We start from the raw sequence: 57,671 nt of genomic DNA on the forward strand, positions 1-57,671 counted from the left end.
TCTCAGGATCTTATAGAAGTTTACAAAGGCTTTAAAATTGATTTAGAAAAAAGTAATGGTAATCCTAATCAACAACTTCCTATATCAGCAACTTACATAATCAATCAGAATGGAACTATCATATATGATTTTATAAAAGAAGATTATAAAGAAAGAGCCGATCCAAAAGAACTGATTAAAGTTCTAAAAAACAAATAGTTAATACTATATTTTTATAATTCTATTTTTTTTGGCACGGCATTTGGAATACTACTAGGCAAAATAGCGGAAGTCGAAAAGCTAATGAGTAGGCACAAACCCAAAACATTGAAGTTATGAAAAAAATGATACTTTTTATTGTAGTATTATTACTAGTAGGAACAACTGCAAAAGCATCTGACTATAACTATTCGGATGATCGCAATAGGGTTACAAAACACTATCACTATACACAACCTATTTCTTTTACAAATAGTGGCGTAATGTTTTTTGTGTATTCAGACGGAGATATTGATTATAAAATTCTAAATAAAAAACGCAAATCAAAATATAATCACTGGAATAAAAATCTGCACAGTAATACTACTCCTGGCTCATATTATAGTAACAGACCTTATTCTAATTTTATAAGATATGATCAATATGGTCGATTAAGAAAAGTAGGGCATAATCGTATTAGTTATGACCACTATGATAGAGCACGAAGAATTGGTACAATCATCATTCAATATAATAGAAAAGGATTAGTCTCAAAAATTGGTGGACTATACGTTTATTATAATAAAAATATGACAATAAAGTATACAGAAGGTGCTATTCACTACAATAGTTTCGGGTATTGCGGGGTTAATGAATGTACTATTACCCATATACCGTATTACAAACAATTATCGAAATCACTATCGTATAACCATGATGATAACCAACATCATTATAGAGATAGAAAAAGAAAAAAAAGATCAAACAGACATGATGATGATGATGATGATGATGATTAAAATATAGATTAGTTATTGGTTAGTTGTTAGAAATCCCGTTACCTGATACAATAGGTGCGGGATTTTTTGACGATAAATCAACAACCTCGTAACAAGTTCACGAGGTATGCTTCCGAAAAAAATATTTTGATGTCGAGGCAAGCCTCAGAGAATTAAACCCTCAATGAGGGATTAAATTATATACTTTAATGTTTTTGCGATAAAACCTTATAAGTTCTATTCTCTAAATTAATCTTATTACTTTCTAATACTAAAAATATCAATCAACAACTGCTCAACTTAGAATATTTCTAAAAACAATAGTTTTACCTTCTTCAATACAATAAGTTATAGATACTTTAATAGTATATGATATTAGAATCAATAATCAGTTAACAAAATCTACATGTTATAGATTGTAAAAAAACATGATTTCAATTAAGATTAAAAAATAATACGAGTAATATCATGATTTTCATCTTCTTAAATATACTATCAATTATAGTATCATTTTAATTTCAGAATACACATTTATGACAAAAAAATAAACTAATTAACAATTCATTATAATTTTTGGCACATTGCTTGATATTATGTAAAGTAAGTATCGAAACCTAATTTCTATACTTGACTAAAATCACATATTATGAAAAATTTTGTTTTACTATTTACAGGTTTATTGCTGGCATCATTTACTGCTACTGCATCAGAAGCAAAGACAGAATCATCTGCCCGATATTATAATTATGGAAAATCATTTATCTTCTCAGAAGGTGGTATTGATTTTTCGATATATGCTGATGGTCAATTTGATTTTTATATCAATAGTCAGAGAGGTGGCTTAAGTATCGGTGTAAATACACCAGGAGTAAATATAAGTTTCAATTCTGGATATGATTATGATTCTTATGTACAATATGATGATTATGGAGCTGTAGTACAAGTAGAAGATACCCCTATTTTTTATGACTATTATGGTAGAATTATACAAGCTGGAGATATATACATAAATTATAATAATTATGGACGTGTATCTAGGGTTGGAGAATTGTATGTGCATTATAATAATTATGGAAATTTCTTAAACTGTACCGGATACATCAATAGATATAATAGACATTATCAATACAGACCACATCACGCTTATTTTACAGTACCTATAGTAAGTAGATGTATTGTATACGAAAGACCATATAGAAGGTATTATACTCCATATAGATGTTCATACACTGTATATAGAAGAAATTATTATAATGGATACTATAGTAGGCCATATAGAAGTCGCGACTATTACAGACCTTATAATAGAATATCTAGTTATAACAGAGGATACAGAGGTTCTCGTGCTAGAAGCACAAACTATAGAACAAGAGGTCACAGAACAGCAATGTATAATAGAAATGATCGTAATTACAGTAAAATAACACGTAACAGATCTTCTAATAATTATGCGACAAGAAATACAACTAGAAGTAGATCTAACTATAGTACAACAAATAGGCTAAGAAGTAATTCAACCGCCAATACTACAAGAAATATAAACAGAACTCGTCATACGACAACACCAAAGAGGTCATATACAAGTACACAACCTAGACAAAGAACTCAAGCTACTCAAAGAACTAGAAGCTCAGTAGCAAACAGGTCTTATAAAAGTGGTGATAAATCTAGATATCAGAGAAGCAGTAGAACTCATAACCCTGTAAATAGAACCAGTTCTACTCAAAGACAACGAAATTCTAGAAATTATTCTAGTAATCCTGTAGCAAAACGTTCTAATAATAGTCGTTATAGTACTAATAGAGGAACAAATAATTCTAGAACAGGTGTAAGCAGACAAAGAAGTACTACTTCCAATAGAGGAACGAGATCAACTACCAACCGTTCTCGTACTAGCAGAAGTAGAAGTTAAAAAACATATAGATATTTATCTTTTTGGTTGGTTAGTTATGAAAATCCCTTAGAGTTGTATAATTAAAATACCTCAAGGGATTTTCTTTTTGAGTATAGTTTAGCTAAATTTCTTTATACTATTCTGTATTAAAATAGTAAGATCAGAAGATATATTGGACATATAAAGAATAAATGTATACCCACCTCCTATTAAAATACTCTTTATGATTATATTAATAACAGGGTGAAACGATAATTCCCAAAAATAAAATCCAAAAATAAAAGCTATAATTAGAACTAATGCTAAAACTGTTTTTTTTGAAAATGGATGCATCCTAAATTTAGTATAGACAATCCATAACTTAGTAAAATTATAACAAAACACTGCAATGCATGTAGCAATAGCCGCTCCAGTAACTCCATAAGTAGGAATCCAAAGCATATTGAGTATAACAGTAAGAATAGCCATCCCTACTCCTATATACAATACCATTCTGTAATAATCAGAACTATATAGAATCGCATTAGTATTCCCTAAAATATTATCGAATAATTTAGTGCTTCCGATTAAAACTATAACCCAGATAAACAATTCATATTCATCAGGAATGATTTCAAAAAGCTGATGTACATTACAAATGATTAACACAAAAAGCAATCCACTAGTCACCAAAAGATTTAATGAGCTTTTTTTATACAGATCTCGCAATTGATCTTTTGCCTTTTCGTTAATCAATTTAGCTGTTAAAGGATATGTAATCTGATGCATCGCCCTCGAAGGAATAATAATCACACTAGCAATATAGGCGCATATACCATATTTAGCTACATTTTCTATAAGAAGATAGCGTTCTATCATCGTTTTATCCAAATCAATCAATAAGGTAGCTACAGAGCCAGAAATCAAGATCAACCCAGAATATTTAAGTACAGAAATATAGTTGCTAGGTAATGAAAATTGTGGTTTAAAATGATAAAGTTTCAATGCATATACTTGCATAATCCCTGTACGTAATACATATGTAATCATAAGTGCGTATACGAATTGCTCAATTGTTAGGATTTTAAAATATACCAAAAACAAAAGAATACTGATACATAGCCTTAAGAACAGTTCTTTCATAATATTTCCGAACACACTTTTTAGTTTTACTTTAGACCACGCAAAAAACACTTCGAAATAAGACACTGCAAACGCCAGAACAAAAATAGTCCATACATAAGGTTGTACTATTATATTCTTATCACTAAACAAATCAAGAATTGTTGTATAGAAAAATACCCCTATTACTCCTAGGACCAAGGCTACTAAAAAAGGTAAGATCAACATCATAGTTAGAAACTTATCCTGTTGTTTTTGATCTGAATAGGATGAAAAAAATTTCACTAGTGTATTGTGTACACCAAATGCCATTAGAGGCCATATCAAATTTGAAGCTGTCATTAGATAAGAAATCATTCCATAATGTTCTTTATCCATAAAATTAGTGAATAAGAACAATGTATTTATGGCTCCAATACCAAACCCAAGACAGGTAATAATACTATTTCGTATGGTTTGATTAACGACTACTCCCATTACTATTTCTAGATAGTTTTAATTTTAGAGCTTAAAAGTACAAAATACAAGGTTAGTGGAAATAACAATATGTTATTATCATTAGTATAGAAGTAAAACCAAAAAAAGAGGTTATCTATGATCAGACAACCTCTTTTATATATAACAAGTAGTAATCAGTTATTTATCTAGGGCAAGAAGTATCTCCTGTTATTGTCCACTTCTTATCATTAATCAGTGAACTTCTTCCTGAAGTTGCATCACAATACGTTAACCCTTGTACTCCTAAAAATACGTTATCTTGTAAATTTGGTAACGCTGCCCACTTGGTTAATACCGCATCATAATTGGTAGTAGAAAGATTAGTATAATCTAACATGCTAGACATATATTTCACCTTGCTTATATCCCATTCACTAATATTACCATTAAAAGAAGTAGCATGTGCAAACATTCGTGCCATATTAGTAACATTACCTACATTCCAATTACTAATATCACTATTAAACTTAGTACAATTGGCAAACATAATACGCATATTCATTACCTTACCTACATTCCAATTACTAATAACTCCATTAAAAGAAGTAGCTCCATTAAACATCGCTATCATATCTGTTACATTACTCACATCCCATTTACTTATATCCCCATTAAAAGAAGTAGCATCACTAAACATCGTTGACATAGTAGTAACCTTACTCACATTCCAATTACTAATATCTCCATTAAAAGAAGTAGCATATGCAAACATAAAACGCATTCTCTCTACCTTGCTCACATCCCATGTACTTATATTTCCGTTAAAAGAAGTAGCTCTATTAAACATTTGAGACATATCCGTAACATTACTTACATCCCATTGATCAAGATCTCTGTTAAAGGAACTAGCATTAGAAAACATGTTTCTCATATTAGTAACTTTACTCACATCCCAATTATTAATATTTCCATTAAATTTATTACAACCATAAAACATAGACCCTAATTCTGTTACCTTCGATAGGATTGGTATATCCTTAGCATTATAAGTCATATTTTCACAAAAGAAAAAAGCTTCTTCAAAAGATTCCCAAACATTATCTCCCCATGCTTCTATTGTTCGTAATTTTGAGGCATTTGAAGTTAAGGCTTTTGCCACGTTTCTTTCTTCTCCACCTCCAGATTGATCCTTAAACAGTACAGCTGGTAATACCCCTGAAACAGAAACAATATGTATTCCTGACTCTGTATAGGTATGCTTTGGAGTACTTGTTATATTAGTATCTGTAGTACCATCTCCCCAATCTATTGTAAGATTATAGGTTAACTCATCATTAAGTTGATAAATAATTTCTTCGTTAGCTATAGTAGTTTCCCAGGTAGTGATAAAAGGTTCTACTACATTTTCTACAGTAACGGTAATATCTGCACTAGTTTTGTTTTTTCCATCTGATACCTCTATTGTAAGCATATGTGAAGTAACTGTTTCAAAATCTAGTTTTTTATCAGCTACCAAGCTTAAGTCCCCTCCATCAGTCAACTCAAAAAGATCAGCACTATTTCTAGTGAGTATATATGTTAGTGATTTACCTTCTGGATCTGTAGCAACAATACTACCAATAACTGCATCATCAGCGATATCCTCTTTTGCAGTAAATGTCTGCGCACTAATTTCGGGTGCTTTATTATCCTCAGCTGTTGGTGTTTCTTCTTCAGGAGTTTCTGTCTGTGGTTGCGTATCATCATCTTTGCTACAACCAATAGATAATATGACCATCATCGATAAGACCAACATACTTACTTTAATTTGTTTTTGTTTCTTCATTTATACCTCTTTTTTAGGGGCGTGCGCTCATGGTTTTAAAAAAACCTAAGGAGCTCACATAATTTTGTTTATAACTCATTACTATTTTAAGGCAAACCTAAAGAGATCATCACTAAAAAAAGAAAGTGTTTTTTATTCGCTATACTTTATCGGGTATTCGCTAAATCTTAGTTGATATTTGTTTTATGTAGTCTATTTTTTAGCTATAAACGTGAATTTATTTTACATCGAACTCATGTTTACGGTTAAATTGGTATTACATGTAAAAAGCTAGAAAAATATAAAAGAATATAAATCATTCAAACTCGAGTATAAAAGACTCAAAACTGAATAGATTCAGAAAAAGTATAGGATATAAACTTAGGGTTAACTATTTTTTATGATTTCAGTCAAAACTTTGGTCAACTCCCTCCTACTATACTTTCCTACTCCGATAACATGAGATGCTAATGTTCCCTTTTGGAACTGAACAAAATATTCGAGTATTTGGGTTTTTATATGTTCATATTCCTGATATTCAAAAAAGACTCCTGAATTTGTTTCTTTAATAATTCTGGATATATCTGCTTTTTTAGGTCCAACAGCAATAATAGGTCTTCTGGATACCATGTATTCAAATAATTTACCCGGAATGATGCATCGAGTATCTTTACTATCGATTTCTATCAATAATAGTACTTGAGAACTTCTCTGAATCTTAATAGCATCTATATGTGGCACATAGCCTTTTAACTCTAAAAAATCAGATAATCCAGCTTCTTGTATAGAAGATAACACATCATCACTCACAGCTCCTACCAATTGTAATTGAAATACTGATGAAAATGCCTCGTTCTCCTGAGTTAGGTCATATAAAGCTTTCCAAAGAAGTTTTGGATCTCTGCCAGATAACAATGATCCTATATGTGAAATCGTAAATTTGGTATCCAAAACTGTCTCAGAAACCGATTCTCTATCATAGCCGTTAGTAACCACAGAAACAGAGGTATCTGTTAAATCCTGAAATTCTTTTTGAGTAGTAAAACTAGTAACTATTATATGATCCGAAGTTTGTAAAACTTCTTTTTCTAAGCGTTTATGCTCATACACAGATTTCTTGGTTAGCTTCAATTTATTATGATACCCAATAGTAGTCCACGGATCTCTAAAATCTGCCAACCACTTAACCCCTGTATGACTCTTCAACTCCTTCCCTATCAAGTGTACACTATGCGGTGGTCCTGTAGTTATTATTGCATCAATTTTGTTTTCTGAAAGATATTTTGTTAAATATTTGATTGAAGGTTTTACCCAAAACTTACGGGCATCAGGAATAAAAAAATTACCTCGTATGTATAATAGTAATCGTTGTATAAAAGATTGCTTCTCTTTACCAGCAATAATACCTTTACTTATCGTTTTGGTTTCCTGTTTAGAAAAAACCTGAGCAAAACGATATGGTTCAAAAATAGGCTGTTTTAATATCTCTATCCCTGTTGGAATTTCAGATAATAAAGAAGTATCTTCTAGCGGATAAGTTGGATTTTCAGGAATATATACTACTGGCTCTATACCAAAATCTCTAAAATACTTGACAAACTTAAGCCAGCGCTGTACTCCAGGACCTCCTGCGGGTGGCCAATAATATGTAATGATCAGAATCTTCACAATATACCTTACTTATCTTCTTTGGTTAAAGATAGCAAACCCCCTGTTTTCTTGTATTGAAAATACAATCCACTTAGCACTAGTAAAGCAAAAATAATAGAACTGGCAAGTGTAATAGTACTTCCTGTTTTTACAACCTGAGGATCAAATTTGAATTCTATTTTATGCTTTCCTGCTGGAACAGGCAATCCTCTAAGCACATAATTAACAGGAAAAATAGATTGAGGCTTACCATCAATAAATGCCTTCCATCCATTTTTATAATACATCTCAGAAAAAACAACAAATCCATCTTCCGTATTTACAGATTCATATACTAAATGGTTAGGTTTATGGGACTCTAAATTTACAGATGCCAAACTATCTATTTTAAAACTAGTTGTTGATAAATGTAAACTGTTCATCTTAGATGGCGCTGTGTATTTAGAATTAATAATAGCCTCATTTTTAGTATTTATATCTTTCAATGCTAAAATTTCTTCGTTAGTAGAAACAACCGATTTTATAGTAGATATAAACCAAGCATTACCATTCGCATGAGGATTTGTTAATGCTTTTACTCCATCTTCATCTTGTGTTATAATATACTTTACATTAAGCATATTCATCACTCCTACATTATTTTTTGCCAAATAAAATTCAAATAATTCTTGTATTTTACCAGGTTTTGCAGCATGATACCCTCCTAATGCATTATGAAAATAAGAAGCTCTACCAGAATTAAAAGGATTAGCAGTTACATCATAAACTCTAAAATGCCCTTTATCTTTAAAAACTTCTTTATCGGCCTTATTGGCAATAAAAGGCTTATTAAACTCTCTTAAAGAGACAAAATTATCTTTATTAACATAGTTCCAATCTACTACTACCAAATCAAATACTATAAGAACTCCAATCCCTATCAATAGTAAATTTTCTTTTAATTTCTCTTTTAGATAAAACCAACATCCAGCCGCAATAAGTAATACTAAAACTAATGAACGTAATGTATCAGCTGTAAAAATTGCTTTCCTATCTTCTTTTATAGCTCTTAAGTAACTCGGACCTCCTTGTTCTAATAACATACTATCTGCAAGACCACTAAAACTAAATAAAGTCGATTTAAGTAACAAAAACAGTACTGCTAAGCCTCCTACACTAGCTACTGCATAAGTAAGTGCTTTAATCTTTGATTCATTATCAACATCTTTATTTAATAGCTTATGAAGTCCTATAATTGCCAAAATAGGTACACATAACTCAATAATGACTTGTATTGATGAAACTGCCCTAAACTTATTATATAATGGAAAATAATCTATAAAAAATTCAGTCAAAAAACTTAAGTTTTTACCCCAAGATAATAATAGTGCAAGAACCGAACCTCCAATAACCCAGTATTTTACTTTTCTATCAACCAAAAATATAGCTAATACAAATAAAAATAATACCGTAGCACCTATATATGCCGGAGCACCTACAATAGGTTGATCTCCCCAGTATGTTGGTACATGTTCCGTATATGATTTTGCTTGATTAGGAGGTAATCCCAATTTCAATAACTCTTCATAAACATTAGAGTCTGTACCTAGGTTCTCATAAGACGCTCCTCCCATAAAACGAGGAATAAAAAGATTAAAGCTCTCCAGTTTTCCATAACTATACTGTGTGATATAGTCAAAATCTAATCCAACACTTTTCTTTTCTTCTCCATTAGGCTGAATGGTAAGTCCTGTATTTCCTCTTGTACTAAATTGGGTATATTCTCTTGTTGCTAAAAGGCTAGTAGCATTAAGTAATAATGAAAAAAACACTGCAAGTATCATCACACCTATAGATTTAAAATAGGTGACTATTTCTTTCTTTTTATATGCATCTATTATATAAGTTACTCCTAATACAAGCACTAACAAAAACAAATAATATGTCATTTGAAAATGATTTGCAGCAATCTCTAGAGCCATAGATACAGCCAATAAAAGAAACCCCCAGATATACTTTTTCCTAAACGTTAGGATAATACCACTAAGTACTAAAGGCATATAACCAATAGCATGTGCTTTAGCATTATGACCTACGCCTATAATGATTATAAAATATGTCGAAAAACCAAAAGCTAAACTACCTAAAAAAGCAAGTTTATAATCAACTTTTAAAATTAACAAAAGAATATAAAAACCAATGAAGTACAAAAATAAATAATCTGCAGGTCTTGGTAAAAAACGTATTAATCTATCTAATTTTTTGATATAATTATGAGGGTATTGAGCCCCCATCTGATATGTTGGCATTCCTCCAAACGCATTATCTGCCCAATATGGTTCTTCCCCCGTTTGGTTTCTAAAATCAGTTTGCTGCTTAGCCATCCCTGAATATTGAACGATATCCCCTTGTCTTATCTTCTTCCCACTTAATACAGGATTAAAATAAGCTAATGAAACAATAATAAAACCTAAAACAACAAGAATATGAGGTAAGAATCTTTTAATTAAAGACATGATATATGTGAGTTTACTAATAAAGAGCCAAATTAATCAATTTCCTCATAATCGATATATTCTCCTACATCTTTATTAGAAGAATTTTTCTTTGGTTTTTTTTCAATAGTAATTTCGCCTTCTTTAGAAGATGATTGATTAGGCTGTTGATGTTGATTAAACTGCTGCTGAAACTTTTCTCCTGCCTTCTTTGTTACATATCTAAGCAATAGAGGACCAAATAAACGCGTTAGTATTTTTAGTCCATAATATACTAAGATTATAATGAGAATTGTCATTAATACCCCTTGTAGCGATGCTTCTTGCATATTATTTTTTTTCAAAAATAATGAACTCTGTGTACAATTACAGGGAGACAGCCTTAAAAAAATGATAAAATCTCCTATATTTGAACCAAATCTATTGAATATGAACCCAAAATCTATTCTGTTATTAACGATCCTTTTTTTATCAGGATTAACACTTTCTGCTCAGTATACTGAGAAAATTAATACAAATCGACCAGGAACATCTCAGGGTGCATTCTCTGTTGGTAATAATGTGCTACAGTTAGAAGGTGGTTTTGGTTTTGGAAAACAGAAGCATAAAATTCGTAAAACAAAGACTAATGTTTTTAATTTTGATTATTCTGTACGATATGGGTTATTAATAGAACAATTAGAGCTTAGATTAAATGGTAGATTTAGAGCCGATGGAATCAAACAAACTATAGGTGGTAATGAAGAAAAATTTAAACAAAGTGATTTCGAACTTAATACTATAGGAGCAAAATATTTGATTTACGATCCATATAAAAAACCAAAAAAAGACTCTATTAATTATGATGAATTAAAAAGCTGGAAAAAACGCCATAAATTTAAATGGAAAAGTCTTATTCCCGCAGTATCTGCATATCTAGGAGCTAATTTTGTATCCTCAAATAATCCGTTTACCCCCGTTGATGATGCTACTTTTAGTCCTAAAATTGTAGTCATGACTCAGAACAACTGGTCAACAAGCATTAATGGAGATTGGGTATTGGTAACCAATTTAATTGTTGATAAAGTTACCACAAAGGATCCTATTATAGGATGGATTGTTACATCGACACATACACTTAATGAGAAATGGGCTGCTTTTGGAGAATATCAAGGTCAGAAAAGTGATTTTTATAGTGATAATATTATAAGATTAGGAGGAGCCTATCTATACCATAAAGATTTACAATTCGATGCAAACATAGCTTTTAATTTTAAAGACACCCCTTCACTTGTTACTCTTAGTTTTGGGGCTTCATATCGATTTGATTGGCATAACAAGGATGAAATCATTGAACAACCAGGATTAGAAGGAGGTGTCAAAGACGAAGAAAAAATAGAAGAGAAAAAAGAAGGAGAAGAAGAAATTGATAGCGAGTTTGAAGAAATTGATGGAATCGAAAATGATAGCCTTAAATTACAACAAACTCCTTTTATTAATGATTTTGAAGACAATAGTTTTAGAGAAGGTTTAGAACAAGATCTGGATGAAAGAAGAACTCAAGAACGATTGGAACGCGAACGAATCGAAAATGAAAAAATCGCTAAAAAAGAAGGTAAGAAATTTAAAAAAGAAGAAGCTAGGCGCATAAAGCGTGAAGCAAAAGAAGCTAGAAAAGCTGAAAAAGCTGAAATCCAAGCTCAAAAAGAAAAACAAAAAATGATTGATGATATCGATGCCGAACTAGATAAAATGGAAGAAGAACAAGGTACTGATAAAGAGTTACAAGATATTGACAAAGAACTGAAAGAATTAGAAAAACTAGAACAAGAATTAGATTCTGATTCAAAAAAAGAAAAAGTAGAAGAGAAAAAAGAAGAAGATGTTGATGCTGAATATGAAAAATATCAACAAGAGCAAGAAAAAGTAAAAAAAGAAGAAGAAAAGCGTCGTAAAAAAGAAGAGAAAAAACGCAGGAAAGAAGAGAAAAAGAGAAAAAAAGAAGAAGAGAAAAGAAAAAATAACGAAGAAAAAGATAACGATACCGGCACAGATATAGATAAAGAATTAGAAAAAATGGATTAGTTACGGTATAATAATTGCTTTATATCAAAAATGATCTGCATGCAATCATAGTATTTAGCAAAAGGATTATATATTTGTGATGAATTAGAGATGATATATGATTACGATTAAAGAAATTACTTCAAAAGGAGATTTAGCCACATTCGTTAAATTTCCTTTTGAGTTATATAAAGATTCCCCCTATTATGTTCCATCTATTATCAAAGAGGAGGTAGATGTAATGGATCCAAAAAAAAATCCAGTATTCAAAAATGCTGATGCTAAATACTTTTTAGCTTACAAAAACAATACTATAGTTGGTAGAATTGCTGCAATCATAAACTGGATTGAAGTAAATGAACAAAAGAAGCCAAAAGTACGGTTTGGTTGGTTCGATGTCATTGATGATATTGAGGTTACTAAAGCCTTATTAAAAAAAGTTTCAGAATATGGAGCTCAGCACTCTCTAGAATATATGGAAGGACCTGTAGGGTTTTCAAATATGGATAAAGCAGGAATTCTAATTAAAGGATTTGAAGAATTAAATACCATGATCACTTGGTATAACTATCCGTATTATTCTAAGCACATGGAAGAGCTTAATTTTGAACCCGCAGCTACTTGGGTAGAATATAAAATTAGAGTCCCTAAAGAAACTAAAGATAAGGTCATAAAATTTGCTAGTGTTATTACAGAACGTTATCAACTTCAACTTCTTAAATTTAATAAAGGCAAAGAAATTCTTAAATATGCTGATGATATGTTTGATCTACTTAATAAAACATACAGCAGTTTACAAACTTTTGTACCTATACAACAATATCAGATAGATATGTATAAGAAAAAATACTTACCATATCTAAATCCAGAATATATTACTTGTATTGCTGATAAAACAGGTAAACTTATAGCGTTCTCTATCGTTATGCCTTCTTTTTCTAAAGCATTAAAAAAAATGAATGGTAAAGTATACCCTCTTAGGTTTATGCATATTTTACGAGCACAACGTAGAAACGATACTGCTGCTTTTTATCTTATAGGAGTAGATCCAGAATATCAAAACAAAGGAGTTACAGCCATTATTTTTAAAGAGATGAACGAAGCTTTTCTTCGTAATGGAATCGAAGTTGTAGAAACCAATCCTGAACTTGAGGAAAATAAAGCAATTCAGGCACTTTGGAATGGCTACGAACACGAACAACATAAAATGAGAAGGACATTTAGAAAAAAATTACCTGTCGGATAATTCTTTTATCCCGCTTTATCTCATTTCTATACAATAGTATTTTATAAAAAGCACTGCTCAAAAATTACATTTTTGAGCAGTGCTTTTTTGTTGTTTAAATCCTTATATAAAACGGATATAATCGAAATCAACTTATTTTTAGTTCAAACAATAAAAAAATATTTAACAATAATAAGCAGCTATCCGTATTTTTTATTTTGACAAATGGATGAAAAAAAAATAGTCTTTAATAAATAATTTGCATGTAACGAATAATGTAAAAAAAGAATCAAAAAAATTGTATTCTGCATGGCTAGATATACAAAAATTAAAGTCTCTTATTTTATAGTTAAGTATAGTATTTTAATAAAAAAAACTCCTATACATTTGAAAACAAAAAGGTTATAACCGTACTTTATAACCCTAAATATTCGAACTTATTATGTTAAAACCTTACATAAAAGTTATCAAAAACTATAAAATTCATGAATTTTATAGTGTTTTTCCCTCCACAAAGGTTAGTCTACTTGATCTATAAATATATTAGTAACGGTGCATCAACTATTATTAGTTATACGAATTCAATTAAAACTAATAATTAATAAATTAAAAACAACCTTTAAATGACAAAAAACAAACCAAAGAAAAACACATCGAATATTACGGATATTATCTAAACAATTTATTCAATTACTACACAAGACAATAAAATAATATTGTAAAATCAAATTACACTTCTTTCTTAATTAATAAACTATAACAATTCATTAATTAAGTCTTGTAAAATTCGATAATAACCAATTAAAAAATTATTAAGCAATACTGTATAACAGTCAATGAAAAATTTACTAACAAACTATTCTAAACTATGAAAGACTCATTTTGGAACAAAATTCTATTATTAGGACTTGTTCTTATGTCAAATATAATTCTGGCACAAACATCTTCTATTTCAGGTACGGTTAAGGACAAAGATGGACTTGCTCTTCCTGGGGTAAATGTATTTGTAAAAGACACTGATAAAGGAACTCAAACAGATTTTGATGGTAACTATACTATAGTTGCTTCTAAAGGACAAATACTACAATTTTCTTATGTTGGTATGATTCCTAGCACTGTAACCGTAGGAGACTCTAACATTATTAATATAAATCTTCTAGAAGATGACAATCAACTAGAAGAAATTGTATTAACAGGATATACTAAACAATCATCTAGAAACATTACAGGTTCTGTTACAGTTATTAAAACCGATGACCTTGCAGCTACATCACCAGTAAATATAGAGCAATCTTTACAAGGACAAGCTTCTGGTGTGTATGTTGGATCCGAAGGAGGACCGGGAGGAAATGCTCTTGTACGAATCCGAGGATTTGGTTCTATAAACAATAATGATCCACTATATGTGATTGATGGAACTCCAACAACATCAGGGATCAATCAGCTTAATCCTTCTGATATAGAATCTGTACAGATATTAAAAGATGCCTCCTCTTCTGCCATATATGGATTTAGAGCTGCCAATGGTGTTATTATTATTACAACTAAATCTGGAAAATACAATAGCAAATCTAAAATAACCTTTAGCGCTAGTACAGGTATTGACTATATCTCAAAATCAGATTTCCCAAAAGTATTAACTCCACAAGAGAATGCAAACGCAATTTGGGCTCGTTTTATTAACGATGGCGTAGCGCCAACTCACCCACAATATGGTAATGGTTCTACTCCTGTATTACCAAATTACCTTACACCTACAGGAGCAAATTCTGTAGATGAAAGTACTTATAATGCGCAAAACAATAAAATAACAAGAGCTAATAAAGCAGGGACTGATTGGTTTGATGCATATTTTAATCCAGCCTTAGTACAGAATTATAATCTAGGAATGTCTGGAGGAACAGATACTGCTAAATTTAATATAGGATTAGGAGTATTACAACAAGAAGGGGTTGCTTTAGAAACATACTTTGACAGGTATACGGTAAGATTCAATTCAGAATTTAAAGTAACTGATCGTGTAAGAATAGGAGAATCTTTTAATGTTTCATACTCCGAGAGAGTAGGTGCTGGAGGGGCTCAGTTTACAGGAGGAGATATCTCGTTTATTTATAGAGCAGATCCAATATTACCTATTTATGATATTGCAGGAAACTACGCAGGAACACAGAGTGTTGGGTTAGGAAATGGTATTAACTCTATTGCATCTGCTGAGAGATCTAAAGATAATATTAACAGGAGATTAAGAACTCTTGGGAATATATATGCAGAAGTTGATTTAACAACTGGATTAACCTTTAAAAGCAATATTGGATTAGATTATAATACATATCATGGATCTTTCTTTTCTTTTTTAAATCCAGAAGTACTTCAACCTAGTAATGTTAATAGCTTAAGAGAAGCCACGTCATATGGTTTTTCTTCAACATGGTTTAATACTTTAAATTATAATAAATCTTTTGGACAACATAGTATTAATGTTTTAGCTGGGACTGAGTTTTTTAAAAATTATTTTAAATACTTTGAAGCATCTAGAACTATATTTTTCACTAATACTGTAGACTATAGAGCGCTCGAAGCTGGTTCCGGAACAAGTACAAATGATGGTTTCGCTACAAAAAGAGCTTATTTTTCTGCATTCGGAAAGTTAGATTATAACTTTGATGATAAGTACTTACTTTCTGTCTCTTTACGTAGGGATGCTACCTCTCGATTTGCTAAAAATAATCGAGTAGGATATTTTCCTGCATATAGTGCTGCATGGAGAATCTCTAATGAAAGTTTTATGAAAAATGTGTCTTTTATCAATGATTTAAAAATCAAAGCCGGTTATGGAGAGTTAGGTAATGAAAGTATTCCTGAAGGTCGTATACAAGATTTATATAGAAATAATCAAGATACTTCTAACTATGCTATTTCTGGAGGGAATTCTACAATAGAGTCAGGATATAATCTGCGTTCGATAGGAAATTCCGATCTAAAATGGGAAACTACCACAACTCAGAATTTCGGTATTGATGGAATTCTTTTAGACAACAAAATTAATTTTAGTATTGAGTATTTTAAATCTGAAACAAAAGATTTATTATTACAAACTGCTGGGGATATTACATTATTAGGATATGTTTCTGCTCCCTATACTAATTTAGGTACTATGGAAAATAAAGGTTTTGATTTTTCTATAGGGTATAAAGGTAATGTTGGAAGTGACTTTAACTATAATGTAAATCTAAATGTATCTGCATATAAAAACAAAATACTAAAACTAACAGATAACCCTGAATATTTCCTTAACGGAAGTGCGGCAAGAGAAACATTTCCATCTAGAACGCAATCAGGACAAGCCTTGGCTTCTTTCTATGGGTTTACTATAGATGGTATTATCCAAAACCAAGCTGAATTAAATGCTACAGGGGATTATGGTGGAAAAGCTATTGGAACTTTTAAATATAGAGATCTTAATAATGATGGAATTATCAATGATGATGATCAATCTTTTATCGGTAATCCACATCCAGATTTCACCTATGGGCTAAATCTAAATATGGAATATAAAGATTTTGATTTTACTGTTTTATTCCAAGGTACCCAAGGAAATGATGTCTATAACTTCACTAAATTTTTCACGGACTTTAATAGCTTCCCTGGGGCTAAAAGTCCAAGATATCTTTATGATTCATGGAGTCCTACAAATACAGGCGGTTCATTACCTCAGTTAACAAATAATCCCGCACAGCATTATTCTAGTGCCAGTACATATTATATAGAAGATGGTTCCTACTTAAGACTAAAGAATATCCAACTAGGATACAATCTTCCTAAATCTCTAATGTCTAAAATAGGAATTGATTCTTTACGATTATTCCTTCAGGCAAAAAACCTAATTACATGGACAAAATATTCTGGTTTAGATCCAGAAATTAATTTACAAAGCTATGGAGGCGATAGTGTAAATCTTGATATAGGGATTGACAGAGGAGCATATCCTGTCTCTAAATCAGTTTTACTTGGTCTTAATTTAACATTATAAAATAGTAGTTATGAAGAAAATAATAGTAATGTCACTTTTTGCAGGTCTTATCTTTGCCACATCATGTGAAAATGACTTAGAAATCACTCCCCAAGGAAGCATAACAGAAGATATTATAGAATTTAATGCAAAATGGGTTGATCAACAATTAATTAGTGCTTATGCTATGCTAGATGGCAACCCAGGCTATTTCTGGGCTCCAGCATCTAACTGGGCACTTGGTGATGTTGCATCAGATGATTTTCATAAAGGGTCTACAATCTCTGATCAGCCCCCCCTTAATGATGTAGAGCGTTATACACCTGGTACAACTAATATCTATTTAATTAGAAAATGGCAAGCTATCTATGAAGGAGTTCATAGAGCTAATCAAACTTTAAATACCATAACAAAAGTTATAGAAAAAGGAACTGACCCATCTGAATTAACTGTATTAGGAGCTGAGGCACGTTTCTTAAGAGCGCATTATCATATGGATGCCAAAAAAATATGGAATAACATCCCATATGTTTTAGAAACTACAAAAGAAGCGGTTTCGAATGAAATCGATGCATGGCCCAGTATAGAAGAAGATCTTATTTTTGCCATTGCTAATCTCCCTAGCAAACAAAATGACTTAGGGAGGCCTAATTCTTGGACTGCTAAAGCATATTTAGCAAAAGCACATATGTTTCAGAACGATCATGCTGCTGCTAAGCCTATCTTAGATGATATTATCAATAATGGTCCATATAGTTTGGTCTCTATTTATCATGATAATTTTAATGGAGATAAAAATAATAATTCAGAATCCGTATTTGCTGTTCAGAATTCTGTTAATGATGGAGGTCCGGGTTTTATTAATGGAAATAGAGGAAATAGATTAAACCATCCTTCAGCTCCTGATGCTCCAGGAGGAGGTTGTTGTGGATTTTTTCAACCGAGCCAAAACCTAGTAAACGCTTATAAAACAGATGCTAATGGATTACCCCTATTAGACACTTTTAATGATATAGATGTAACTAATGATCAAGGAATTGCATCAGATAAACCATTTACTCCATATACAGGTAACTTAGATCCAAGATTAGATTGGACTGTGGGCAGAAGAGGTATTGATTTCTTAGAATGGGGAGAAATGCCTGGATTTAGATGGATTAGAGATCAAGCAAATGGAGGTCCATATGTATCCAAAAAACATGAAGTTTTAAAGTCTCAACAAGGTACTGTATCTTCTACTGATGAACCTCAATATAATGCTATCAATACTCCCCTAATTAGATATTCTGATGTATTATTATGGAGAGCAGAAATATATGCTGAAGATAATGATTTGGCTGCTGCCATGAATATAGTAAATCAAATTCGCACAAGAGCTGCTAATCCCAATGGTTTTGTAAAAAATAAAGATGCAACTAACACTAGCGTTAACGCTGCTAATTATGTTATCAATAATTATACTACTTTTCCTGATAAAGAATATGCTAAAAAAGCAATTCGTTTTGAACGTAGATTAGAATTAGCTTCTGAAGGTCATCGATTTTTTGATCTAGTACGTTGGGGGATTGCTGAGCAAGTTCTAAATAAATATGTATCAGAAGAACAAACAAAACGAGTATATCTACAAGGTGCAAATTTTTCTAACATAAACTCTTATTATCCAATACCATTAGAAGCTATAAATACTTCTAGAGGAGTTTTAAAGCAGAACACTGGATATTAATAAATTTGAATTAGCTATTTAAATTATTGAGGCTGTCTTATTATATAGACAGCCTCAATTTTAGTAAAAACTTTATAATTAAAAAAAAGTATACTTTTAGTCCCTAAAGAGTAAAAAAATCATTAATATTCAACAAAAATCCCCTTCAAATTATTGAGCATTAAAAAAGGTTAATCATACACTATGGCATTACTTAAAAAAAACATTGCAAAATTATTTCTAGTATCATTCTTGACTCTATTGTCATGTCAACAAGAAAAAAATAAGAATAAGAATGAACATAAGAGCGATACTACATCAGATACCTCTATATCAGAAAAATCTCAAAATTTTATCCAATATGTAAACCCTTTTGTGGGTACCAAAAACATGGGGCATACATTTCCTGGGGCAACAACTCCATTCGGAATGGTACAATTAAGTCCTGAGACCAATAGTCAAACCATGTTTAAAGATGGAAAATACAATTCTAAAACATATGAATATTGTTCTGGATATCAGTATGCTGATTCTACGATTTTTGGTTTTAGCCACACACATTTTAGTGGTACTGGACATTCTGATTTAGGAGATTTTATTGTAATGCCAACTACAGGGCAACTACAATTAGAACCAGGAAAATCTAATGAACCAAAAAGTGGCTATCATTCTAAGTTTTCTCATAAAAACGAACAAGCAACACCCGGGTATTACAAAGTTAAACTAGATGATTATAATATTAAAGCAGAGTTAACTGCTAGTGATCGAGTTGGATTTCATCAATATACATTTCCAAAATCTGAGGAATCACATATCATACTAGATTTAATGTCTAACATCTACAATCATGATAGTAAAAATGTATGGACTTTTGTACGTATCGAAAACGACTCATTAGTTACTGGGTATCGACAAACAAATGGATGGGCCAGAACCCGAAAAGTATTTTTTGCAGTACAATTCTCTAAACCATTTGATTCTTACGGTCATAAAAAGTATGATAAAAGTAACTATAACGGATTTTATCGTAGATTTAATGAAGAAGAAAATTTCCCTGAGATGGCAGGAAAAAATATTAGAGCTTACTTCAATTTTAAAACTAACGAAAAAGAACAAATTAAAATGAAGTTTGCACTTTCATCAGTAAGTACTGCTGGAGCTTTAAAAAATTTAAACGCAGAAATACCACATTGGGATTTTGAAAAAACAAAACAAGAAACTCAAGAAAAATGGAATACTGAGTTATCAAAAGTTATTGCTGAAACACAAACAACAGAACAAAAAGAAACATTCTATACAGCATTATATCATACTATGCTAAGTCCTATTTTATATGAAGACGTTGATGGAAAATATATGGGGTTAGATCAAAATATACATGAATCTGAAGGGTTTACAAACTACACCATTTTTTCTTTGTGGGATACCTATAGAGCATTACACCCTTTATTTAACATCACACAGCCACAGCGTAATAATGATATGATTAAATCCATGTTGGCACACCATGACCAAAGTGTACATAAAATGTTACCAATATGGAGTCATTATGCTAATGAAAACTGGTGTATGATTGGCTATCATTCTGTATCAGTCATTGCTGATGCTATCGCTAAAGGTACTACTGATGTAGATTACACCAGAGCTCTCAATGCTTCAAAAAACACTTCTACAGTAGGTTATTTTGATGGTATTGATAGTTATATGGCAATGGGATATGTGCCACAAGATAAAAGCAATGCTTCTGTTTCAAAAACCTTAGAATTTGCTTATGATGATTGGTGTATTGCTCAGATTGCAAAAAAAGCAGCTAATGAAGATATGCATCAGTACTATATGAAGCGTTCTGAAAATTATCAAAATGTATATGATCCAAAAACTAATTATATGCGTCCAAAACTGTCTGATGGAACATGGCGAAAAGAATTTGATCCTATGGATACACATGGGCAAGGTTTTATAGAAGGTAATGCATGGAATTATGGATTATATGTCCCCCAGAATATAGACAAAATGATAGCGATGATGGGAGGAAAAGATGAGTTCCCTAAGTATCTAGATAAAATTTTCACTACAGAAATAGAAGAAAAATATATCGAAAAAAACGAAGATATTACTAGAGATGGAATTATAGGAAATTACGTTCATGGTAATGAACCTGGTCACCATATCCCCTACTTATACAACTGGACTAATACTCCTTGGAAAACACAAAAAAGAGTTAGAATGATTATGGATACCATGTATAGTAATGCAGAAGATGGGCTATGTGGTAATGATGATGCAGGACAAATATCAGCTTGGTATATCTTTAGTTCTTTAGGTTTTTATCCTGTATTACCTGGGTCTGATGAATATGCTATCGGAAGTCCCATGGTAAATAAAGCAACATTAAAACTAGATAACGGAAAAACACTTACAATCAATACCGTAAACCAAAGTAAAGAAAATGTGTATGTACAGAAATTAGAAATCAATGGAAGAGAAATTATAAAACCTACTCTACATCATAGTGATCTATTAGAAGGAGGTACTATTACCTTTCATTTAGGAAAAAAACCTAATAAAAATTGGGGTAAAACAAAGTAATAATAATGTATTAGTGTATTAAAAAATATGGAAAATTCAACAAATAATGAAGTTACCAATAATGCAGATATTGTAACAAAAATACCTGTTGTTTCTAAAAAGGTAATCATTCCTTTTATACTTATCACCTCTCTTTTTGCATTATGGGGGTTTGCAAATGCTGTTACTGACCCTATGGTCCAAGCATTTAAAAAAGTATTAGAACTATCAAACTCACAAGCAGCATGGGTACAAATGGCATTCTATGGAGGGTATTTTTGTATGGCATTACCCGCAGCTCTTTTTATAAGAAAATTTTCTTATAAAGTAGGCATATTAATAGGACTTGCATTATATGCTGTAGGAGCATTATTATTTTATCCTGCAGCAATTACAGAACAATTTTGGTTTTTCTGTTTAGGACTATACATTCTTACTTTTGGGCTAGCCTTTTTAGAAACAGCAGCAAATCCATATATTTTGGCAATGGGAGCTAAAGAAACAGCAACACAGCGCCTTAATCTAGCACAGGCGTTTAACCCTGTTGGGTTAATTGCTGGATTATTAGTAGCACAATACTTTGTATTAAAAAAATTACAATCTGATGATATTGAAAATTATAGTGCTCTAACCGAAGCTAAAAAAATGCTTATAAAAACTTCTGATTTATTAGTTATTCGTGACCCATATGTTATCCTAGGATTAGTATTAATAGGAGTTTTTATACTAATAGCAGTTAGTAAAATGCCACAAGCAAAAGATGAAGGCGGTATTCCTAGTATTGGTGATACTTTTGCAGGATTAAGAAAAAATAAAAAATATGTTTTAGGAGTACTTGCACAAATACTATATGTTGGGGCTCAGATTATGTGTTGGACATACATCTATCAATATGCAGAAGGAATTGGAATTAGTAGTGATATTGCAGCAAATTATCAATTCATAGCATTTATTGTGTTTCTTATAGGTAGAGCGATTGGCACATACATGCTACGCTTTATGAGTTCTGGAAAATTACTAATGTATTTTGCAATACTAGCAATACTATTTTGTATAGGTACGATATGTATCGAAAGTGTATATGGAATGTATAGCTTAGTAGGTATTTCATTTTGTATGTCATTAATGTTCCCAACTATATATGGTATCGCATTAGATGGTTTAAAAGAAGAAGAATCTAAAATCGGAGCTGCAGGCTTAGTTATGGCTATTGTAGGAGGAGCTTTAATGCCAAAAATTCAAGGAATGATAATCGATGCAGGAGGAACTGCTGTAAATGATATTAAAATAGTAGGGGTATCCGAAGTTAATTTCTCTTTTATATTACCCCTAATTTGTTTTGTTTATATCACTTGGTATGGTCTTACTGTACATAAAAATAAATCACTATCATAAAAATTAGTAGTCATTATAACATGAAATCGCACAAATGAAAAAAGTAATTCTATTTCTTATAGGTATTTCACTGATGAATTGTACTAAAGATACTTCAAAACTCCCTACGGATTATGTTGATGTTTTTATTGGTACAAAATCACCAGGTCATACATACCCCGGAGCAACACTTCCTTTCGGAATGGTACAATTAAGTCCAGATACCAGAAATGACCATACGAGCTGGCCTGCATGTGCAGGATATGATTACACAGATACATCTATCATAGGATTTACTCATACACATCTATCTGGTACAGGAGTTCCAGATCTTGGGGATATTCTATTTATGCCCACAACAGGAAAAGTACAAACCTATGCTGGTACCGTGGAAAATCCAGAATCCGGCTATAGATCTAAGTATAATCATGCTAATGAATCAGCTGAACCAGGCTATTATAGTGTTCTCCTAGATGACTACAACGTAAAAGCAGAATTAACAACTACACTGCGTACAGGATTACATCGATATACATTCCCTAAAACAGATGAAACACATATCATTATTGATTTAGAGCATAGAGACCCTGTTACCGAAGCTGAGCTTAAAATAATAAGTGATACAGAAATTGTTGGATATCGAAGATCTAAAGCGTGGGCAGGAAATCAAAGGCAATATTTTGCTGCTAAATTTTCTAAACCTATCATTTCATACCAAGTAGTTCATGGTAAAAATAGTAGTACAGAAGGAACTAATTTTAATGATAAAAAAATAATAGCTTCGCTTAATTTTGATCCTGCTAACAGTGAAATTCTCGCTCAAGTAGCGCTATCTGCGGTAAGTATCCAAAATGCTCAAAAAAATTTAAATGCAGAATTTGCCAATTGGGATTTTGATAAAGTAAAAAATGATGCTAAAAAAACATGGAATAAATCTTTAGGAAAAATTGAAGTTTCTGACACTAATGAAGATAAAAAAGAAATTTTTTATACCTCTTTATATCATAGCTTGTTAACCCCTAATTTATACAGTGATGTAGATGGGCAATATCGAGGTATGGATGATGCTATACATAAAGCAGATGGGTTTAATAACTATACTGTTTTTTCTCTTTGGGATACTTTTCGCGGATTACATCCTTTACTAACTATTGTAGAACCTGAAGTTACTAGAGATATTTTAGTAACATTGCAAAAAAAATATGAGCAGTTCGGTGAAATCCCTATGTGGGAATTAGCCGCAAACGATACTAGATGTATGATCGGTTATCATGGTGTATCGGTTATGGCCGATGCGTATGTCAAAGGAATAACAAATGTAAATGCCGACAAAATACTAGAAGCAATGGTCGCCAGTGCTAATGTTAAAAAGCGGGGGATTGACTATTATACCGAATTAGGTTTTGTACCCACCAATAAAAGTAGCCAATCTGTATCAAAAACCTTAGAATATGCCTATGATGATTGGTGTATAGCACAAATGGCTAAAGCTATTGGTAATACCAAAGTATATGATGAGTTTTCAAAAAGAGCACGTTTTTTTATCAATCTTTTTGATAACCAAACAAAGTTTATGCGTCCTAGATACTCTAATAGAAAATGGAATGAAGACTTTAACCCTACTTCTGTCGAAAAAACATATAACTTCAATTTTACAGAAGGAAACTCATATCAATATAGCTTATTTGTTCCTCATGATATTGCTACAATGGTAGATTTAGTAGGCGGAGAAGAACAATTTGATAAATGGTTGGATAATTTATTTGTAAAAAACTTTGAAGAAGATATTAGCGAAGATTCTGACGTATCTGGATTAATCGGTCAATATTCTCATGGTAATGAACCTAGTCATCACATTGCTTATCTGTATAATTATATCGGAAAACCATGGAAATCACAAGAAAAAATACATGAAATACTTAATAAACTTTACACCTCAGAAGCAGATGGATTATGTGGTAATGATGATGCAGGGCAAATGTCTGCATGGTATGTTCTGAGTAGTCTCGGTTTTTATTCTGTAACTCCAGGAAGCCCTTATTATGTTATCGGAAGTCCTACTTTTGAAAAAGTAACTCTAAATCTAGATAATGGTAAAAAATTTATAATTAAAGCCAATAATGCTTCAAAAGAAAACATTTATTTTTCTTCTTTAACATTAAATGGAAAACCATATCCGTATTCATATCTAAAACATGAAGATATCTTAAAAGGAGGTGAATTATCTTTTGAGATGACTAACAGCCCAAATAAAAAATGGGCTACTAGTATTGATCACAGACCAGTTTCTGATACTAAGAGTGTAGTGAGTATTCCATATATAAAATCAGATTATAAAGAGTTTTTAACAAAAATGAAAGTTGATCTAGGATGTGATACCAAAAATGCTGAAATTTATTACACTATTGATGGTACTGAACCTACAAAAAGTAGTACTAAATTTGTAGCACCTTTTATAATTAATCAAACTACCAATCTTAAAGTAAAAGCATTTCATAAAGATTTAATTTCTAGCTACACAACACATATCCCATTAACAAGGTTAGAAAATGTTACTAATATTGCTAAGAAACAACTAGAAAACGGTCTTGATTATGCTTATTATGAGGGGATTTTTCGTTCTGTTTATGATTTCTCACTAGAGAAACCCTTAAAAACAGGAGTAGTTAAAGAAATCGATATATCAAATAGATTACGAGATGAGTGGATAGGGTTTTCTTTTGATGGGTACATAGAAATTATAAAAGAAGGTACCTACACCTTTGAGATTTCTGCAAATGATGGAGCTCAACTTCTAATCAATGGAAAAGAGCTTTTCGAAAGTGATGGAAGAAAATCATTTAGTTTTACTCAAAAAAATAAGATAATTCTCTCTAAAGGCTTACATAAATTTCAAGTCAAATATTTTCAATGCTCTGATAATATCGGTTTATCTGCATTTTGGGAAGGTCCTGATATCAAAAGACAAAAAATACCCACAACTTCTTTTTATAGGAAAAAATAAAAATATTGTTTTTGTAAAACACATAACGATGCCCAAGGGCATCGTTATGTGTTTTACAAAAAACTAAATATCAAATATTTAAAAACGGTTATACTATTTGTTAACATATATACATGTTAAGTATTGCTTTTTGACAGTATTAACAGTATCTTAACACGATTAAAAATAGAGCAATACTCTATCAACGTAAGATAAATCATATATCATACTGTGTATTATTTATTCTATTTTTAATATATAGAATAAATGAATATCTCTTTTAACCTTAAAAAAAAAAATAGTAATAAGCGTTTAAAAAAATAGGTCTTGCGTAATAATTTTAAAATATCAATATTTTTACTTATACTTTTTAGTTATAGTATTACTACATACTCACAGAAAACCTATAAAGATTCAATCAAAACGTATTTTAAACAGATTGAGGATCTTATTAATTATAAAGATAATTATAAAGAAGATTTTTTAAGTACTGAAACCCTATTAGCCCAAAAAGAACTATTATCAGGGACAGAGAAGATTAATACATTATTAAAATTATATACTGTTAATGTATATAAATCTATACAAAATGCTAGAAAATATAATCAAGAGGCATTACAATTAGCAATAAATATAGGCTATAAAAAAGGAGAATTATCTGCTAAATATAATCAAGCATATTTATTATTTATTGAAGGGGATTTTGATACATCTATGACAGTAACAGAAGAAGTTTCAAAAATAGTAAAACAAAGTACTTATCCTGAAACATACTCTGACATAAATACTTTAAAATCATATATTTACACCGAACGAGGAGAATATGATTTAGCTTTAGAAAAAGGGCTAGAATTATTAGATATCGCAGAAAAATCAAATGATGAATATGCTCTAATGAGAGCTTATGCTTCTCTATCTCATTATTATCTGAGAATCGAGAATTATTCAAAAGCTTTAAGCTATTGCCTTAAGGGTCTTCATTATGTTATTAAGCTAAGAAAAATTCGATATATCTATCCAAAAATTGATGAGATAGCTAGAATGACAGCTAAGCTCAATGATACAGAAAGAGCATTAGAAACATATGCTTTTTATTTAGAAATAGAAAAAAAAATATCCCCGCCAGGAAGCTATATCCAAAGTGTTGTTTATATGAATATGGCTGACATATATATATCAAATAACGCATATGATAATGCGCAAAACTATTTATCTAAGGCTTTAGTTTTAAATTATGAAAATAATTATAAATTCAGAGTTCCTAGAGCATTAATCTTGCAAGCTGAATTATTTTTAAAAACAAAAGACACTGTTAATTCAATCATAAACTATGAAAAAAGTATAGAAGCCGCAGAAAGTATAAATGCATTCGATGTTGTAAAGTCAAATAGTGCTATTTTGGCAAACTTATACAAAAAAACAAATCAATTATCAAAAGCATATGAATACAAAACTATTCATAATTCTATACGAGACTCCCTCTTTAACAATGAGATGGAGCAAAAAATAATTATTTTAGAAACCAGAAGAAAAATTAAAGAAGTAACACAAAAGAAAAAGATTCTAGAGCTAGAAAACGAAGCTCAAAAAGCAAAATCTAATTTCATTCTTCTTCTTCTTATATTTATATTAATCATTGTTGCATTTATTGTTTTTTCATATCTCAAAGTAAAAAGTAAAAATAGACTACTATACCTCAGAACCATCGAGCTAACCAAGGTGCAACTAGAGATGGAAGAAAAACTAAATGAGTTAGAAAATGCTAAAGCTATTCTTAAAGAAGATACAAATAATGATACATCTTTAAAATCAAGCAAAACTACTATTGATAATGATGTAAAAAATATCATTCTTAACAAACTTGAAAAACTTGAAAAGGAGCTTTTTTTTATTGATCCTAATTGTAGCTTACGCCAAGTAGCTCAATTATTGAAAACTAATCCAAAATATTTATCTCAAGTAATTAATCAAGAAAAAAAATCCAATTTCAACAACTACATTAACGAACTACGAATCAATTATTTATTATCTAGATTATTAAAAGATGAAGATTTTAGAAACAGTAAATTAAGTTATGTTGCCGCTTCAATAGGTTATAATAATCTGAACACTTTTAATGCCGCTTTTAAAAAAAGACAAGGAATTCTTCCCTCCTATTTTATTAATGAATTGATACAAGAATCAAAACAAAAAATAATATCATAATGTTTTTTTATATAAAATCTATACAAAACAAACATTATAAGAATTGTAGTTTATATCGTTTTCATTAAAAATACGTCATACTTCTTTAATCAACAACCTCGGAGCAAGCTCAGGAGGTATGCTTTCGAAAAAAATATTTTGATGTCGAAACAAGCCTCAGGGAATTAAACCCTCAATGAAGATTAAAAAATGAAAACTATATCTCATAGAATATAGAGAACAATCTTAATAAATTAGTAGTATTATCAATCTTAATTTTGCTTTATAATAAAAGTCTGATTAATTTTTATCATATAGTATTAAAAATAGTATCATCGTATCTATTTTTTTCATATTTTACGATAATCCCCAAAACAAAATAACATTGCAATTTTTACTGAATAAAAAAGTACCTTTTAAAGAAATTATACCAGAAGATTATATAGATATCCATTCTCATTTAATTCCTGGTATAGATGATGGAGTAAAAACAATATATCAATCGGCGTATATTTTAGAGCAGTTCGAAAAATTTGGCATTAAAAAGGTTATTACTACTCCTCATATAATGCAAGATGTATGGCCTAATTCATCACATACTATAACTAATGGTCTTAAAGAGCTTAAGGAAGTCCTCCCTCCTTTAGGAATCACAAAAATAGAGTTACAGGCTAGTGCAGAATATATGATGGATGATCTATTTTATAAACGAATAAAGAATAATGATATTCTACCCTTACATAAAGATTTTATTTTAGTAGAAATGTCAACTTTTAGTCCTCCTATGAATCTTAGTGAGATCCTTTTTGAGATTAAATTAGCAGGATATATTCCTATTCTTGCCCATCCAGAAAGATATTCTTTTTATCAAAATGATTTAAAGAAATATGACAAACTAAAAGAATCTGGTTTTTTATTTCAACTTAATTTATTGTCTTTATCAGGGTATTATGGAGAACAAATCAAATCTTTTGGAAAAAAATTAATTGATTTAGGTTATATAGATTTTACAGGTAGTGATATTCATAATTATCATCAATTAGAGACCTTAGAGAAAGGGTTTGATTCTAAAATGGCAAAAAAAATAACATCTTTAATGAAAAATAATGCTATTTTTTCTTAACCCTTTTTACCATATCCATATCCATAGTTATAACCAACTTTAGTGTCTACAGCATTAAGTAATACTGCAATGTTTGGTAAACGTTTTTCTCTATAAAAATTTTCAGGAACCTGTAAAACTCTCTTGTCAGAATAATTTTCTCTTACAATATAAATACTAAGATCTGCATATTTAGCTATTAAAAGGGTATCTGTTACTAAACTAACAGGAGCAGTATCAACAATTATATAATCATAATTATCTTCTAAATATTTAAATAATATATTCACTCTATCCTGCATAAGAAGTTCTGCAGGATTTGGAGGAATTGCACCAGAAGGTATAATATCAAACGAATCTTCTTCTTTATCTTTATAAATGATATCTTTAGGATTTAACTCCTTATTCATAATGTAATTAGTAAGTCCTTTAGAATTTTTTCCTTCTGGTAAATCAAAAAAATTATGAAATTTAGGGTTTCTTAAATCTGTTCCTAAATATGCTACTTTCTTTCCTGAAATAGCAAGTGTCTTTGCTAAATTACAAGATATTAAAGTTTTACCTTCTCCAGAGATTGTAGATGTTACAAAAATAACTTTACCTTGTTGTCCCTTAATAATTCCTGCCATTAAGAAATCTAAATTAGTTCTCAAAATTCTAAATGCTTCAGCAATTCCTGATCTATCATTTTGAGAAATCATAATTCTATTTTTGGATTTAACTTTGGGTATAGATCCAATAATTGGCATAGAAAGCACTTTTTCTATATCTTCTCTAGAGCTTATCTTAACATTTAATAAATTTGATATATAGATAATAAGAAAAGGTATTATAAAGCCCATAAAAATGGCTCCCATATACATAATTTTCTTATTAGGAGATACTGGGTATGATCCTAATGTAGATGCTTTATCTATAACTCTAGCATTAGAAAGAGTTATATTACTTTTTATCTCTGCTTCTTCTCGTTTTTGTAATAAATAAAGATATAATTGCTCTTTTATAGTTTGCTCTCGTTCAATAGCCCTTATATCTTTCTGTCTAGTCGGAGCACTATATATCTTACCACTAAAATACTGATCTTGAGTCCTTAAACTCCTTAATTGAATATTTATTGAGCTTTTTAGACTATTTAAGCTCCCTATCAATACTTGTCTTAACCCATCTATTTGCTGATCGATATTAACTACTACAGGGTTTTGTATACTTGATGTTCTTAGCAAGCGTTGTCTTTGGAGTATTAATGCATTATATCTTGATATTGTATTAGAAACTGTTGGATCTGTAAAACCAGAATTAGATTGTGGTACGAGGTCATACTTCCCATCTTGGCTTAACACAAAATTACGCATAGACTCTATAAACTGAAGTTGGGTTTGTAATTGTGCCATTTCCTGCATATTTTTTGAATCTATATCAGAAAATTTCTGTGCTTGCCCACCAACATTACTACCTGTTAATCCATATGAAGATAAGTAACCTGCTGCTTCATCATCTACTGCTGTTAAATCATTAGAGATAAGTTCTAATCGATCATTTATAAAATTTGCTGTCCTTGCAGAAGCTTGTTTTTTATTCTCTATTGTTGCTTTATTATATTCTTCAACCAGATTATTAATAATATCTTTTGCTTTTGCTTTAACTGGGTCGTTTAGCGATATTTTAACTATTGATGATCCCTTAATTGGAAAAATTAATAATCTATTTCTATATCCTTCTGCTACAAATTTTACTGGAGAAACTTGAATCTTGATAACTTTACCGATATTAGATTTCATAGCATCTACACTTGGAGTAATTACAATATCTCCAACAGTAGTAGTTATTGTTTTTCCAAAAGCATGACCACTTAGTTTTTTTCCTTCTTTATCTAAAAAAGAAAAAGAAGTTTCAGAATCAATCCGAACGTGAAAAATCTTTGACTTTGTATGTACAATTGAATCATGTGACAAAAAACTAATTTCGACTAGTGATTTTGGATAATTTTCTACTTCTAAAACTCTTCCTGCACTAAAGTATCTAACATTTAGGTTTAAATTATTAACCACGTTATTTGCTAGTGTTCTTGATTTCATTATCTGAATCTCATTAGAAATATCACTTTGTGCATCATCTAATAAGCCTAAATCTTTAAAGGCTGATAATTCAGATTCACTAACGCTTTTATCCTGAGAAATCATTATTGTAGAGGAAACATTATACTGAGGAATTGTATATCGCACCTTAACATAGGCTAAAGCAAAGAAAACAAAAATACTGATTGCGAACCAATACCAAAGTTTAACATATTTAAGTATTTGATCTCTAAGATTAAAGCTAAACCCAGAAGATGAATCAAAACCAGTATTTTTTTCAGATGTATTATTCGTATTAGAAATCATATACTTTTCTATCTTATGACTAAGGTAACTATTGATAAGAGAACTCCAACTATACTAATGATAACACTAAGTGTATTACCTCCTGCCTTAGATTCTCTTACTTTAGAGTTATTAGGCTCAATATAAACAACATCATTTTGTGCCAAGTAATAAACAGGAGATTCAAAAACAGACTTAGATGTAAGGTCAACATGGTGATATGTATTTTCTCCTTCGTTTTCTCTAATAACTATTACGTCTTTTCTTTTCCCTTTAATTGTCATATCTCCAGCCAATCCCAGTGCTTCGATAATAGTTAATCTCTCATTAGGGATCGTATATGAACCAGGTGTTTTTACTTCTCCTATCACAGTAACCTTAAAATTCTTAAGCCTCACACTTACAATCGGATCATTGATATATATTTTCAGCTTTTCTTTAATCATTTCCTTTACTTGAATTCGAGTTAAGCCTGCTATTTTCAGCTTTCCCAAAACAGGAAACTCAATATCTCCCTCTCCATCTATTAAATAAGTAGATTCTCCGGAACCTCCAGAATTGCCTCCCCCTCCATTTTCTCCTAATGATAGATTTGGTGAAGAACCTCCCATAAGATTAAATGGTCTTGCAGCATCCATATCTGCAGCAGAAACCAATATACTAACGATATCATCTACTTTAAAAACTGACGTAAAAGAACTGGTAGAAGAGATTTTCTCGAGATTTTCAGAGTTCTGAAAATAAGCTACATCTTTAGGGGTTTTACATGAAAAAACCAATATTAATATCAAAAACAGAAATCCACATCTCATATTTAACACTTTATAAGTAAGAATTATAATAAGCTACAAAAATATAACTTTATTTTATTTAACAATGAAATATAGCCTCATCTATAAGGTATTATTTTATTTTAGGTTTTAAGAAGAATTTACCAATAATTGTTTATTGGATTATACTGTGTAATATAGTTGTATCTATACTTTATAAAAAAGTAGATACAACTATATTATATATGCTTAGGCAAGAATTTTTTTCTTATTTCTAATACTTTTTTTATTGATTTTATCAATGCTTTCAAATGTTGAATTATTAGAAATAAATTCTGGAACAATCTCTTTTAATTTTCCTACTATTTGATGATCTTGATTAAATAGATTCATGATACAAAGATCATTAATCTTATCTTTAATCATTTCACAATCATTATCATCAAATTTACTTATCATTATTTTTTTATGATATGTAGGTAACGTATTTTCTGTATCTGCAAGAAGTTCTTCATATAATTTTTCTCCAGGTCTAAGACCACTAATCTGGATATCTATATCATCTGGATATTTAAGCCCTGACAATCTTATCATCTTTTTTGCTAAGTCAAAAATCTTTACAGACTCTCCCATATCAAAAATAAAAATCTCTCCTCCATCACCCATTGTACCTGCTTCTATAACTAACTGAGAAGCTTCTGGGATAGTCATAAAAAATCGAGTTACATCTCTATGAGTTACTGTTAGTGGTCCTCCTTTTTCTATTTGTTTTTTAAATAAAGGAATAACAGATCCATTAGATCCTAGTACATTTCCAAATCTGGTTGTGATAAATTTGGTTTCACTAGTTTTATTAACACATTTTATATACATCTCGGCAACTCTCTTAGTTGCTCCCATCACATTGGTTGGATTAACTGCTTTATCAGTTGAAACAAAAACAAATTTATCCACACCATACTCAGACGATAAATCAGCAAGTTTTCTAGTTCCTAAAACGTTTATCTTAATAGCTTCGTAAGGGTTACTCTCCATAAGTGGAACATGCTTATACGCTGCAGCATGAAAAACCATATTAGGTCTATATTCTTGAAATATAATTTCTAATCTTTGGCGATCTCTTATATCTGCAACAATAGGTGTAAAGTTACTTACTCCTTTACTTAAAAGCTCTTGCTGTAAATCATATAATGGTGATTCTGACTGATCAACTAATACCAAATGCTTATAATTAAAATAAGAAGCTTGTCTCACTATTTCGCTTCCTATTGATCCAGCTGCTCCTGTAATCATAATTACTTTATCATGGAGTTCCTTTGATATATTTTGGTTTTCCATATTGATCGGAGCTCTTTCTAATAAATCTTCTATCTGAATTTCTTTTATTTGCGAAACATTTAATTTACCGTCAATCCAATCATTTACTGCTGGTATTATTTTTACTGAAACTTTTTATAATTTAAGCAAATCATCAGATATTTCTGATAATCTTTTTTTACTAATATGTGGTATAGAAACAACAATCTCTTTAATATTATGCTTAACAATGAAGTTATTATTAATAACATTAGAAGCATATACCTTAATCCCATTTATTGTTTTTCCAATCTTTTGGGAATTATCATCTACAAAACCAATTACCGATATAGATCTATTAGAATCATTCGTTATTGCTGCAAGAGTTATCAAACCAGAATCTCCTGCTCCATAAATCAATACTCTTGAAGTCTCCCCTATTTTCGATTTAACATAATAATAGAAATATTTAAATACCAAACGACTTGTAGTAAGTGTAATAATATTTAATAAATAATGTACACAGATTATAGATACAGGAATGTTTAACAACTCTGGTATTAATGATAGTCTACTAGAAGCCATCAAAAAGCCTGTTAATGTAATCAAAACAGTTACTGCTATAAATAAATTATAAGCATCTCTCATTCCAGTATGCCTAACCACTCCTTTATATGAGCCTATTAGCATAAAACTTAAAATCGATAAAACTGTTATAATTGGTAATTGATATACAAAATTAGTTATATCAAAGTTTAATGTAATTCCAAACCTGATTACATATGCTAAAAAGAAATTAAATACAGTTATTAATACATCAATAAATAGCACAAGCCACTTAGATGCATGTTTATGCGAATTATCTATTAGGTAGCGCTTTATCATCTCAATATGTTTTTGATTATTGATACAATTCTATATAAATCTTCTTCTTCAAGATTAGACCCACTTGGTAAACAAAGGCCTCTATCAAACAAATCATCAGAAACTCCATTGAGGTACGCGTCGCAATCTGCAAATACTGCTTGTTGATGCATTGGTTTCCATAACGGCCTTGATTCTATATTTTCATCTGCTAATGACAACCGTATTTTTTCTCTTAACTCATAAGAACTAGTCTCTATACAGGTTAGCCACCTGTTAGAATAATATCCTGATGGTTCTTCTAAAAATTTTAATTCAGAAGAACTTTCAAGATTATTTTTATAAAACTCAAAATTTCTTCGCCTGTTAGCAACATGAGCATCGAGAACTTCCATTTGTCCTCGTCCAATACCTGCTGTAATATTACTCATTCTATAGTTATACCCTATTTCAGAATGCTCATAATGAGGTGCATTATCTCTGGATTGAGTTGCCCAAAAAATAGCTTTGTCTCTATGCTCTTTCTTTTTAGAGATCAAAGAACCTCCTCCGGAGGTAGTAATAATTTTATTTCCGTTAAATGAAAGAATTGAAATATCACCAAAAGTTCCACATCTAATCCCCTGATAGGAACTCCCTAAAGCTTCTGCACTATCTTCTAATATTGGAATTCTATATTCTGAAGCAACTTTATGAACTGCCTCTATATTATAAGGCATTCCATATAAGTGAACAGCAATAATAGCTTTTGGTTTTTTACCTTTAGCTATTCTGTCTTTTACTGCAATTTCTAACTGATTGGGACAAATGTTCCATGTGTCCCTATCACTATCTATAAATACAGGTTTTGCTCCTAGATATGTTATTGGATTAGCTGATGCAGAAAATGTCATACTTTGACATAGTACTTCATCTCCTGTAGTAACTTCTAGTAATTTTAATCCTAGATGTATTGAAGCTGTACCAGAGCTTAATGCTGCTGCATAAACACTCTCTCCAAGGTATTTTTCGATATCAGATTCAAAACCATTAACGTTAGGACCTAGAGGAGCTACCCAGTTTGTATCAAATGCTTCTTTAACAAATTTCTGCTCTGTTCCACCCATGTGAGGAGAAGAAAGCCATATTTTTTTTGACTCAATTATATTCATAATTTTCCCATTAATAATGAACAATAATTACCTAATTAAACTAAAGATTAATAATAATCTATTAGCCAAATTCTTTCATGACATTCTAAAAAAACTTTGGAAGAAAAGGGGGTAGAACTTCCTTCTTTTTTGAAATTATTTTTGAATTTATTTTCCAATGGCTAAATTAGTTTAGTTAAATCAATTTTCTATTCTATTTTCTTTTTTTTAGACACAATACTAAAAAAACGCGTCCAACAACTCATTTTCAAGTACATATTACACTAAATTGCATAAAAAACGTAAGAAAAATACTATGTTTTTTAAATTACAATTATATATTATTACAAGTAATTAGCATTAAGCCGTTTGACTCTTATTACAAAATTATTCATAATTATAATTAAAGTTCATTTTTTACATTACTATTATGTAAACATTTTATACTATACAAGTATAGTGTTATTGTATATAAATATACCAAGTGAAAAACCTATTTATCATATAGGGGTTTTCCCCCTTTAATAAATTTTAAAATTCTCACAAAATCTTTCTAGATATAAGTCATACAATCTAAATCAAAAATAACTTAAAAAAATATTTGATTTATACAATTAAATACGTAAAATTTATGCCTTTTAAAAAATAAATTAAGAATATAATAGCTGATCATTAGCTCTTATTAAATTCTTACTTTTATATTACTTATAGATGCTATTTAATTCAATAGATTTTTTAATATTTCTACCAATAGTTTTTCTTCTCTATTGGTTTATTTTTTGTAAAAAAATTCAAATTCAGAATTTATTCATTCTCTCTGCCAGTTACATTTTTTATGGCTTATGGGACTGGAGATTTTTATTTCTTATTCTTGCGAGTACTATCATTGATTTTTTTGTTGGTCAATCTATTTATACTTCTGATTCTAAGAAAAAAAGAAAAATCTGGCTACGAATAAGTGTACTCTTCAATATTGGTCTTTTAGGTTTTTTTAAATATTATAATTTTTTTATTGAATCATGGGTAGATTTTATTTCTATTTTAGGATATGATTTAAAAAGTACTTGGACTTTACAGATTATATTACCAATCGGAATATCTTTTTACACATTTCAGACAATGTCATACTCTTTAGACATTTATTATAAAAGACTTACACCGACTACAAATTTTATATCATTTGCTACATTTGTTAGCTTTTTCCCTCAATTAGTTGCTGGACCTATTGAACGGGCTTCTAACCTTTTATCACAGATTACTTCTAAAAGGGTTTTTAACTATGTACAGTGCACTGACGGTTTAAAACTTATCCTTTGGGGATTATTTAAGAAAATAGTTATTGCAGATTCTATTGCCCCTATAGTTGATGATATTTTCATGAATTATACTGAGTACTCTGCTTCTACTTTGGTTCTAGGAGTATCTCTGTTTAGTTTTCAGGTGTACGGTGATTTTAGTGGATATTCTGATATTGCTATAGGAACAGCCAAACTATTCGGAATAGAGTTAATGTCTAATTTTAAATTTCCAAATTTCTCGAGAAATGTTGCAGAATACTGGCAACGATGGCATATATCTTTATCTACTTGGTTTCGTCATTATGTATATATTCCATTAGGTGGAAGTAGAGTAAGTAAGCTTAAATCAGTAAGAAATATTATTATCATTTTCTTAATAAGTGGCTTTTGGCATGGAGCTAATTGGACTTTTATAATATGGGGAGCTATTCATGCTATTTTATATATTCCCGTTTTCTTAATGGGTCGAAATCGAATATACATGAATACTGTGGTTGCAGAAAATCGGGTATTTCCATCTGTGATCGAGATCTTACAAATTTTACTTACTTTTTTACTGGTTACATTCTCTAGAGTATTTTTTAGATCACAATCAATTACGGATGCTTTTGGCTTTTTACAACAACTATATACTAATTTCTCATATGAAGCATATCATCATCCATCAGGTTATCGTATGATAGATTACTTTATTTTATTAGGCCTTTTTATTTTATATGAATTCAGAATTAGAAAAGATGAACGTGCTCCTTTTAAGTTTAAATCAAAAACCATACGATTCATTGCTTACACTTTAGTTATTTTAGGAATGCTTTTATTTTTTGATGATAGTATTGACAGGTCTTTTATTTATTTTCAATTTTAACTATAAAAGATAAGTTTATAAATTTATAATATGAAAAAACTTATTATTAAAAGCACTATATATTTTTTTCTAATACTAATAACATTAGAAAGTTTAGTCCGTGTTTTTTATTTGGGTAAGGATACTCCTACTCGGTTTCTTGATGAGTATAAAGTAGAAAAATGGGTACCTAATCAAAATGGTTTTTCTGTTACAGGAAATAGAAGGCAAAATTTTTCTGAATACCATATCAATACGTCTGGTTTTAATTCTTACAGAGAATTTACACCTACAAAAGATAAAGTAGAGCTTGCTCTTGTAGGAGATTCTTTTATAGAAGGATTTCATCAACATTATTATAACTCTATTGGTAAAAAAATTGAAAAAAATTTACCAAAAATTGAGGTATATGAATATGGATATGCGGGTTATGATTTTGCGGATCAAATGCATCTAGTAAATTCGTATAAAAACAAATTTGATTTAATTGACCATGTTATTTTGGGGATAAAATTTTCTAACGACTTAACCAGAGGAGAGTATCAGGTAGTAAAAAACCGATTAGCTCTGGAGTCTCCTATCAATAAGCTATTAAAAAAGAGTAAACTAATCGTATACTGTAAAAGTATTGGTGTCTTAGACCCTCCTCAAAAACTAGTGCAACGTATAATCAATCTAATTAAACCTAAGAGAAAAATAATTCCATTAGATGATATAGAGGTTTTACGAATTAAAAAAGAGAATGAAAAAAAATATTTAGAAAATTTCAAAAGCTTAGTATCTAAATATAATTTTGATAAAAAACGTTTTACACTTCTTTTGGATTCTCGAATAACAAACCCTATTTTTTTATCATATTTACAGCAGAATAATTTTAAATATATCGATTTCTCTACTTATTTTAAAGACTCTAATCACCCCACTACACTCATTTATGACAAACATTGGAATAATCATGGGCGAGAACTGATCAGTCAAGCAATAATAGACTATTTAACACAGCATATACAATAAGAAATCTATCATAACTTTATGATGATAGCTAGACAATTTAAGAATTCATCTAGTAATACTTTAATAACATTGATGTTATTAAAAAGGACTATCTCAGAAAACTAATGCCATTTATAGCTTGAATTCATTGTAATAAATTCAGGCTATAAATGGACGCTACAGTTATTCAGTTATAGAAATAACAAACTCATTTAAACTTTTCTTTTTATATTTTATAAAAAATTAAATTTCATTGTCTAATAAAGGGTTTTGAGTAACAAACCTAATTTTAGCTACATTATAAAAAATCAAAATAACCTTATCATTAATCTATCAACAACCTCTTTATTACAGTTTTTCTATTTGAAATTATTTTTATTAGATACATTCCTGATTCTAGATCATATATTCCTATCTCCTTCATCTTATCAAATTGTTTGATTTCTTATTCATAAACTAATTTACCTGAAACATCAAAAATTATAATTTTTTATAGTTTATCTGTTCCTCCATATGATATTATAAAATATTCATTATTAATAGAGGTAGGAGATATTACAAGTTTATTTCTATTTTTATACAAATGAGGTTTTTCTTCCAAAATAGGTTCTTTATTAGTTTCTATAAGAAAGGAGACATTATCGATAAGTGCTTTAGCCGGGTCTGTACTATCATCAGGGATATACGCAATAAATCTTAAAAAAATATCTTGATTATTATAATTTACGATTTCACTAAACACACCTTACTTACAGTAATATCTAGTCTACTTGTTAGAGGATTAACCTAAAATATTATTTCTACCAATAGATCTCCAAGGATCTAATGTTGCACATTCAAAACTACCATTTTCTATATACTCTTTTTCTTTATCATTTAAAGAGCTTTTGTTCCACTAATAGTTACTTCTACAGGAAATGCTTCTAATTTTGCACTTATTATAGAAGTTGGATTAAAGTTTATGGTTGTACCAAAAGGTAAGTTTTCTGCACTAAATGTAACTTCTTTACAGAGTGTATCTGTTGTAAAAAGTTAAGATGTTACCATAGATTTATGAGTTTAGATCATTTTTATTCCTTTTTTATAAAACCTAGTTTACCAACCACTTACATAAATACAATTTCTAGATTTAATTGATATTTTATACAAAAAAAGACTATCTTTTCAGACAGTCTTTTTTAATGAATATTGTAAAAAAAATTACCAAATATGTACTCTCTTATCTGGTTTTAAATACATTTTATCACCTTCTTTGATATCAAAAGCATCATAAAATGCTTGCACATTCAATAGTGGTTGTATTGCCCTTACATCTCCTGGAGAGTGTGGATCTGTTTTTATTTGAGTTCTTAAAGCATCTTCTCTAATTTTTGTTCTCCATACAGTAGCCCATGACATAAAAAATCGCTGTTCTGCAGTAAACCCATCGATATCTTCTGGTCTTCCATTTTCTGCAAAATGCATTTGCAACCCATCATAAGCGCCTAACACACCTCCTAAATCTCCTATATTCTCTCCCAAAGTAAATTTACCATTGATAAAAACACTATCCAATACTTCTATTGCAGTATACTGTTCTGCTAACGCATTTCCTCGTTCTGTGAACTTAGTAAGATCTTCTTTTGTCCACCAATTAGAAAGGTTTCCTTCTGAGTCAAAGCGTGCACCAGAATCATCAAAAGCATGTGATATTTCATGCCCTATTACAGCTCCAATCCCGCCATAATTAACAGCATCATCTGCTGTATAGTTATAGAAAGGTGGTTGAAGTATTGCCGCTGGAAATACAATCTCGTTAAATAAAGGATTAAAGTATGCATTTACTGTCTGAGGAGACATTCCCCATTTTGTTTTATCTACAGGTTCTCCTATTTCTGAAATTGATTTTTTAAATTTCCAATTTGATACTGCTATTGCATTTTCAAAATTAGAATTCTCTTTTTTTACATCTAATGTAGAGTAATCTTCCCATTTGTTAGGATATCCAACCTTAACGGTAAATTTGTCTAATTTCTCTATAGCTTTTATTTTTGTGCTATCACTCATCCAATCTAAAGCTTCAATTCTTTTTTGATAAGCCTTAATCACATTAGCAATCATTTTTTCGGCTTTAATCTTAGCTTCAGGAGGAAATTTAGCATCTACATATAACTGCCCCATAGCTTCTCCTATAGATCTATTTACTCTAGCTAGTGCACGTTCTTCAAGAGGTCTTTGTTTTTTGCCTCCTCTAAGTGTTTTCTCATAAAAATCCCAATTTGCTTTCTCGATCTCTGCAGAAAGTGATCCTGTTACATTGTTTAATGTAGACCATCTCATTACAGTTTTTAAATCTTCAATATCAGTAGTTACGAATACTTCATGTAGCGTTTTCATGTACTTTAGTTCGGTAACTATTATTGTATCCAATTTCTTTTGAACACCTAGGTCTTTGAATAACAATTTCCAATCTACTGAAGGAGTTATTTTAGAAAGTTCTGCAATACTTCTAGGGTTATTAAAGTTACGAGCATCTCGGCTTTGAACTTTATCTAATCTAGGCGCTGCTAATTTAGTTTCAATATCTAAAATAGTTGTTGCAGATTTACGTGCTTGCTCTTTGGTATCTCCTATAAACTGAAGCATTCTCGTAATATGATCTACATATTGCCCTCTAATTTCTTTTGATTTTTCGTCTTGATCTAAATAGTAATCACGATCTGGTAACCCTAAACCTGCAGTACCTAAGTAAGCTGCATTAATATCACTATCATTTAAATCCGCAAAAGATGTTACTGTAAAAAATGGTGATGAAGCTGCCGTTTCTGTAGCTAGTATTATTTGTAAATCTTTAATGTTTTTTATCTCAGAAATTTTATCTAATACTGGTTGCAATGGAGCAACCCCTGCTTTATTTCTAGCGACAGTATCCATAATAGATTCAAAAAACACTAGAGCCTTATACTGATCCGTTCCTGATAGATATTTACCGCTAGATTTTGCTTCCTTCATAATTTTAAGCATATCATCATCGGTTTTCTTTCTTAAAACTCCAAAACCTCCCCATCGTGTTCTATCTTCAGGAATTTCTGTGGTTTTCATCCAATTACCATTAACATAATTGTAGAAATCTTCTTTAGGACTAATACTAGAATCCATATTCTCTAGAACTATTCCTGGAATCTTTTCTACTGTAGCCATCACTTTGTTATCATTCTTTTTTGTTTCATTTTTACAACTTACAAAAGCAAGAATGAATACTGTTAGAAAATACAGGTTTTTCACTTTTATACTCATTACTTTTTATTAAATTTTAGAATTAGCTATTTATAATATGTCTCTTAATCACAAAAGTTGTTACACATATTATCGCGGAAATTTATGGAAAATGGAATATGTTAAGAATTTTTAAACAAAAATTTAACGAAAAAATAGGATTTAGAAGCATAAATAACGAAAAATACAATAAAAAAGGATCTCAACTTTTATCATTATACTTTTCTTTTTATTATCATATAACGCTATTTACAAAATCTCAAAGAAGTCAAAATAGGCTCTAAATAATAGTATTTAAAAAAACATTCTATTTTAATAATCTAGTATCAAAATGAAAAGGTTCTATCTTAATAAGTTGTACCTCATTAAAATTAGGATGTAGTGGATTGACAATAAGGTTTTTTTCTTTAGGAATTATGATACTAGGTAACTCAAGTCCTAAATATTTTTCTTCTTCTATCCATGGCAATGAAAAATTCTGAACCTCTGTAGGAGCTGGAATTTTATCCCAATTATTAGGCAGATTTTTTAAGTCTACTGTTGTAATTAATTCATCCGGAACTTTTATAGTTGCAATTACCATATCATCAGGAAAATATGCTGCGGGTAAATGTGCTAATACCTCTAGAGCCGAAAGCGCTATTGTAGTACTGGTATACAAAACAGCTACTCCTTTAGGATTCCACCTCCCTCCTACTGTTTTTGCTCCAATTCCAGTAAGGTCATTACTATATTTTTGTTTAGATATTCTATATACTTGCATTATGCAAAAATTCCATGTTCTATACGAATCAATTCTTCATTAAGTAACTGAAAACCAAAAGTGGTATCTAAGAGCTCTTTGGGTTTTTTCATAGCTAATGCTACACTAGGGTGATTCATCCAATTTTTAAACCGAGTAAGGTCTCCAAAAACATTTTCTCCTTTTGCATAAAGCTTAGCTAATTGCAATGCTTTAGCACTAGCCTCTGTACTTAATTTTTTATTCAAATCATATCGTTGTATCGTACGCTCTGACATATGAAGTACATGAGCTAATTCTTTAAGATCAAAACCAATAGTTTTTGCTAAATGTAATAATGCTTTCTTATCAATTCCATTCCTAGATAACTCTATAAAATCATACATATTATGTAATGGAATATCTATATTTAAATACCGTAATAAACCTTTATTCTCAAAACTGTCGAAATCTAATGGAGATACTGCACTCATGTTTTTTTATTTTAAGACAAATATACAAAAAAAAACGACAACTGTCCATATCTATTATCTCAATTTACTGTTAAAACAGAGTCTAATTCTGGTTTTACCTCATTCAATCTAGCTTCCATAGATCTAATAGCTACTGTAGAGAGATATCTTCCTAATGGTAAAACTGGTTTTATTAATAGAGTTTCTTTATTTAATTTTTTTGATTTTGAAAGAGGTATCATAGTTGGTTTTAATTTAATAATAGAATTACTTCCTAATTTCTTTATAATTTCTTGAGTATGACCATACCTAACATTTTGCAAAGTTGTCAGAGGAGCTTCAAACTGTGCTTGTGTCTTCATTATTTTATGCTCTTTATCATTAACAATAAGCAAGTGCTTTATTTTAATCTTGTTCTCTAATAAAGGAAAAGAATCCTGTACTACTTTTCTAAAAATTTCTTCAATACCTTTAGATACAACGCCTCCTATATTATCATAATATCCTGCATCTGCATATTGATCAGAATAAGATGTACTGGATTGAGATTTTTTTTTGACCTCTCCTACTGGCGTTATATAAGGAAAACTAGCATTTATTCTCATTGCTGTAGATAACCCTATTGACATATTAGGATAACTTATTTGTAAATTCCCTATAAAATCAGTCATTCCCATAAGTGGTCTCAAATGAGAATATCTAACTGGGCTTATAATATTATAGTTTCCTGTTTGTGTATGTGTTGTATTGATAAATAAAAGAGGAGGAATATAATGCTGCTTTATCAATCCATTTTTATTGGTTACATTTTTATAAAAAGATAAAAACTCTTTTTGCAAAATATCTTCATCAGAGCTTTCTAAAAAGTGTTGTTTATACGTAGTACTCCATTGCTCTTCTAATAACTGTCCTCTATCTCTAAAATTAAATAAGGCTGTTATTTCTTTAAATAAATCTCTTCCTAATAAAGATAACAAAGCAACTGACAAATAGTTTTCTTTATAAATAGCACTCGCTTTATATTTTAAAGAAGCATATTTATGATGTGCTATACCTTTAAATTTAGCTTTCTTATTCTTCAACTTAGCATGTTGTGCCTCTGCAAAAAACATAGCATTACCAACACTACCTCCAGAAGCCCCTGTTAATGATAATAAGTTTTCTTCAAAATATTTTCCTTTAGATTTTTCATATAAATAGCTATGTACCAAAAAAGACCAAAGCCCTGCTCTAGACCCTCCTCCTTCTGATGAGACCAACAATACAGGAAATTTACCTTCTCTACCTTTTATTAAAGGTACCCTATTTTTTATCCAATGATACATATATTGCTCTATAGGAGGTCTAATAACTGTAGAAGGCTTCAAAGAAAGCTGATAATGATCAGAATTTTTTGAAAAAAACCTAGATGAAAATAAGCACAAAATAACAATGATTGTAAATAATGGTATTTTTAGTTTTTTCCCTAAAAGAATTAAGACAAAACTTATCATAAATAAACTTATCAATGATAATATTAAAACAGACAAGGGATTTATTCTACTAGCCCATTCTGGAATAAAATTAAGTATCAAAAAAAATAATAAAAAAATAAACCCCGAAACAAGAATGGTTCCATAAAATAATTTCACAGGAAATTCTTTTAAAAAGCGATAGCTATTAAATGATAGTGTAAAAAAAAATAAAACTAATGCACAATTAGATAAAAAAAGGTTTCCTAAATCCTTTTCTGTTTGAGTATTTAAAGTCCCCATAGATATCATAAAAAAAACTAACCCTATTGACAATAAAACTAGAAAAATATTAGTTTTAGGAATTCTATTAAAAAAATCGCATAAATAACCATATGTTATCGGTTCTGAAAATAAAAGTAGGAAAAGAATACTAAAAATTAATGTATTGGTCGGATTCAGAAAATCAGTATATATATTATTAAGCTCAAATAACTCCATAGCATTAAGAATACTTAAAGCTGATACCGTTAATAATAATATAGCTAATATTCTTGGCACTACTTTTCTCATATGTACTCTTACTAGATAATGATACCTAACAGATTTACTTTTATTCTGAAACTTGTAATGTTGATTAGGAACAAAGCCTATAAAATTAGCTAGTGAAATATCTTTATAATTATAAAAATAAAAATACTTAGGAATATTCCAGATTAAAAATGCTGAAACTATAAGAAGAAAAAAATACAAAGGGACTTCAAATAAAAAAGCATCTGCCTGATTAAGGATTAATAATAAATCTATAGTCTGAGGAAAATGCCATAACGCAAAATATAAAGCCAAAATAAAAAGAAGACTAATCAGATTGTTAGACAACTCCCCTAATAGTATTTTAAACCAAATACTAAATTGCTGAAAGAACAACAATAGTTTAATCATTTTTATAGTAATTAAGATTTTAAGAAATACATCATAAATCTAATGAATAAAATGAATACTTCTATTTTAAATGTATTCATATTTTATATATTCTAAAAACTAAGAAGATTGATTATATTTTAGTAAAAATGTTAAAAAAAACAAAAAAAATTAAATCTCTCTTAACCCCCCAAAAACTAAAGGAGTTTAGAAAATTTCAAACAAATAAAACTAAATTAAATCAATATTACACTCACTAAAATTACGTTTATAACATAAAAAATTGTATATTGTCGTAAGTTATGTGTTTTACAACGATAAAAAACACAAACAAGTAAGTAAAAACTTACATTTTATAAGTTTAACCTAAAACCCCATCTCTATGAAAAAATATTTACTCTTATTAGTTGTGTTTTTAACAAACATAACATTCGCAAATACTAAAATCGACATTTCTTATAAATTAATGTCAGTTACAGAAAATACTATCATTGATGGTTTAGATGAAAATACAGAAGAAGGTGTTATTTTTATTACAGAAAGCTTACATCTAGAAGATGGAGTACGTATAAAAATAAGAAATGCATGTTTAATAATCCTCGGAGATTTAACAGGTACTGGTATAATTGATATTGATGATACTGCAACAATAACTCTAGAAGGAGAAGAACAAGGAAGAATTACTTTTATTGATAGATTTTTAGCAGATGATACCTGCCAACAAAGTATAGATCAGAAAACGTTTAAACATATAAAAGAATTACCACAAGGTTTAAAGTATAGTCTTTATAATATGTCTGGAAGATTATTAGATAAAGGAGCAATTGATGACTATATTCAAAACTACGTAGATCCTAAAACCTATTTAATTAAAGTAGAAGGATATAAACTAAAAAAAATAATTTTTAAGATATAATTTAATCATTAAAAGTAGGGATCGAAAATCCATGACAGAAGGTTGTCATGGATTTTTTTAAATAAAATGTTGAGCTATTATATTTAAAAAAACTTATATTTATAAAACATTTCCAATAACAATCTCCCCTGTTAGTTAATATTTAGTTTAAAAAAATAAGCTAGATAAAATTTAATCCTATTAAATATGGTACGAATATCATGGTTCAAATCTGAAGCAATAAGATATTCTATATATGGAATAATTTTTGGTCTTACTTTTCCTATTCTAGCTACAATCATTGATCTTTTTAGACTTGATCTTCAATTTTCTTGGCAGTCAATACAATCTGTACAAAATGATTATCCAATTCATTATATCATAGATACAGCTCCTCTATTTCTTGGATTATTTGCTATGTTCGGAGGTAGGAATCTAGATAAACTAAAAGAGAAAAATAAACAGATTTTAAAAACTTCTAAATTTAAAGAAGATTTTCTTGCAAATATGAGTCATGAAATTAGAACTCCCATGGTTGGAGTTATAGGTATGATTGATTTACTTTTAAAAAACACAAAATTAAACGATCTTCAAAAAGAATATACAACTATAATTCATCAATCATCACTTAATCTATTAGAGATTTTAAATGAAGTTTTAGATTTATCTAAGATTGAAGCAGGAAAATTCAATTTATCTCCCTCTCCTATTAATTTAAAAGATATAATAAGTCAAAATATTAATCTTTTCTTAGCTACCGCTACTGCAAAAAAAATAAAATTAAGCGCTACATATTCTAACGATTTACCAGAAAATATTATAGCAGATGGTAATCGTTTAACCCAGATTATGTCTAATCTCATTGGTAACGCTATAAAATTTACTGATACAGGAAAAATACATATACACACCTCTTCCTCATACCAAAAAAATGATGAATTAATAATTAAAATAGAAGTCATCGACTCCGGTATTGGTATCAGTAAAATGGATCAAGAAAAGTTATTTAACCGTTTCAGTCAATTTCATGAAGCATCAATTATTGCAGGTAAAGGAAGTGGATTAGGTTTATCTATTTCTAAAAAACTAGTAAATCTAATGCAAGGAGAATTAAATGTAACTAGTGAGTTAGGAAAAGGTAGTACTTTTTGGTTTACTTTTAAAACCAAAAAATACAATAAAGTCATAATAAAAAATAACCCGAGATTTAGTAATATCAAGAATCACAATTATAAATTACATATATTATTAGTCGAAGATTCAGATATCAACATACTAGTATCTAAACAAATTCTAAAACACCTTGGTTGTACAATAGATATAGCAAAAAATGGAAAACAAGCGCTACAAATGTTCAAAGAGGATACTTATGATCTTATCCTAATGGATATCAACTTACCCGAATTAGATGGTATACAAACCTCTAATCTTATTCGTCAAAATCATATAAAAATCCCCCCCATAATTGCATTAACCTCTAATACACGAGTTAATGATGTAGAGCGATATATTAATCAAGGTCTTGATGATTATATTGCAAAACCATTTACCATTGAGATCCTAAGTTCTAAATTAAAAAACTGGTTTGGAAATCATCAAGAAGAACACTAATCATTTTTAGTTAACAAGCAAATAAAGATTTTTTTTAAACTCTTATCAAGAATATAAAAAATGCCTAATTTATATGCTTTTAGTGTACTCTTATATAAAAATTCTTATCTTGTAAAATAAATATTAAGATCTTATATCTTGCAAATATTAAAATAGTATATGATTGCTAATTCTTAGTTATTTTTCTACCATATACTTCTTTTATTTATAAAAAGTAGTGCTATTGGGGCAGTTTACGATATTATATAAAGAAAAAAGAATAATCATATTATGATATAGCATTTGGATATTCATCAAGTATTATTTACTTTTTCACAACAAAAAAACGAGCTATGAATAAAAAAAATGAACATATTTTCAAAAAATATATAACTTCTCTACTATTTGTTTTCCTTACTGTTGGATATTCAATACAGATATATGCTTTTACTTATTTTCAAGATGATATCTATCAAGGTTCTAAAAATTATAATGAGTATCAAGGATATGTCTTAGATAAAGAAAGTAATAAACCTTTAATTTCTGCATCTGTTTCTTTAAAAGGAACTAATATCTCTACGGTTACTAATAATGAAGGAGGTTTTTTGTTAAAAATCCCAAAAAATATTACCGATGGTAAAATAGTTATTTCTCACCTTGGATATAAAGATCAAACGACCATGCTTTCTTCATTTGGTGAAAAAAAACTGAAAATAAAACTTGATTTATCAGTCACTCAGTTATCAGAAATTAATATCGACCCAAAAGATCCTAAAATAATTATGCAAGAAGTCTTTAAAAGAAAAGGTAGTAATTATTTTAATGAAAATACTATAATGACAGCATTTTATAGAGAAACCATAAAAAAACGAAGATCGTATGTATCTCTTTCTGAAGCTGTAATTGATATCTATAAAACTCCTTATGAATCATCCAAAGCTGATATTGTTAAACTTTTTAAAGCTAGAAAAAGTGCTAATTATAAGAAATTAGATACACTAACTTTAAAATTACAAGGAGGTCCTACCACTACGCTATACATTGATGTGATGAAAAACCCTGAAAATGTATTTACACAAGAAATGCTAAAACTTTATCAATTCAGTTTTGGAACATCAACCAAAATTAATGATCAATATATTTATGTTATAAAATTTAAACAACATTCTCATATAAAAGAACCTCTATATTATGGTACTTTATATATAGATTCTAAAACATTAGCTATGACCAAAGCTGTATTTAGTCTTAATATGGAAGATCAAGAAGAAGTAAGTAAAATGTTTGTTAGAAAAAAACCAAACAATGCTAAAGTAAATTTTACAAACGCTTCTTACGCTATTGACTATAAGCAAAAAAATGGAAGATGGTATTATAGTTACGGACAAGTTGATCTTACTGTAAAGGTTAATTGGAAAAAGAAATTGTTTAATTCAGTATATAAATTAAATGTTGAAATGGCTATTACTGATTGGATAAAAAATACTACCAACCAAACCTTAAAACCAAAAGATAGATTAAAACCTTCTGTAGTTATTAGTGATGAAGCATCTGGATTCTCTGATCCTGAGTTTTGGGGAAAATATAATGTTATAGAACCTGAAAAATCTATTGAAACAGCTATTAAAAAAATAAAGAAACAATTACGAAAACTAAATTAGTATTAATTTTCAATTTGAGCATGTATAAACGAATCCGCGAGTGTGGAAAATAACAGAAAAGAATTATAAAATATAATCAACAACCTCGGAGCAAGCTCATGAGGTATGCTTAAGAAAAAAATATTTTGATGTCGAGGCAAGCTTCAGAGAATTAAACCCTCAATGAGGGATTAAAACAATAAGGTATTCGTTTTTTAATGACCTACTAATTCTATAATTCGCAAAATTCACTCTATAATTTTAGTATTTTTACACCTGTAAGCACAAAAAATGCAACAGTAACCAACCTAAAAGAGTCAATTAAATTATATCTTTCATAATCATCTAATGAAAAAAATACAAAGTATTGTACTTTTTTATATACTGACATGTACACTCTCTGCACAAAAAGGTATGGATTCTTTATCTATAAAGAAAGATTTCCAAATTTTCGAAAACATTCTTAAAAAAGGGCATCCTAGTTTATATACATATGTTGATGAAGAAATTCTTGATTCTATTTTTGAAACTACAAAGGACAACCTATCAACAATAACATCCGATATAGAATTATATAAAAAAATGCTTGTAATTACTAATCAGATTAGAGATGGGCACCTCCAACTATTTTTCCCTAATACGATAAAGACAGACCAATATTATTTTCCTTTAATTTTAAAATTAATAAACGAAAAATTTTATACTGATACTGACGATTTTGGAATCCCTATTGGTTCAAAAATTAATCGAATCAACGGAAAAAAAGCTTCCAGAGTTTTTGAAAAACTAAAAAAATATGCAACTACTGATGGATACAATCTTACTCGAAAATATAGAGAAATTGAATCAAAATTTGGATTATATTTTGCGTATGAATATGGTATAAACAAAGAGTTTATCATTGAGTATACCGAACCAAATGGAATTAGTAAAAATAGTACTATCCCTGCAGAATCTTTTACAAAAGTTAGACGTAGAGATATCAACCGTAACTCTTATTTTGCAAAATATCATAAGCAAGAAAATAATTTTGAGTTCTTCAATACTTTTATTAATAACAAAGCTCCTTTTGTATTTTATAAAAAAGAATTAAATACAGCTATACTAGTTGTCAACTCTTTTGATGGTGATGTAGGCATTTTTAAGTCTAGAATAACAAAAATTTTTCAAGAAATCAATAAGAAAAAAATAGCTAATCTTATTATTGATATTCGACATAATAATGGAGGATTTAGATCTAATGCTGTATGTCTATATTCCTTTATTACACATAATGTTTTTAAACAAGTAAAAAACAAATATGTTGCTTCACTTACTATTCCCGAAAAAAAATATGTTACCAGAACATTTATAAATGAAAAAGAATTTTTAAAAGATAAATATAATAATTACCCAATATATGATGGATGGAAAGTTCTTTTTGATGATCTAGAAGTTATAATGGTACCTCATAAAAATAGGTTTAAAGGGACCGTGTATGTATTAACAGGAGGAGCAACTTTCTCTGCAGGAGCAATTTTTGCTTTAAATGCAAAAAACAGTACTAACAGTACTCTAATAGGTGAAGAAACTGGTGGTGGGTATTATTTTTCTAATAGTGATCTCCCTGTATATTACGAATTACCAAATTCTAAAATTATTATGGCAATGTACATGGAAAAATTTAATCATTATATCAAAGATAAAACTATCACTAAAGGGTCAGGAATACCTCCAGATAGACACATTACTCTATCTATAGATGATTTAATCTCTGGTAAAGATCCTGAACTAGATTATGTATTTAGATTAATTGGTGGATAGACAAAAGTAATATCTATAAACACTTAGCCAATGTATGTATTTACACTAGTAATTAATTTACAAGAATTATGTAACATCTGTTTAAATCTTAATGCAAGATGTTCATCATTAAACTTCATTGCCTCACTAATACTATTAGATAATACCAATTCTCCGATAAGGTATTCAACAAAGTAACTTTCATCATCTGTTAAAAGCACATATTCTGTCATACTATATATAAATTAACATAGTCAAAAGTAAATTTTATATAAACACATATAAAAGTGAGAACAAATACTTTTTCACATAAGTATTAACAATTGTATAGTAACCCTATAACAAAAACCAAAAAACACCACATAACAACCTATAGATCAAATATTAAAACCAAAATTCATTGTTTTTGTTTCAATCTTTACAATAGAACTAAAGTAACATAGTATACCTATTAAAATACCTGATATTATCAAATGAATTCTATAACAAATACAGTAATTTTGCTTTAGTACAAAAAAAAACAACTATTCTATGTCAATACATCAATTAGTCAAAGCATATGAAATCATTGATAAGGCTAACGCTGAAGATCCTACTATCGAAAAAATAAATGAAATATCTGTAGCTAAAGAATTAATCTACGGACAGAGAATGACTGCCATTATAGAAGAATTTGAACCAAATGCTTCTGAGGCACTTAAACTCGCTGCTAGAGCCCAACATATATGCAGGTGGCAAATCCCACGCAATAGCTACCCAATGGATCGTATTGGATACTTAAAATGGAGAGAAGAATTAAAAAAATTTCATGCATCAAAAGCTTCAGAAATCCTTAATCAGGTAGGATATGATGAGGTAACCATTGATCGAGTTTCTTTTTTAATACAAAAAAAACAACTAAAAAGAGATAAAGACACTCAGACTTTAGAAGATACTATCTGCCTTGTTTTTCTTAAATTTTATTATGAAAGTTTTATAACAAAACACACTGATGAAAAAGTGATAAATATTCTTCAAAAAACTTGGCAAAAAATGTCTCCTAAAGGACATGAAGCTGCATTGCAACTTTCATATTCAGATAAGGCATTAGAACTAATTAAACAAGCTTTAGCTTAGCATAAAAACTAGTTAGTTATACACTACTAGTTTTTTTTTTGATTACCTCATTGCGATAATAATCTATAATACCATCAATTGGTCTTCTTACGATATTACCAACGGTAAGGTGATATGGCCAAACTGCAGCTCTAATGATATCTTCACTAAAATGTGCTATTGATCCAATAAAATGAACAGGAACATTTTGAGACTCAGGAAAACAAAGTACTCTAGTTTCTATAAATTCTTGAATTCCTTCAGTTACGATCTTATAAAAATAACCATTACGCTCACTTGTAAAAATAAATTCTGCAAAAGAAGCTAAGTATGTATTGGGGTTATCCTTTTTATATAAATTAAGTTTGATTACATCCGAGGTAAGATCAAAACGTTTTTCAAACTCTGAGGCCACTTCTTGTGGCATTCTCTTATAATAGTAATCTCTTATCAACCTTTTTCCAAAATGATTACCACTAGCTTCATCCATAAGAATATATCCTAAAGAGTCAACAGACATATGTATATCATCTCCATCAAAATAACAGCTATTAGATCCTGTTCCTAGTATACAAACAATACCAGGTTCTGTAGTAGCTGCATATACTGCTGCAACCATATCTTCTTTTACAACAACTTCTGCATTACTAAAAAATTCTTCAAAAACTTTTTTTAGCATTGCTGTAGGCTTTGCCGTACCACATCCTGCTCCATAAAAATGTACTGTATTTATTTTATCCCGATATGATGAAAGTTCTTCATTTTTATGAATCCTTTTTTCTAAAAGAGATTTATCAAATACAGCAGGGTTTAATCCTTCTGTACGGGTTTTAAAAACGATATCTCCTATATCATCAAGAAGAATCCAATCGCATTTAGTAGAACCACCGTCGGCTAATAAAATCATTTCGAAAAGTTGTTAGTTGTTAGTTATGAAAATGCTTACTATTTATAAATCTCTTTTTGGTATATCAAACTGAGTTTGTCACTTTTTTTTCACCTCCCAAAGTTATAGAAAATTTTTTGACAGACTCAGTATTGATATGATATCTTATAGTATACTATAGATTACCTACATGAGTTGATAAATCAACCAATTTTGTAGAATACCCAAACTCATTATCGTACCATGACACCAACTTAAAGAAATTGTCATTAAGAGCAATTCCGGCATTAGCATCAAACACAGATGTTCTAGGCTCTCCTACAAAATCCTGAGATACTACAGCTTCTTCTGTATATCCAAGAATCCCTTTTAATTCATTTTCAGAAGCCTTTTTTATAACAGCCTTAAGATCTTCATAAGATACTGACTTCTTAGTTTTTACAGTAAGATCTACTACAGAAACATCTGCTGTAGGTACTCTAAATGCCATCCCTGTTAATTTTCCTTGTAAAGTAGGAATAACTTTAGTTACTGCTACTGCAGCACCTGTAGTAGAAGGAATTATATTATTTAATGCACTACGTCCTAATCTATAGTTTTTTCTAGATGGAGTATCTACAGTAGCTTGTGTAGCAGTAGCAGCATGTACTGTCGTCATTAAACCTTCTTCAATACCAAAATTATCATCGATAACCTTTGCTAAAGGAGCCAAACAGTTTGTAGTACATGAAGCATTAGAGACAATAGTATCTGTAGCTTTAACATCTTTATGATTCACTCCCATTACAAACATTGGAGCATCTTTTGAAGGCGCAGAGATCACTACTTTCTTAGCTCCCGCTTTAAGATGTGCCGCTGCACTATCTAAGGTTGTAAAAATTCCTGTACAATCCATAACAACATCTACCCCTATAGCATCCCATTTAAGATCTTCTGGATTACGCTCTGCTGTTACTCTAATCTCTTTATTATTTACTACAAGGTTACCATTTTTAACTTCTATGCTCCCATCAAATTCTCCATGTACAGAATCATATTTTAATAAGTAAGCTAAATGCTCTACATCTAATAAATCGTTAATCGCTATAATCTCTACATTATCTCGCTTAGAAGCAATTCTAAAAGCGATTCTCCCTATTCTACCAAAACCGTTAATTCCAATTTTTAACGTACTCATAATTAATATTTTAGTTGTTAATTTATACTGACTGTGGTTATATTACATAAAACTATACCGATGTTATATCGGCTACTTTTATTAACTCATCATATTTATATGATCTTTTATCTAATGCGACTGTAAGCGGTACAATAGTAATTTTTTTATGAACTATTCCAACCATTACCTCACTTCTACCTTCTAGTAATGCCTCTACAGCGCCTACTCCTAATTTACTAGCTAGTACTCTATCATAGCAACTTGGAGCACCACCTCGTTGAATATGCCCTAATACAGAAACTCGTACTTCATAATCATCAAGATTTTCTTCGACATATTCTCCTAATTCAAAAATATTTTTACCTGATTTATCACCTTCTGCGACAACTATTATACTCGAAGTTTTTCCTGTTTTTTTACTTTTCTTAAGAGATTCTAATAAGCGTTCTACTCCCATGTCTTCTTCTGGGATCAAAATTTCTTCTGCCCCTGCTCCTATCCCTGCATTTAATGCTATATCACCTGCATCACGCCCCATCACTTCTATAAGAAATAATCGATTATGGGAACTTGCAGTATCTCTAATCTTATCAATTGCCTCGACCACCGTATTTAACGCTGTATCATATCCTATTGTATAATCTGTTCCATTAATATCATTATCAATAGTTCCTGGAATACCTACAACAGGAAAACCAAACTCCTCTGACAATTTTAATGCTCCAGTAAAACTCCCATCTCCACCTATTATAACAAGTGCATCTATCTTGTTTTTGATTAAATTGTCATGCGCTTTTTGCCTTCCTTCAAAAGTTCTAAATTCTTTTGAGCGAGCAGATTTTAGAAAAGTCCCACCTTTATTTATAATATTACGTACGGATCGAGCATTCAACTCTTCAATCTCATTATGGATAAGCCCCTCATAACCTTTATAAATACCAAAACACTTTACATCATAGTAACTGCAAGCCCGAACTACTGCACGAATGGCAGCATTCATCCCAGGAGCATCTCCTCCTGAAGTTAAAACGGCTATATTCTTAACTTTTTTAGTCATCAAGCCAAATCTATCGCTATTGACATTAATAACCTAATTTGAAAAAAAACTAAAACGTTTTCGGTTGATAAGTTCAGTGTTTAATAAAAAAACTCTTGCTAAATATGGCACAAAAACAACATTTTTTATAAAAACACCCAATAGTACACGCTCTTTTTTAACCTAAAGATTCTTTACAAAAAACAATAATCACTATCAAAACCATCACCCTAGCAATATAAACATGTATATATTTCTTTTTTTTAACAAAAACACCTTAACATTAACATCTTAATTAGTACCGCCTTTTACTCTCTAATTTTATCTTTAATTATTACCATATACTCATATTATCCTATTCAAAACTTGTCGTCCGAATATAAAACTTGTATTTTTCGATTATATCAAAAAAATTGAGATCACTTTATAATCAAAAAGAATTACTTTACTTTGTAAGAAGATTTCATTGCACAAAATCAACATAATTAAAAAAGTTTAATGCCAAAGTTTCCATTTTATAGACAAACAGAATCAAAAGATTGTGGCCCTACTTGTATTAAAATTATTGCTAAACATTACGGAAAAGTTCTTAATACACCAAAAATTAGAGAATTAAGCGAAACTACTCGAGAAGGAAGTTCTCTACTAGGGCTAAGTGATGCTGTAGAACAAATAGGTTTTAGATCTCTTGGTGTAAAATTATCTTTAACAAAATTAGATGAAGTCCCATTACCATGTATCGTACACTGGAATAAGGTTCACTATGTTGTTGTTTATAAAATAAAAACTACAAGAAAAGGAAAAATAACCATCTATGTTTCTGACCCTGCTCATGGATTAATCACATATACCAAAGAAGAATTTATTACTGCATGGATTGGTAATAATGCTAATGAAGATACCGAGGAAGGAGTGGCATTATTAGTAGAACCCTCTCCCAAGTTTTATAATGATGATTTAGATGAAAAAAAGGAAGAATTTGGTTTCAAGTTTATTTCTAAATACCTATTTAAGTATAAGACTTTCCTTTTTCAGCTTATACTAGGTCTTGCAGCCGGTAGTTTACTACAGCTTATCACTCCTTTTTTAACCCAAAGTATTGTAGATGTCGGAATTAAAAATCAGGATCTTAATTTTGTATACCTTGTTTTGATCGCAATGTTATCCTTATTTATAGGTAGAACTTTAATTGATGTACTTAGAAGCTGGATTTTATTACATCTAAGTACTCGTATTAACATTTCATTAATTTCTGATTTTTTTATAAAATTAATGAATCTCCCTATCTCCTATTTTGATGTAAAAATGACAGGAGACCTTTTACAACGAATTAATGATCATAAAAGAATTGAGCAGATATTAACCATGTCTTCGCTAAACGTACTTTTCTCGATGGTCAATTTAATCATATTTAGTATTGTTCTGATTTATTATAGTATTCCGATTTTTGGGATTTTTGCCATAGGTAGTATAATCTACTTTGCTTGGATACTCATATTTTTTAAAAAACGTAAAAAACTAGATTATAAACGATTCTCACAAATCAGTGAAGAACAGAGTAAAGTTATTGAACTTGTAAATGGTATGCAGGAGATTAAACTGCATAATGCTGAAAAAAGAAAACGATGGAACTGGGAGTTCGTACAAGCTAAATTATTTAGAATATCTATCGAAAATCTAGCACTAGAGCAATATCAAAGTGTAG

The 57,671-nt window shown here is 29.8% G+C and carries 39 protein-coding genes (2 of these 39 running past the window's edge); 20 read left to right on the forward strand and 19 right to left on the reverse strand.

Annotation, left to right across the window (positions count from 1 at the left end):
- The 3 genes from N456_RS18280 to N456_RS18290 form a co-directional block, all read left to right on the forward strand.
- On the forward strand, positions 1-198 hold the 3' end of the coding sequence (locus N456_RS18280; RefSeq protein ID WP_062060289.1) for a peroxiredoxin-like family protein. It extends 447 nt beyond the left edge of the window; only the last 198 of its 645 coding nucleotides appear in the window; its start codon lies off the left edge, out of view; it ends in the stop codon at positions 196-198.
- A 116-nt stretch (positions 199-314) separates the two neighbouring features.
- Positions 315-977, forward strand: a complete 663-nt coding sequence (locus N456_RS18285; protein ID WP_062060291.1) for a hypothetical protein — start codon at positions 315-317, stop codon at positions 975-977.
- 625 nt (positions 978-1,602) lie between these two features.
- Entirely contained in the window at positions 1,603-2,868 is a 1,266-nt protein-coding gene (locus N456_RS18290) for a hypothetical protein (protein WP_062060294.1), read from the forward strand.
- A 99-nt stretch (positions 2,869-2,967) separates the two neighbouring features.
- On the opposite strand, the gene N456_RS18295 is transcribed toward N456_RS18290, so the two are convergent.
- The 5 genes from N456_RS18295 to N456_RS18315 form a co-directional block, all read right to left on the reverse strand.
- Positions 2,968-4,428, reverse strand: a complete 1,461-nt coding sequence (locus N456_RS18295; RefSeq protein ID WP_062060296.1) for an oligosaccharide flippase family protein — start codon at positions 4,426-4,428, stop codon at positions 2,968-2,970.
- Positions 4,429-4,591: 163 nt separating this feature from the next.
- Positions 4,592-6,214 (reverse strand): BspA family leucine-rich repeat surface protein, encoded by a 1,623-nt coding sequence (locus tag N456_RS18300; RefSeq protein WP_082422586.1) that lies wholly within the window; start codon positions 6,212-6,214, stop codon positions 4,592-4,594.
- Between the two features lie 366 nt (positions 6,215-6,580).
- Complete coding sequence (locus N456_RS18305) at positions 6,581-7,861, reverse strand: glycosyltransferase family 4 protein (RefSeq protein WP_338021431.1); 1,281 nt, start codon at positions 7,859-7,861, stop codon at positions 6,581-6,583.
- Positions 7,862-7,869: 8 nt separating this feature from the next.
- Positions 7,870-10,338 (reverse strand): YfhO family protein, encoded by a 2,469-nt coding sequence (locus tag N456_RS18310; RefSeq protein ID WP_062060302.1) that lies wholly within the window; start codon positions 10,336-10,338, stop codon positions 7,870-7,872.
- 32 nt (positions 10,339-10,370) lie between these two features.
- On the reverse strand, positions 10,371-10,646 hold the full coding sequence (locus N456_RS18315; protein ID WP_062060304.1) for a DUF4834 family protein: 276 nt from the start codon (positions 10,644-10,646) through the stop codon (positions 10,371-10,373).
- A gap of 61 nt (positions 10,647-10,707) precedes the next feature.
- Between N456_RS18315 and N456_RS18320 the strand changes: the two genes are divergently transcribed.
- From N456_RS18320 to N456_RS18360, 9 genes are all read left to right on the forward strand, one after another.
- On the forward strand, positions 10,708-12,381 hold the full coding sequence (locus N456_RS18320) for a transporter (protein ID WP_062060306.1): 1,674 nt from the start codon (positions 10,708-10,710) through the stop codon (positions 12,379-12,381).
- 97 nt (positions 12,382-12,478) lie between these two features.
- Positions 12,479-13,606 (forward strand): GNAT family N-acetyltransferase, encoded by a 1,128-nt coding sequence (locus N456_RS18325; protein WP_062060308.1) that lies wholly within the window; start codon positions 12,479-12,481, stop codon positions 13,604-13,606.
- An 847-nt stretch (positions 13,607-14,453) separates the two neighbouring features.
- Positions 14,454-17,615 carry a SusC/RagA family TonB-linked outer membrane protein gene (locus N456_RS18330; protein ID WP_082422588.1) on the forward strand — a complete coding sequence of 1,054 codons (3,162 nt, stop codon included), beginning with the start codon at positions 14,454-14,456 and terminating at the stop codon, positions 17,613-17,615.
- 10 nt (positions 17,616-17,625) lie between these two features.
- A complete protein-coding gene (locus N456_RS18335; RefSeq protein ID WP_062060312.1) occupies positions 17,626-19,317 on the forward strand; it encodes a RagB/SusD family nutrient uptake outer membrane protein in 1,692 nt (563 codons plus the stop codon).
- A 183-nt stretch (positions 19,318-19,500) separates the two neighbouring features.
- Complete coding sequence (locus N456_RS18340) at positions 19,501-21,885, forward strand: GH92 family glycosyl hydrolase (protein WP_082422589.1); 2,385 nt, start codon at positions 19,501-19,503, stop codon at positions 21,883-21,885.
- A 27-nt stretch (positions 21,886-21,912) separates the two neighbouring features.
- Positions 21,913-23,259: an L-fucose:H+ symporter permease gene (gene fucP / locus N456_RS18345; protein ID WP_062060314.1), complete on the forward strand. Its 1,347-nt coding sequence runs from the start codon at positions 21,913-21,915 to the stop codon at positions 23,257-23,259.
- Between the two features lie 34 nt (positions 23,260-23,293).
- Positions 23,294-26,242: a GH92 family glycosyl hydrolase gene (locus N456_RS18350; RefSeq protein WP_062060316.1), complete on the forward strand. Its 2,949-nt coding sequence runs from the start codon at positions 23,294-23,296 to the stop codon at positions 26,240-26,242.
- Between the two features lie 306 nt (positions 26,243-26,548).
- The gene (locus tag N456_RS18355) at positions 26,549-28,426 is read left to right on the forward strand and encodes a helix-turn-helix domain-containing protein (RefSeq protein WP_062060318.1); all 1,878 of its coding nucleotides are present in this window, start codon (positions 26,549-26,551) and stop codon (positions 28,424-28,426) included.
- A 364-nt stretch (positions 28,427-28,790) separates the two neighbouring features.
- Positions 28,791-29,528, forward strand: a complete 738-nt coding sequence (locus tag N456_RS18360; RefSeq protein WP_062060320.1) for a tyrosine-protein phosphatase — start codon at positions 28,791-28,793, stop codon at positions 29,526-29,528.
- Here N456_RS18360 and N456_RS18365 read toward each other — a convergent pair.
- The 5 genes from N456_RS18365 to N456_RS18380 all read right to left on the reverse strand — a co-directional run bounded on the left by N456_RS18365 (position 29,525) and on the right by N456_RS18380 (position 35,948).
- Entirely contained in the window at positions 29,525-31,888 is a 2,364-nt protein-coding gene (locus tag N456_RS18365) for a GumC family protein (RefSeq protein WP_062060321.1), read from the reverse strand. The two genes, N456_RS18360 and N456_RS18365, sit on opposite strands and share 4 nt — an antisense overlap.
- 8 nt (positions 31,889-31,896) lie before the next feature.
- Entirely contained in the window at positions 31,897-32,679 is a 783-nt protein-coding gene (locus N456_RS18370; RefSeq protein ID WP_062060323.1) for a polysaccharide biosynthesis/export family protein, read from the reverse strand.
- 207 nt (positions 32,680-32,886) lie between these two features.
- Complete coding sequence (locus tag N456_RS25265) at positions 32,887-33,975, reverse strand: UDP-N-acetylglucosamine 4,6-dehydratase family protein (RefSeq protein ID WP_338021432.1); 1,089 nt, start codon at positions 33,973-33,975, stop codon at positions 32,887-32,889.
- A gap of 114 nt (positions 33,976-34,089) precedes the next feature.
- Positions 34,090-34,818, reverse strand: coding sequence for a nucleoside-diphosphate sugar epimerase/dehydratase (locus tag N456_RS25270; RefSeq protein WP_338021433.1), 729 nt, complete (start codon positions 34,816-34,818; stop codon positions 34,090-34,092).
- Positions 34,815-35,948 (reverse strand): DegT/DnrJ/EryC1/StrS family aminotransferase, encoded by a 1,134-nt coding sequence (locus tag N456_RS18380; protein ID WP_062060325.1) that lies wholly within the window; start codon positions 35,946-35,948, stop codon positions 34,815-34,817. Before N456_RS18380 ends, N456_RS25270 begins: the two co-directional genes overlap by 4 nt.
- 690 nt (positions 35,949-36,638) lie before the next feature.
- On the opposite strand from N456_RS18380, the gene N456_RS18385 reads away from it, so the two are divergent.
- Positions 36,639-38,090 (forward strand): MBOAT family O-acyltransferase, encoded by a 1,452-nt coding sequence (locus N456_RS18385; RefSeq protein WP_062060327.1) that lies wholly within the window; start codon positions 36,639-36,641, stop codon positions 38,088-38,090.
- Positions 38,091-38,120: 30 nt separating this feature from the next.
- Positions 38,121-39,083 carry a hypothetical protein gene (locus N456_RS18390; RefSeq protein WP_062060329.1) on the forward strand — a complete coding sequence of 321 codons (963 nt, stop codon included), beginning with the start codon at positions 38,121-38,123 and terminating at the stop codon, positions 39,081-39,083.
- A gap of 469 nt (positions 39,084-39,552) precedes the next feature.
- On the opposite strand, the gene N456_RS18395 is transcribed toward N456_RS18390, so the two are convergent.
- From N456_RS18395 to N456_RS18415, 5 genes are all read right to left on the reverse strand, one after another.
- Positions 39,553-39,804: a hypothetical protein gene (locus tag N456_RS18395; RefSeq protein ID WP_062060330.1), complete on the reverse strand. Its 252-nt coding sequence runs from the start codon at positions 39,802-39,804 to the stop codon at positions 39,553-39,555.
- A gap of 458 nt (positions 39,805-40,262) precedes the next feature.
- Positions 40,263-42,338: a M13 family metallopeptidase gene (locus tag N456_RS18400; protein ID WP_062060332.1), complete on the reverse strand. Its 2,076-nt coding sequence runs from the start codon at positions 42,336-42,338 to the stop codon at positions 40,263-40,265.
- A 286-nt stretch (positions 42,339-42,624) separates the two neighbouring features.
- Positions 42,625-43,080 (reverse strand): RES family NAD+ phosphorylase, encoded by a 456-nt coding sequence (locus tag N456_RS18405; RefSeq protein ID WP_062060334.1) that lies wholly within the window; start codon positions 43,078-43,080, stop codon positions 42,625-42,627.
- Complete coding sequence (gene parS / locus N456_RS18410) at positions 43,080-43,532, reverse strand: type II RES/Xre toxin-antitoxin system antitoxin (protein ID WP_062060336.1); 453 nt, start codon at positions 43,530-43,532, stop codon at positions 43,080-43,082. Before parS ends, N456_RS18405 begins: the two co-directional genes overlap by 1 nt.
- A gap of 59 nt (positions 43,533-43,591) precedes the next feature.
- Positions 43,592-45,904, reverse strand: a complete 2,313-nt coding sequence (locus tag N456_RS18415) for a hypothetical protein (RefSeq protein ID WP_062060338.1) — start codon at positions 45,902-45,904, stop codon at positions 43,592-43,594.
- A 361-nt stretch (positions 45,905-46,265) separates the two neighbouring features.
- On the opposite strand from N456_RS18415, the gene N456_RS18420 reads away from it, so the two are divergent.
- From N456_RS18420 to N456_RS18435, 4 genes are all read left to right on the forward strand, one after another.
- Positions 46,266-46,799, forward strand: a complete 534-nt coding sequence (locus N456_RS18420) for a hypothetical protein (RefSeq protein ID WP_062060340.1) — start codon at positions 46,266-46,268, stop codon at positions 46,797-46,799.
- 186 nt (positions 46,800-46,985) lie between these two features.
- Positions 46,986-48,389: an ATP-binding protein gene (locus N456_RS18425; protein WP_062060342.1), complete on the forward strand. Its 1,404-nt coding sequence runs from the start codon at positions 46,986-46,988 to the stop codon at positions 48,387-48,389.
- A 332-nt stretch (positions 48,390-48,721) separates the two neighbouring features.
- Positions 48,722-50,029, forward strand: a complete 1,308-nt coding sequence (locus N456_RS18430; RefSeq protein ID WP_062060344.1) for a carboxypeptidase-like regulatory domain-containing protein — start codon at positions 48,722-48,724, stop codon at positions 50,027-50,029.
- 327 nt (positions 50,030-50,356) lie between these two features.
- Entirely contained in the window at positions 50,357-51,811 is a 1,455-nt protein-coding gene (locus N456_RS18435; RefSeq protein WP_062060346.1) for a S41 family peptidase, read from the forward strand.
- A 23-nt stretch (positions 51,812-51,834) separates the two neighbouring features.
- Here N456_RS18435 and N456_RS18440 read toward each other — a convergent pair whose 3' ends face one another.
- Entirely contained in the window at positions 51,835-52,023 is a 189-nt protein-coding gene (locus N456_RS18440; protein WP_062060348.1) for a hypothetical protein, read from the reverse strand.
- A 298-nt stretch (positions 52,024-52,321) separates the two neighbouring features.
- Between N456_RS18440 and N456_RS18445 the strand changes: the two genes are divergently transcribed.
- The gene (locus N456_RS18445; RefSeq protein ID WP_062060350.1) at positions 52,322-52,906 is read left to right on the forward strand and encodes a DUF4202 domain-containing protein; all 585 of its coding nucleotides are present in this window, start codon (positions 52,322-52,324) and stop codon (positions 52,904-52,906) included.
- A 16-nt stretch (positions 52,907-52,922) separates the two neighbouring features.
- Here the strand turns inward: N456_RS18445 and N456_RS18450 are convergent, their stop codons facing one another.
- From N456_RS18450 to pfkA, 3 genes are all read right to left on the reverse strand, one after another.
- On the reverse strand, positions 52,923-53,792 hold the full coding sequence (locus N456_RS18450; protein ID WP_062060352.1) for a BadF/BadG/BcrA/BcrD ATPase family protein: 870 nt from the start codon (positions 53,790-53,792) through the stop codon (positions 52,923-52,925).
- A 154-nt stretch (positions 53,793-53,946) separates the two neighbouring features.
- Positions 53,947-54,948: a type I glyceraldehyde-3-phosphate dehydrogenase gene (gene gap, locus N456_RS18455; RefSeq protein ID WP_062060354.1), complete on the reverse strand. Its 1,002-nt coding sequence runs from the start codon at positions 54,946-54,948 to the stop codon at positions 53,947-53,949.
- Between the two features lie 52 nt (positions 54,949-55,000).
- Positions 55,001-55,987, reverse strand: a complete 987-nt coding sequence (pfkA, locus tag N456_RS18460) for a 6-phosphofructokinase (RefSeq protein ID WP_062060356.1) — start codon at positions 55,985-55,987, stop codon at positions 55,001-55,003.
- A 477-nt stretch (positions 55,988-56,464) separates the two neighbouring features.
- Between pfkA and N456_RS18465 the strand changes: the two genes are divergently transcribed.
- A protein-coding gene (locus N456_RS18465) for a peptidase domain-containing ABC transporter (RefSeq protein WP_062060358.1) crosses the window boundary here: on the forward strand, positions 56,465-57,671 show its 5' portion. The gene runs 998 nt beyond the window's last position; the window shows 1,207 of its 2,205 coding nt (coding positions 1-1,207); the start codon lies at positions 56,465-56,467; the stop codon falls past the right edge of the window.

The sequence above is a fragment of the Aquimarina longa SW024 genome (assembly GCF_001401755.1).
GTDB classification, from domain to species: domain Bacteria; phylum Bacteroidota; class Bacteroidia; order Flavobacteriales; family Flavobacteriaceae; genus Aquimarina; species Aquimarina longa.

Coding starts and splice junctions, on each gene's coding strand:
- N456_RS18285 (WP_062060291.1), top strand. CDS start 315: ATGAAAAAAATGATACTTTTTATTGTAGTATTATTACTAGTAGGAACA.
- N456_RS18290 (WP_062060294.1), top strand. CDS start 1,603: ATGAAAAATTTTGTTTTACTATTTACAGGTTTATTGCTGGCATCATTT.
- N456_RS18295 (WP_062060296.1), bottom strand. CDS start 4,428: ATGGGAGTAGTCGTTAATCAAACCATACGAAATAGTATTATTACCTGT.
- N456_RS18300 (WP_082422586.1), bottom strand. CDS start 6,214: ATGAAGAAACAAAAACAAATTAAAGTAAGTATGTTGGTCTTATCGATG.
- N456_RS18310 (WP_062060302.1), bottom strand. CDS start 10,338: ATGTCTTTAATTAAAAGATTCTTACCTCATATTCTTGTTGTTTTAGGT.
- N456_RS18315 (WP_062060304.1), bottom strand. CDS start 10,646: ATGCAAGAAGCATCGCTACAAGGGGTATTAATGACAATTCTCATTATA.
- N456_RS18320 (WP_062060306.1), top strand. CDS start 10,708: ATGATAAAATCTCCTATATTTGAACCAAATCTATTGAATATGAACCCA.
- N456_RS18325 (WP_062060308.1), top strand. CDS start 12,479: ATGATTACGATTAAAGAAATTACTTCAAAAGGAGATTTAGCCACATTC.
- N456_RS18330 (WP_082422588.1), top strand. CDS start 14,454: ATGAAAGACTCATTTTGGAACAAAATTCTATTATTAGGACTTGTTCTT.
- N456_RS18335 (WP_062060312.1), top strand. CDS start 17,626: ATGAAGAAAATAATAGTAATGTCACTTTTTGCAGGTCTTATCTTTGCC.
- N456_RS18340 (WP_082422589.1), top strand. CDS start 19,501: ATGGCATTACTTAAAAAAAACATTGCAAAATTATTTCTAGTATCATTC.
- fucP (WP_062060314.1), top strand. CDS start 21,913: ATGGAAAATTCAACAAATAATGAAGTTACCAATAATGCAGATATTGTA.
- N456_RS18350 (WP_062060316.1), top strand. CDS start 23,294: ATGAAAAAAGTAATTCTATTTCTTATAGGTATTTCACTGATGAATTGT.
- N456_RS18365 (WP_062060321.1), bottom strand. CDS start 31,888: ATGATTTCTAATACGAATAATACATCTGAAAAAAATACTGGTTTTGAT.
- N456_RS18370 (WP_062060323.1), bottom strand. CDS start 32,679: ATGAGATGTGGATTTCTGTTTTTGATATTAATATTGGTTTTTTCATGT.
- N456_RS25265 (WP_338021432.1), bottom strand. CDS start 33,975: ATGGAAAACCAAAATATATCAAAGGAACTCCATGATAAAGTAATTATG.
- N456_RS25270 (WP_338021433.1), bottom strand. CDS start 34,818: ATGATAAAGCGCTACCTAATAGATAATTCGCATAAACATGCATCTAAG.
- N456_RS18380 (WP_062060325.1), bottom strand. CDS start 35,948: ATGAATATAATTGAGTCAAAAAAAATATGGCTTTCTTCTCCTCACATG.
- N456_RS18385 (WP_062060327.1), top strand. CDS start 36,639: ATGCTATTTAATTCAATAGATTTTTTAATATTTCTACCAATAGTTTTT.
- N456_RS18390 (WP_062060329.1), top strand. CDS start 38,121: ATGAAAAAACTTATTATTAAAAGCACTATATATTTTTTTCTAATACTA.
- N456_RS18400 (WP_062060332.1), bottom strand. CDS start 42,338: ATGAGTATAAAAGTGAAAAACCTGTATTTTCTAACAGTATTCATTCTT.
- N456_RS18405 (WP_062060334.1), bottom strand. CDS start 43,080: ATGCAAGTATATAGAATATCTAAACAAAAATATAGTAATGACCTTACT.
- parS (WP_062060336.1), bottom strand. CDS start 43,532: ATGAGTGCAGTATCTCCATTAGATTTCGACAGTTTTGAGAATAAAGGT.
- N456_RS18415 (WP_062060338.1), bottom strand. CDS start 45,904: ATGATTAAACTATTGTTGTTCTTTCAGCAATTTAGTATTTGGTTTAAA.
- N456_RS18420 (WP_062060340.1), top strand. CDS start 46,266: ATGAAAAAATATTTACTCTTATTAGTTGTGTTTTTAACAAACATAACA.
- N456_RS18425 (WP_062060342.1), top strand. CDS start 46,986: ATGGTACGAATATCATGGTTCAAATCTGAAGCAATAAGATATTCTATA.
- N456_RS18430 (WP_062060344.1), top strand. CDS start 48,722: ATGAATAAAAAAAATGAACATATTTTCAAAAAATATATAACTTCTCTA.
- N456_RS18435 (WP_062060346.1), top strand. CDS start 50,357: ATGAAAAAAATACAAAGTATTGTACTTTTTTATATACTGACATGTACA.
- N456_RS18440 (WP_062060348.1), bottom strand. CDS start 52,023: ATGACAGAATATGTGCTTTTAACAGATGATGAAAGTTACTTTGTTGAA.
- N456_RS18445 (WP_062060350.1), top strand. CDS start 52,322: ATGTCAATACATCAATTAGTCAAAGCATATGAAATCATTGATAAGGCT.
- N456_RS18450 (WP_062060352.1), bottom strand. CDS start 53,792: ATGATTTTATTAGCCGACGGTGGTTCTACTAAATGCGATTGGATTCTT.
- gap (WP_062060354.1), bottom strand. CDS start 54,948: ATGAGTACGTTAAAAATTGGAATTAACGGTTTTGGTAGAATAGGGAGA.
- pfkA (WP_062060356.1), bottom strand. CDS start 55,987: ATGACTAAAAAAGTTAAGAATATAGCCGTTTTAACTTCAGGAGGAGAT.